At 65.5% G+C, this 55,138-nt stretch carries 53 protein-coding genes (2 of these 53 only partly in view); 31 read left to right on the forward strand and 22 right to left on the reverse strand.

Annotated features, from left to right (window positions below):
• A protein-coding gene (locus tag EPB08_RS02555) for an efflux RND transporter periplasmic adaptor subunit (RefSeq protein WP_130617482.1) crosses the window boundary here: on the forward strand, positions 1–886 show its 3' portion. The gene continues 311 nt to the left of window position 1, outside the view; the window shows 886 of its 1,197 coding nt (coding positions 312–1,197); its start codon lies beyond the left edge, outside the window; its stop codon occupies positions 884–886.
• The gene (locus EPB08_RS02560; RefSeq protein WP_130617483.1) at positions 873–2,336 is read left to right on the forward strand and encodes an efflux transporter outer membrane subunit; all 1,464 of its coding nucleotides are present in this window, start codon (positions 873–875) and stop codon (positions 2,334–2,336) included. Before EPB08_RS02555 ends, EPB08_RS02560 begins: the two co-directional genes overlap by 14 nt.
• Before the next feature lie 175 nt (positions 2,337–2,511).
• Here the strand turns inward: EPB08_RS02560 and tal are convergent, their stop codons facing one another.
• The 4 genes from tal to EPB08_RS02580 all read right to left on the reverse strand — a co-directional run bounded on the left by tal (position 2,512) and on the right by EPB08_RS02580 (position 8,594).
• The gene (gene tal, locus EPB08_RS02565; protein ID WP_425598236.1) at positions 2,512–3,501 is read right to left on the reverse strand and encodes a transaldolase; all 990 of its coding nucleotides are present in this window, start codon (positions 3,499–3,501) and stop codon (positions 2,512–2,514) included.
• A gap of 2 nt (positions 3,502–3,503) precedes the next feature.
• Positions 3,504–4,796: an NAD(P)/FAD-dependent oxidoreductase gene (locus tag EPB08_RS02570; protein WP_130617485.1), complete on the reverse strand. Its 1,293-nt coding sequence runs from the start codon at positions 4,794–4,796 to the stop codon at positions 3,504–3,506.
• Between the two features lie 51 nt (positions 4,797–4,847).
• Positions 4,848–7,016 carry a primosomal protein N' gene (locus EPB08_RS02575; RefSeq protein WP_130617486.1) on the reverse strand — a complete coding sequence of 723 codons (2,169 nt, stop codon included), beginning with the start codon at positions 7,014–7,016 and terminating at the stop codon, positions 4,848–4,850.
• 459 nt (positions 7,017–7,475) lie between these two features.
• Positions 7,476–8,594: a DUF3667 domain-containing protein gene (locus EPB08_RS02580; RefSeq protein WP_130617487.1), complete on the reverse strand. Its 1,119-nt coding sequence runs from the start codon at positions 8,592–8,594 to the stop codon at positions 7,476–7,478.
• Positions 8,595–8,734: 140 nt separating this feature from the next.
• Between EPB08_RS02580 and EPB08_RS02585 the strand changes: the two genes are divergently transcribed.
• On the forward strand, positions 8,735–10,102 hold the full coding sequence (locus EPB08_RS02585) for an MATE family efflux transporter (RefSeq protein WP_130617488.1): 1,368 nt from the start codon (positions 8,735–8,737) through the stop codon (positions 10,100–10,102).
• A 115-nt stretch (positions 10,103–10,217) separates the two neighbouring features.
• A complete protein-coding gene (gene sppA, locus EPB08_RS02590) occupies positions 10,218–12,083 on the forward strand; it encodes a signal peptide peptidase SppA (RefSeq protein ID WP_130617489.1) in 1,866 nt (621 codons plus the stop codon).
• A gap of 70 nt (positions 12,084–12,153) precedes the next feature.
• Here sppA and EPB08_RS02595 read toward each other — a convergent pair whose 3' ends face one another.
• A complete protein-coding gene (locus tag EPB08_RS02595) occupies positions 12,154–12,978 on the reverse strand; it encodes an ABC transporter ATP-binding protein (protein ID WP_130617490.1) in 825 nt (274 codons plus the stop codon).
• 222 nt (positions 12,979–13,200) lie between these two features.
• Positions 13,201–13,419: a hypothetical protein gene (locus tag EPB08_RS02600; protein WP_130617491.1), complete on the reverse strand. Its 219-nt coding sequence runs from the start codon at positions 13,417–13,419 to the stop codon at positions 13,201–13,203.
• Between the two features lie 94 nt (positions 13,420–13,513).
• On the opposite strand from EPB08_RS02600, the gene EPB08_RS02605 reads away from it, so the two are divergent.
• A complete protein-coding gene (locus tag EPB08_RS02605) occupies positions 13,514–14,296 on the forward strand; it encodes an SDR family oxidoreductase (protein WP_130617492.1) in 783 nt (260 codons plus the stop codon).
• A 240-nt stretch (positions 14,297–14,536) separates the two neighbouring features.
• Here EPB08_RS02605 and EPB08_RS02610 read toward each other — a convergent pair whose 3' ends face one another.
• Together EPB08_RS02610 and EPB08_RS02615 are read right to left on the reverse strand one after the other, a co-directional pair.
• Positions 14,537–15,169 (reverse strand): DUF4124 domain-containing protein, encoded by a 633-nt coding sequence (locus EPB08_RS02610; RefSeq protein ID WP_130617493.1) that lies wholly within the window; start codon positions 15,167–15,169, stop codon positions 14,537–14,539.
• Positions 15,170–15,197: 28 nt separating this feature from the next.
• The gene (locus EPB08_RS02615; protein WP_205746257.1) at positions 15,198–16,142 is read right to left on the reverse strand and encodes a DegV family protein; all 945 of its coding nucleotides are present in this window, start codon (positions 16,140–16,142) and stop codon (positions 15,198–15,200) included.
• Positions 16,143–16,681: 539 nt separating this feature from the next.
• Between EPB08_RS02615 and EPB08_RS02620 the strand changes: the two genes are divergently transcribed.
• The 7 genes from EPB08_RS02620 (at position 16,682) to EPB08_RS02650 (ending at position 27,170) form a co-directional block, all read left to right on the forward strand.
• Positions 16,682–17,473, forward strand: a complete 792-nt coding sequence (locus EPB08_RS02620; protein WP_130617494.1) for an AMP nucleosidase — start codon at positions 16,682–16,684, stop codon at positions 17,471–17,473.
• 340 nt (positions 17,474–17,813) lie between these two features.
• Complete coding sequence (locus EPB08_RS02625) at positions 17,814–20,741, forward strand: TonB-dependent receptor domain-containing protein (protein ID WP_130617495.1); 2,928 nt, start codon at positions 17,814–17,816, stop codon at positions 20,739–20,741.
• A gap of 81 nt (positions 20,742–20,822) precedes the next feature.
• Positions 20,823–22,649, forward strand: a complete 1,827-nt coding sequence (locus EPB08_RS02630) for a sulfotransferase family protein (protein ID WP_130617496.1) — start codon at positions 20,823–20,825, stop codon at positions 22,647–22,649.
• Positions 22,639–23,256 carry a 2OG-Fe(II) oxygenase gene (locus tag EPB08_RS02635; RefSeq protein ID WP_130617497.1) on the forward strand — a complete coding sequence of 206 codons (618 nt, stop codon included), beginning with the start codon at positions 22,639–22,641 and terminating at the stop codon, positions 23,254–23,256. Before EPB08_RS02630 ends, EPB08_RS02635 begins: the two co-directional genes overlap by 11 nt.
• Positions 23,257–23,304: 48 nt before the next feature.
• Positions 23,305–24,672 (forward strand): tetratricopeptide repeat-containing sulfotransferase family protein, encoded by a 1,368-nt coding sequence (locus tag EPB08_RS02640; RefSeq protein WP_130617498.1) that lies wholly within the window; start codon positions 23,305–23,307, stop codon positions 24,670–24,672.
• 118 nt (positions 24,673–24,790) lie between these two features.
• The gene (locus EPB08_RS02645; RefSeq protein WP_130617499.1) at positions 24,791–26,113 is read left to right on the forward strand and encodes an aspartyl/asparaginyl beta-hydroxylase domain-containing protein; all 1,323 of its coding nucleotides are present in this window, start codon (positions 24,791–24,793) and stop codon (positions 26,111–26,113) included.
• 100 nt (positions 26,114–26,213) lie between these two features.
• Complete coding sequence (locus EPB08_RS02650; protein ID WP_130617500.1) at positions 26,214–27,170, forward strand: quinone oxidoreductase family protein; 957 nt, start codon at positions 26,214–26,216, stop codon at positions 27,168–27,170.
• A 38-nt stretch (positions 27,171–27,208) separates the two neighbouring features.
• On the opposite strand, the gene EPB08_RS02655 is transcribed toward EPB08_RS02650, so the two are convergent.
• Both EPB08_RS02655 and EPB08_RS02660 read right to left on the reverse strand, forming a co-directional pair.
• Positions 27,209–28,114 carry an ion channel gene (locus tag EPB08_RS02655; RefSeq protein WP_130617501.1) on the reverse strand — a complete coding sequence of 302 codons (906 nt, stop codon included), beginning with the start codon at positions 28,112–28,114 and terminating at the stop codon, positions 27,209–27,211.
• A 53-nt stretch (positions 28,115–28,167) separates the two neighbouring features.
• Positions 28,168–28,440: a hypothetical protein gene (locus EPB08_RS02660; RefSeq protein WP_130617502.1), complete on the reverse strand. Its 273-nt coding sequence runs from the start codon at positions 28,438–28,440 to the stop codon at positions 28,168–28,170.
• A gap of 62 nt (positions 28,441–28,502) precedes the next feature.
• Between EPB08_RS02660 and EPB08_RS02665 the strand changes: the two genes are divergently transcribed.
• From EPB08_RS02665 to EPB08_RS02675, 3 genes are all read left to right on the forward strand, one after another.
• The gene (locus tag EPB08_RS02665; RefSeq protein ID WP_324615122.1) at positions 28,503–28,943 is read left to right on the forward strand and encodes a PIN domain-containing protein; all 441 of its coding nucleotides are present in this window, start codon (positions 28,503–28,505) and stop codon (positions 28,941–28,943) included.
• A gap of 70 nt (positions 28,944–29,013) precedes the next feature.
• A complete protein-coding gene (locus EPB08_RS02670; protein WP_130617504.1) occupies positions 29,014–29,433 on the forward strand; it encodes a hypothetical protein in 420 nt (139 codons plus the stop codon).
• Positions 29,434–29,457: 24 nt separating this feature from the next.
• Positions 29,458–29,646, forward strand: coding sequence for a CPXCG motif-containing cysteine-rich protein (locus tag EPB08_RS02675; RefSeq protein WP_130617505.1), 189 nt, complete (start codon positions 29,458–29,460; stop codon positions 29,644–29,646).
• Between the two features lie 4 nt (positions 29,647–29,650).
• Here the strand turns inward: EPB08_RS02675 and pncA are convergent, their stop codons facing one another.
• Positions 29,651–30,298 carry a bifunctional nicotinamidase/pyrazinamidase gene (pncA, locus tag EPB08_RS02680; RefSeq protein WP_130617506.1) on the reverse strand — a complete coding sequence of 216 codons (648 nt, stop codon included), beginning with the start codon at positions 30,296–30,298 and terminating at the stop codon, positions 29,651–29,653.
• Between the two features lie 196 nt (positions 30,299–30,494).
• Here pncA and EPB08_RS02685 point away from each other — a divergent pair, with 196 nt between their 5' ends.
• Together EPB08_RS02685 and EPB08_RS02690 are read left to right on the forward strand one after the other, a co-directional pair.
• A complete protein-coding gene (locus EPB08_RS02685) occupies positions 30,495–30,863 on the forward strand; it encodes a hypothetical protein (RefSeq protein WP_130617507.1) in 369 nt (122 codons plus the stop codon).
• 57 nt (positions 30,864–30,920) lie between these two features.
• Positions 30,921–32,120 carry an MFS transporter gene (locus tag EPB08_RS02690; protein ID WP_130617508.1) on the forward strand — a complete coding sequence of 400 codons (1,200 nt, stop codon included), beginning with the start codon at positions 30,921–30,923 and terminating at the stop codon, positions 32,118–32,120.
• 68 nt (positions 32,121–32,188) lie between these two features.
• On the opposite strand, the gene cls is transcribed toward EPB08_RS02690, so the two are convergent.
• Together cls and EPB08_RS02700 are read right to left on the reverse strand one after the other, a co-directional pair.
• Positions 32,189–33,592, reverse strand: coding sequence for a cardiolipin synthase (cls, locus tag EPB08_RS02695; protein ID WP_130617509.1), 1,404 nt, complete (start codon positions 33,590–33,592; stop codon positions 32,189–32,191).
• Between the two features lie 70 nt (positions 33,593–33,662).
• A complete protein-coding gene (locus EPB08_RS02700) occupies positions 33,663–34,592 on the reverse strand; it encodes a LysR family transcriptional regulator (RefSeq protein WP_130617510.1) in 930 nt (309 codons plus the stop codon).
• Positions 34,593–34,690: 98 nt separating this feature from the next.
• On the opposite strand from EPB08_RS02700, the gene EPB08_RS02705 reads away from it, so the two are divergent.
• The 3 genes from EPB08_RS02705 to EPB08_RS02715 are packed head-to-tail and all read left to right on the forward strand — an operon-like array spanning position 34,691 to position 38,064.
• A complete protein-coding gene (locus EPB08_RS02705; RefSeq protein WP_130617511.1) occupies positions 34,691–35,932 on the forward strand; it encodes an MFS transporter in 1,242 nt (413 codons plus the stop codon).
• A 30-nt stretch (positions 35,933–35,962) separates the two neighbouring features.
• Positions 35,963–37,021 carry an SDR family oxidoreductase gene (locus EPB08_RS02710; protein ID WP_130617512.1) on the forward strand — a complete coding sequence of 353 codons (1,059 nt, stop codon included), beginning with the start codon at positions 35,963–35,965 and terminating at the stop codon, positions 37,019–37,021.
• A 26-nt stretch (positions 37,022–37,047) separates the two neighbouring features.
• Complete coding sequence (locus EPB08_RS02715; protein WP_130617513.1) at positions 37,048–38,064, forward strand: zinc-binding alcohol dehydrogenase family protein; 1,017 nt, start codon at positions 37,048–37,050, stop codon at positions 38,062–38,064.
• Between the two features lie 66 nt (positions 38,065–38,130).
• On the opposite strand, the gene EPB08_RS02720 is transcribed toward EPB08_RS02715, so the two are convergent.
• Positions 38,131–39,507, reverse strand: a complete 1,377-nt coding sequence (locus tag EPB08_RS02720; protein WP_130617514.1) for an FAD/NAD(P)-binding protein — start codon at positions 39,505–39,507, stop codon at positions 38,131–38,133.
• 38 nt (positions 39,508–39,545) lie between these two features.
• Positions 39,546–40,124, reverse strand: a complete 579-nt coding sequence (locus tag EPB08_RS02725; RefSeq protein WP_130617515.1) for a cysteine dioxygenase — start codon at positions 40,122–40,124, stop codon at positions 39,546–39,548.
• A gap of 227 nt (positions 40,125–40,351) precedes the next feature.
• On the opposite strand from EPB08_RS02725, the gene EPB08_RS02730 reads away from it, so the two are divergent.
• The gene (locus tag EPB08_RS02730; protein ID WP_130617516.1) at positions 40,352–40,639 is read left to right on the forward strand and encodes a hypothetical protein; all 288 of its coding nucleotides are present in this window, start codon (positions 40,352–40,354) and stop codon (positions 40,637–40,639) included.
• A 98-nt stretch (positions 40,640–40,737) separates the two neighbouring features.
• Here the strand turns inward: EPB08_RS02730 and EPB08_RS02735 are convergent, their stop codons facing one another.
• On the reverse strand, positions 40,738–41,394 hold the full coding sequence (locus tag EPB08_RS02735; RefSeq protein ID WP_130617517.1) for an energy transducer TonB: 657 nt from the start codon (positions 41,392–41,394) through the stop codon (positions 40,738–40,740).
• 188 nt (positions 41,395–41,582) lie between these two features.
• Positions 41,583–42,410 (reverse strand): universal stress protein, encoded by an 828-nt coding sequence (locus EPB08_RS02740; RefSeq protein WP_165418372.1) that lies wholly within the window; start codon positions 42,408–42,410, stop codon positions 41,583–41,585.
• 324 nt (positions 42,411–42,734) lie between these two features.
• Here EPB08_RS02740 and EPB08_RS02745 point away from each other — a divergent pair, with 324 nt between their 5' ends.
• The 3 genes from EPB08_RS02745 to EPB08_RS02755 all read left to right on the forward strand — a co-directional run bounded on the left by EPB08_RS02745 (position 42,735) and on the right by EPB08_RS02755 (position 44,326).
• Positions 42,735–43,166, forward strand: a complete 432-nt coding sequence (locus EPB08_RS02745; RefSeq protein ID WP_130617519.1) for a hypothetical protein — start codon at positions 42,735–42,737, stop codon at positions 43,164–43,166.
• 117 nt (positions 43,167–43,283) lie between these two features.
• Positions 43,284–43,952, forward strand: a complete 669-nt coding sequence (gene trhA, locus EPB08_RS02750; RefSeq protein WP_130617520.1) for a PAQR family membrane homeostasis protein TrhA — start codon at positions 43,284–43,286, stop codon at positions 43,950–43,952.
• A complete protein-coding gene (locus tag EPB08_RS02755) occupies positions 43,949–44,326 on the forward strand; it encodes a TfoX/Sxy family protein (RefSeq protein ID WP_130617521.1) in 378 nt (125 codons plus the stop codon). Before trhA ends, EPB08_RS02755 begins: the two co-directional genes overlap by 4 nt.
• An 18-nt stretch (positions 44,327–44,344) precedes the next feature.
• On the opposite strand, the gene EPB08_RS02760 is transcribed toward EPB08_RS02755, so the two are convergent.
• Both EPB08_RS02760 and EPB08_RS02765 read right to left on the reverse strand, forming a co-directional pair.
• On the reverse strand, positions 44,345–46,111 hold the full coding sequence (locus EPB08_RS02760) for a DUF885 domain-containing protein (RefSeq protein ID WP_130617522.1): 1,767 nt from the start codon (positions 46,109–46,111) through the stop codon (positions 44,345–44,347).
• Positions 46,112–46,212: 101 nt separating this feature from the next.
• On the reverse strand, positions 46,213–46,695 hold the full coding sequence (locus EPB08_RS02765) for a DUF456 domain-containing protein (protein WP_130617880.1): 483 nt from the start codon (positions 46,693–46,695) through the stop codon (positions 46,213–46,215).
• A gap of 187 nt (positions 46,696–46,882) precedes the next feature.
• Here EPB08_RS02765 and EPB08_RS02770 point away from each other — a divergent pair, with 187 nt between their 5' ends.
• Complete coding sequence (locus tag EPB08_RS02770; RefSeq protein WP_130617881.1) at positions 46,883–47,482, forward strand: RIO1 family regulatory kinase/ATPase domain-containing protein; 600 nt, start codon at positions 46,883–46,885, stop codon at positions 47,480–47,482.
• A 114-nt stretch (positions 47,483–47,596) separates the two neighbouring features.
• Here EPB08_RS02770 and EPB08_RS02775 read toward each other — a convergent pair whose 3' ends face one another.
• Positions 47,597–48,505 carry a LysR family transcriptional regulator gene (locus EPB08_RS02775; RefSeq protein ID WP_130617523.1) on the reverse strand — a complete coding sequence of 303 codons (909 nt, stop codon included), beginning with the start codon at positions 48,503–48,505 and terminating at the stop codon, positions 47,597–47,599.
• 120 nt (positions 48,506–48,625) lie between these two features.
• On the opposite strand from EPB08_RS02775, the gene EPB08_RS02780 reads away from it, so the two are divergent.
• Positions 48,626–49,228, forward strand: a complete 603-nt coding sequence (locus tag EPB08_RS02780) for a short chain dehydrogenase (protein WP_130617524.1) — start codon at positions 48,626–48,628, stop codon at positions 49,226–49,228.
• A gap of 148 nt (positions 49,229–49,376) precedes the next feature.
• Here the strand turns inward: EPB08_RS02780 and EPB08_RS02785 are convergent, their stop codons facing one another.
• A complete protein-coding gene (locus EPB08_RS02785; RefSeq protein ID WP_130617525.1) occupies positions 49,377–50,153 on the reverse strand; it encodes a ferredoxin--NADP reductase in 777 nt (258 codons plus the stop codon).
• A 364-nt stretch (positions 50,154–50,517) separates the two neighbouring features.
• On the opposite strand from EPB08_RS02785, the gene EPB08_RS02790 reads away from it, so the two are divergent.
• From EPB08_RS02790 to EPB08_RS02810, 5 genes are all read left to right on the forward strand, one after another.
• Positions 50,518–51,144, forward strand: coding sequence for a TMEM175 family protein (locus EPB08_RS02790; protein ID WP_130617526.1), 627 nt, complete (start codon positions 50,518–50,520; stop codon positions 51,142–51,144).
• Between the two features lie 21 nt (positions 51,145–51,165).
• Positions 51,166–52,170: a tRNA dihydrouridine(20/20a) synthase DusA gene (gene dusA, locus EPB08_RS02795; protein WP_130617527.1), complete on the forward strand. Its 1,005-nt coding sequence runs from the start codon at positions 51,166–51,168 to the stop codon at positions 52,168–52,170.
• Between the two features lie 96 nt (positions 52,171–52,266).
• Complete coding sequence (locus EPB08_RS02800; RefSeq protein ID WP_130617528.1) at positions 52,267–52,584, forward strand: hypothetical protein; 318 nt, start codon at positions 52,267–52,269, stop codon at positions 52,582–52,584.
• Positions 52,584–53,276 carry a response regulator transcription factor gene (locus EPB08_RS02805; protein ID WP_130617529.1) on the forward strand — a complete coding sequence of 231 codons (693 nt, stop codon included), beginning with the start codon at positions 52,584–52,586 and terminating at the stop codon, positions 53,274–53,276. Before EPB08_RS02800 ends, EPB08_RS02805 begins: the two co-directional genes overlap by 1 nt.
• Positions 53,242–54,660 (forward strand): ATP-binding protein, encoded by a 1,419-nt coding sequence (locus tag EPB08_RS02810; protein ID WP_130617530.1) that lies wholly within the window; start codon positions 53,242–53,244, stop codon positions 54,658–54,660. The genes EPB08_RS02805 and EPB08_RS02810 overlap by 35 nt, the downstream gene beginning before the upstream one ends.
• 110 nt (positions 54,661–54,770) lie before the next feature.
• Here EPB08_RS02810 and EPB08_RS02815 read toward each other — a convergent pair whose 3' ends face one another.
• A protein-coding gene (locus tag EPB08_RS02815; RefSeq protein WP_130617531.1) for a M90 family metallopeptidase crosses the window boundary here: on the reverse strand, positions 54,771–55,138 show its 3' end. 400 nt of this gene lie beyond the right edge of the window; 368 of the gene's 768 nt are visible here — the last part of the coding sequence; its start codon lies beyond the right edge, outside the window; the stop codon is at positions 54,771–54,773.

Raw genomic sequence — 55,138 nt, forward strand, 5'->3', positions numbered from 1 at the left:
GACGGTGAAGGCGGGCGACGTCCTTGGCGAGATCGACACACCCGATCTCGACCAGCAGTTGCTGCAGGCACAGGCCGACCTCGCCAGCGCCAAGGCGAACGCCGCGCTGGCGGCGACCACCGCCAAGCGTTGGCAGGTGCTGCACCAGACCGATCCCGATTCCGTGTCGCAGCAGTCGGTGGACCAGTACAACGGCGACTATGCCGCCAAGCAGGCGCAGGCCAATGCAGCGCAGGCCAACCTCGACCGGTTGAAGGCGCTGAAATCGTACGCGCGCATCGTCGCGCCGTTCGACGGCCGCGTGACGGCGCGCAATACCGACGTGGGTGCGCTGGTCACTGCCGACAGCGCGGGTGGTACGCCGCTGTTCCAGGTGTCTGACACCAGCAAGTTGCGCGTGTATGTGCGCGTGCCCCAGGTGTATGCACCCAGCATCCATCGCGGTGATGAGGCGACGCTCACCGTACCGGAATATCCGGGCAAGACCTTCACCGCGAAGGTCGAGGCTGACGCGCGCGCGATCTCGCCCACCTCGGGCACCACGCTGGTGCAGCTGCAGGTGGACAACCCCGATGGCAAGCTGCTGCCCAGCAGCTACGCAAGCATCAGCTTCAATCTCGCCTCTGCCGCGCTCGGTGTGCGCGTCCCCGCCGAAGCGCTGATCTTCGACGACAAGGGCCTGCGTGTGGCGACGCTGGATGCGAACGACCAGGTGAAGTTCAAGACCGTGACCATCCGTCGCGACTACGGCAAGTCGGTGGAGCTGGGCTCGGGCCTGGAGCCGGGCGACCGCGTCATCAGCAATCCGCCGGATGGCCTCGTCGATGGTGACCCGGTGCGCATCGCCAAGAACCCGCAGGCGGCGAAGCCTCATGAAAAAGCCTAAATCCCTAGCGCTGACGGTCGCTGCCACGCTCGCGCTCGGCGCGTGCTCGATGGCGCCCACCTACAAGGCGCCGGAAGCGCCGGTGGCCGATCACTACCAACCGGCCGGTCCATGGACCGCTGCCGCGCCCGCCGACCAGCTGCCTCGCGAAGGCTGGTGGAAGTTGTATGGCGATGCGCGCCTCGACGATCTGGAAGGCCAGCTGCTGGCGCACAACGCGGACCTTTCCGCGGCGCTGGCGAGCTACCAACAGTCGCGCGACTTCCTGCAGCAGGTGCGCGCCGACCTGTTCCCGCAGGTGTCTGCAGGGGCAGGGGCGATCCGTACGCGCCAGTCCGACAATGCCGCGTTGCGCGGGCCGACATCGCCGACCTGGTACGACACTTACTCGCTGACCGGACAGGCGACCTACGAGGTCGACCTGTGGGGACGTGTACACGACAACGTCGCCGCCGGTCGCGCCTCGATGCAGGCATCGGCTGCCGATCTCGCTTCGGTGCGCCTGAGCCTGGAAGCGCAGCTCGCCGACAGCTATCTCGTACTGGTCGGCCTGGATCGCCAGATCGATCTGCTGCAGAAGAGTGTGGATGCGTATCAGCGTGCGTTGCAGCTCACCCGTACGCTGCAGGCTGGCGGCGCGGTGTCCGGACTGGATGTGAATCGCGCGCAGACGCAGTTGTCGTCCACGCGCTCGCAGCTGTCGCAGACCAAGGCGCAACGCGACCTGTTGCTGCATGCCATTGCCGTACTGGTAGGCCAGCCGGCCTCGAGCTTCACGCTCGAGGCGAAGACGGATTTGCCGGCCTTGCCCGTGATCCCGGTGGGCCTGCCATCCACGCTTCTGCAACGTCGTCCGGACATTGCTGCCGCCGAGCGACGGACGGCCGAGGCGAATGCGCAGATCGGCGTCGCCCGTTCCGCCTTCTTCCCGTCGCTGACACTCAACGCCGCAGGTGGGTTCAGCAGCGGTGCCTGGGGCAACCTGCTGACCGCGCCGAGCCAGGTGTGGGCCCTGGGTCCGACCCTGCTGATGGACATCTTCGACGGCGGTCGCCGCCGCGCGCAGGTGGATGCCGCGCACGCAGCCTTTGATGAAGCCAGTGCGCACTACCGCAGCACGGTGCTCACGGCATTCCAGCAGGTGGAAGACAACCAGTCGTTGCTCAACAACTACGGCAATGCGCTGGTGGACCAGGATGACGCCACCAAGGCAGCGGATCACACACTCAACCTGTCGATGGCCTTGTACAAGCAGGGCGCCAACAGCTATCTCGACGTGGTGACGGCGCAGGTCGCGTCGCTCGACGCGCATCTCGCATTGCTGGGATTGCAGACGAACCAGCTGCGCGCGAGCGTGGGGCTGGTGCGGGCGCTGGGGGGTGGATGGGATAGCGGGGAGATTTCGCCGGAGGTGTTGGCGAAGGATGCGAAGGCGCAGGCGAAGAAGTAGTTCCTTCTGCGTCTTGTTGTAGGAGCGCACCCAGTGCGCGACCGCAACGTCCCGGCATCACCGCCCCGTAGGCTTTTCGCGCACTGGGTGCGCTCCTACATGGGAAGCAACGCCCGACTCGCCAAGAAAAACGCCCCGATCATCGGGGCGTTTTTCATTGCGCCTGGCGAAACCCTTACAGCTTCTTCGCCAGCAGCACTTCCAGTTTGCGCTGATCGACGGCGAACTTGCGGATGCCGTCGGCGAGCTTGTCGGTGGCCATGGCGTCTTCGTTGTGGCCCCAGCGGAAGGCGGCTTCGGTCATCGGGGCGACCTTCGCCTCGCGCGTGCCGTCGTCGTTCAGTGCGCGCGGCAGCGGCGACTGGTCCTGCTGCAGCTTGTCGAGCAGGTCGGGGCTGATGGTGAGGCGGTCGCAGCCGGCGAGGGCCTGGATCTGGCCGATGTTGCGGAAGCTCGCGCCCATCACCACGGTGTCGAAGCCGTGCTTCTTGTACCAGGCGTAGATGCGGCGCACCGACTTCACGCCCGGGTCTTCTTCCGGCGCGTAGGTCTTGGTGTCGGTGTTGGCGACGTACCAGTCCATGATGCGGCCGACGAACGGCGAGATCAGGAATACGCCGGCTTCGGCGCAGGCCACCGCCTGCTCGAACGAGAACAGCAGGGTGAGGTTGCAGTTGATGCCGCGCTTCTCGAGCTTCTCGGCGGCGCGGATGCCTTCCCAGGTGGAGGCCATCTTGATGAGGATGCGGTCGCGCTTCACGCCCGCTTCTTCATACAGCCCGATGAGGCGCTCGGCCTTGGCGATGGTGGCGTCGGTGTCGAAGGACAGGCGAGCATCGACTTCGGTGGACACGCGGCCCGGCACCAGTTCGACGATCTTGCGGCCCACGGCGACGGCGAGGTGGTCGCCGGCGTCGATCAGCTGCTGTTCGCGCGAATTGCTTTCGGACTTCGCACGCTGCACCGATTCGTCGATCAACGGCGCGTACGCCGCCGATTCCGTCGCCTTCAGCAGCAGCGAGGGATTGGTGGTGGCGTCTACCGGCTGGTAGCGGGCGATGGCTTCGATGTCACCGGTATCGGCGACGACGGTGGTGTACTGGCGCAGCTGTTCGAGTTGGGAAGACACGGCGTGGTCCGGCAGGAGAAGGCCGTCATTGTCCATGGCTAGGCGTCCCGGGGCAAAGTCGGCGTCTCATCGGTGCCCGTGACGATGCGGGCGTGGCGCTGGTAGGTCCAGTACGCCCAGGCCCAGTCCAGCATCACCACGAGGCGGTTGCGGAAGCCGATCAGGAAGGCGATGTGCGCGATCAGCCACACCCACCAGGCGAGCAGGCCGGAGAGTTTCAGACGGCCAAACTGGGCTACGGCAGCCATGCGCCCGATGGTGGCCAGTGAGCCGTCGTCGCGGTAGCGGAACGGCTGGACCGGCTTTCCCTGCCAACGTGCCTTGAGCGTCGCGGCCACGTAGCGGCCCATCTGCTTGGCCGCCGGAGCCACGCCGGGCACCGGCTTGCCGTTGGGCTGGGTGACGCTGGCGAGATCGCCGATCACAAAGACCTCCGGATGGCCGGGCACGCTGAGGTCTGGCTCGACCAGCACGCGCCCGGCGCGATCCAGCGGTGCACCGAGGCGGCGGCCCAATGATGAGGCGGCCACGCCGGCGGCCCACAGCACGGTGCGCGCCGCGTGAGGCAGGTCGCCCAGCACCACGCCCTGGTCGTCGATGCGGGTGACCGCGGTGCCCAGTCGTACTTCCACGCCGAGCTTCTCCAGCTGACGTTGCGCCTTGTCCGAGAGCTCGGGCGCGAAGGCAGGCAACAGGCGCGGACCGGCTTCCACCAGCAGCACGTTGGCGTGGCGCGGATCTGCGCGGCGGAACTCGCGGGGCAGGGTGTGCCGCGCGATCTCGGCCAGCGTGCCGGCCAGTTCCACGCCGGTCGCACCGCCGCCGACCACTACGAAGTTGAGCCAGGCTCGTCGCTGCGCCGGATCGTCCTCGCGTTCGGCGCGTTCAAAGGCGAGCAGCACGCGGCGACGGATGGTGAAGGCGTCATCCAGTGTCTTCAGGCCGGGAGCATGGCGCTCCCAGTCGTCGTGTCCGAAATAGGCGTGCGTAGCGCCAGTGGCGACGACCAGTGCGTCATAGTCGAGCGAGCCGTGGCCGAGCGTCACGCGTCGCTGCGCGAGATCGACATCCAGCGCTTCGTCCATCAACACGGTGACGTTGGCCTGACCTCGCAGGATCTGCCGCAGTGGCGCGGCGATGGACGGCGCGGAAAGCCCCGCCGTGGCGACCTGGTAGAGCAGCGGCTGGAACAGATGATGGTTGCGCCGGTCGATCAGGGTGATGCGGGCCTTGGTATCGGCCAGCCCACGTGCCACGGCCAGGCCACCGAAGCCGCCGCCGAGGATGACGACGTGAGGACGCGGATCGGGGGAGGATGCGTTGCCTTCCATGGGATGCCTCGTGTGATGTCGGGAATCATGGGAGGTCGCATCGTGGCCCCGTCAGTAGAGATCGATGGGGTCGACGTCGAGCGACCAGCGCACGCGACGCGAGGAGGGTAGCGTCGACAGCATGCGGTACCAGGGACGCAAGGCGGTGTGCAGCGCGCTGCGCGTTTCTGCCTCGATCAGCAGTTGGCCACGATGGCGGCCCGCGCGCAGCGGCATCGGCGCGGGCATGGGGCCGGCCAGTTGCAGCGGGGCGCCGGCCAGCGCGTTGGCCGCATCGGCAAGAAAGGCATCGACGTGCTCGCGTTGGTGTGCTTCGGCGCGCAGCAGGACCTGGTGTCCGTAAGGCGGCAACTGCACGCTGCGGCGCTCTTCCAGCAGGGTGGCTGCAGCGGCGGCATAGCCTTGCGCAAGCAGCTGGCGCAGCAGTGGATGCTCGGGATGATGCGTCTGCAACAGGACTCGTCCGGGCTTGCGCGCGCGACCGGCGCGACCGGCGACCTGCACCACCAGCTGGGACAGGCGCTCGCTGGCGCGGAAATCGACGCTATGCAGGCCTTCGTCCACGCCCACGATGGCGACCAGGGTGAGGTTGGGCAGGTCGTGTCCCTTGGCCAGCATCTGCGTGCCGACCAGGATGGCCGGGCGATCCTCGTGCAGGCTTTCCAGCAGTTGCTCGAAGGCATCGCGACGACGCGTGGTTTCGCGGTCGATGCGCATCACCGGCACCTCGGGGAACTGCGCGGTAAGCGCTTCTTCCAACCGTTCCGTGCCCTGGCCTTGCGGCTTGAGGTCGGGCGCGCCGCACGCCGGGCACTGGGCGGGAAGGCGCGCGGTGTAGTCGCAGTGATGGCAGATGAGCTGGCGGCGTCCCGCATGCAGCGTCATCGGATGTTCGCAGCGCGGGCACTCGGCGTGCCAGCCGCAGGCATGGCAGAGCAGTACCGGCGCGTAGCCCCGGCGGTTGCGGAACACCAGCGCCTGTTCGCCGCGCGCCACGGTATCGGCGACGGCGGCCAGCAGGGCGGGAGACAGGCCGTGCTCCAGTCGCTGCGCACGCATGTCCACGATCTGCACCTGCGGCGGACGGATCGCGCCGGGGCGCGCACGCAGGCGCAGGGAGCGATAGCGGCCGGCCTGCACGTTGGCCAGTGTCTCCAGTGACGGCGTGGCCGACCCCAGTACCACCGGCACCTTTAAAGCGCGCGCACGTAGCAGCGCGAGGTCGCGGGCGTGATAACGGAAGCCTTCCTGCTGCTTGTAGGCGCTGTCGTGCTCCTCGTCGATCACGATCAGGCCGGCATGCGGCAGCGGGGTGAACACGGCCGAGCGCGTACCCAGGATCACCTTGGCCTCGCCGGATCGCGCGCGCAGCCAGGCACGCGCGCGATCACCTTCGGCAAGGTTGGAATGCAGCACTTCCACCGCGACGCCCAGGCGGTCGCGCACGCGTCGCACGGTCTGCGGGGCGAGTCCGATTTCGGGCACCAGCAGCAGCGCCTGCTTGCCCTGGGCGATCACCTGTTCGATCAGGGCGAGGTAGACCTCGGTCTTGCCGCTGCCGGTGACACCGTCCAGCAGGAAGGGCTGGAAGTGGCCGAGCGACTCACCGATGGCGGCGACGGCCTCGCGCTGCTCGGTCGTCAGCTCGGGTGGCGTGGTGACTGGCGCAGGCGCGCTTCCGGCAAGTTCCGTCCGTTCGATCAGGCCGGCGTCGTCGAGTCGCCGGGCGGCGTCGCGCCAGCCGGGCAACACTTCATGCAGCAGGGTGGCGGTCAGCGGGCCGCGCGCCAGCGCCTCGAGCAGCGCCCGGCTGCCGCCCCGTCGGCTGCCGGCGTCGAGCGCGCTACGACCGGCGGCGGTCAGCGTCCAGGCCTCCTCGCGCAGGTCGGGCAGCGGGCGATCCTCGCGCAGGGCGAGCGGCAGCGCGTTGGCGTAGGCCTCGCCAGGTGCACCTAGCCAGTAGTCGGCGGCGCGGGCAAGGGTGGCCATCAGTTCGGCGTCGAGCAGCGGGCTGTCATCCAGCACCTTGAGCACCCGCTTGAGGCGGGTGCTGCCGACGGCAGCCTCCACCTCGGCCTCCACCACCACGCCCACCGCCTTGCCCTTGCCAAACGGCACCAGCACCCGACTGCCCACGTCCGCCCGGCCCAGGGAGGCAGGCAGGTAGTCGAACAGGGTCGGTAGAGGAACCGGGAGGGCGACGCGTAGGACGGCGGGCATGTACACCTCGTGACGGGGCAGTGTAACCGGCCCGCCACCGAGGGACGAGGCGAGCATGCGCGGGCGAATGGTCTGTTGGCGCCGAGTTGCGGGGGCTTGCTGCCCCGTCATCTAGGAAAGGGGGCTAAGTGACTATTGGCACGGGGCTTTTGTGGTTATCCACAGCGTCTGTGGATAAGTCTGTGGATCGTGCGTTGAAGGAGGCCCCCCAGGCGCATGAAAACGCCCTTGAGCACGTACTGCGCAACTTTTAACCATGCTGAAATATGTATTTAAATCAGCCACTTAAAATTTGCAGAAAGCCAGTGTTCATACAATTGCCATAGGCACGGGTCTTGCCTTGACAGACCCGTGACGCTGTGCAAAACCCCCTTCGGGGTAGCGGAAACGTGGCTGGAAACCGGCTTGCCTGCGCGGTTTGTATGTGATCCGTGTCACAAAAAATTCGCGCTGCCAGCGTCAGTGCGCGAGGCCCAGCAAGGCGGCAAAACCCAGGGCAAAACTGATCAGCCACGTGTAGCACCAGCCGATGAACAGGTACTTCACCGTGGTCAGGAACCAGCCTTGGCGGTAGACCCGCTTCTGCATGATCAGCAGGTAGATCGGTACCCAGATACCCAGCGCCCAGATGACCACTAGCAGCGGCGTGCTCACCCAGGCGGCGTGCGGCACCAGCCAGCTACGCAGGCCGCCGACCAGTACGCCGAGGAACAGGACCAGGAACATGAAGGCGTGGCTGTGCAGCGCCACGATCAGGTGCTCCATATAAAGGCGGCGCTTGAACACGTACATCAGCTTCAGCAGCAGGGCAAACAGTGGCATCACCACGAACATGGTCTGCGGCAGTACACCGAAGATGCCCGCCAGGATCCGCTCCTGGGCAGCGGCGCCTTCCTCGCCGCCGACCATCGCGCCCCGCAGGTTGGTGCCCATGTGCTCAATCGAGCGGTTGAGGCTCCGGACCATGCTGTCGGGCAGCCAGCTTGATTCGATCTTGTTCTGGTGGAAGTCCCAGCCGTCCTCGGTCTGCACAGGCAGCGGCGCGGCGCCCAGCTGCTCCAGGCGGTGGTTGGCGTGGTCGCGTTCCACGCTGACCAGCTTGCGGATGGTCTTCTTGCCGTGCTCGGCGCTGTCCGCCGCCTTGTCGATGTCCTTGCGCATCGTCTCGAAGTGGGCACGCACCGCGTCGGGGGTGGTGTCCTTGGCAAAGTCACCGGTACCGGCGCTGGCTTCGAGGTTGGTGTCGGTGAAACCGACGTTGTCGATGGCGATGCGGGTAACGAAGAAGGCCAGCAGGCACAACACGAACATCAGGCGGAACGGCGCCACATAGCGCTGCCGACGCCCGGAGAAGTACTCCATGGTGAGGAAGCCGGGCCGGTAGAACAGCGGCGGCACCGTGTGCACCACGCGACCGTCGATGTGCAGCACCATGTCGAGCGTGTCCTCGACCATGTGGTGCATGGGCCGCAGCACCGAATGGATCGATTGCCCGCATTCGTGGCAGAACTCGCCCTGCATGGGCGTACTGCAGTTGGCGCAGTGAAGCCCCTCGAACGACACCAGTTCCTTCTTCATGTGTCTCCCCCCGACTCAATCAGCCCGCGATCTTGGCACAAGCGGGTGACATAGGCATGGCCCGTCGGGACCCTGCGCCTGGTGCCGTCGGAAGGCTCCGTACGCCGGTGCGCTAGAATGCCGGACCCAGGAGTATTCCCATGTTTTCTTTCCGCCCCGATCGCGCCAGGGTGGCGCACGAGGTTGGCGCCACGGTGCGCCTTGCCCTACCGCTGATTGCCGCGCAGCTGGCTGCGGTGGGCCCGAACTTCGTCGATGCCGTGCTCGCCGGGCACCTGAATGCGCACGTGCAGGCGGCCGTCACCACGGCGGTGAGCATCTGGGCGCTGGCGCTGGTGAGCGGGCTCGGCATGATGATGGCCGTGCCGCCGTCGGTGGCGCAGCTCGATGGTGCCGGCCGCCGCCATGAAGTGGGCGCGGTATTCGTGCAGGCGCTGTGGTTGGCGTGGGCCATGGGCATCGTGATGTGGTTCCTGGTGCGCAATGCCACCCCGATGCTGGACTGGATCGGCGTCGTACCGACGCTGCGCATCGACGTGATGCACTTCCTGCATGCGATCAGCTGGGCCGGCCCCGCGTTGACCAGCTACTTCGCGCTGCGTGGCCTGTCCGAGGGTCTGTCGATGACGCGGCCCTCGATGTACTTCAGCTTTGGCGGCCTGTTGGTGCTGGCGCCACTGGGTTACGTGCTGATGTACGGCAAGTTCGGCCTGCCGGCATTGGGCTCGTTGGGCAGCGGCATCGCCACTGCCGCCGTACTGTGGCTGGAGATGGCGGGCTTTGCGCTCTACGTTGCCAAGCACCCGGCGTATCGCGACCTTGGCCTGCGCGAGGGCCTGTCCTGGCCCAAGCCGAAGATGCTGCTGGATCTTTTGAAAATTGGTGGCCCGATGGCGGTGACCCTGCTGGCCGAAGGTGGCCTGTTCGTGGCGGTGGCACTCGCCATCGCGACGTTGGGCGAGACGGTGGTGGCGAGCCATCAGGTGGCGCTGAGCGTGGCGACCGTCGCCTTCATGGTCCCGCTGGGGCTGTCGATGGCGATCACGGTGCGCGTGGGCAATGCGGTGGGCCGCGGCGATGCACGCGGCGTGCGCTACGCCGGCCTGTGCGGCATCGGGTTGGCGCTGTGCGTGCAGACCGTGTCGTCCTCGCTGATGCTGGGCATTCCGCACCTGCTGGCCAGCATGTATACGCACGACGCGGCGGTGATCGCGCTGGCGGCGCAGCTGATGCTGCTGGCCGGCTTCTTCCAGTTCTCCGATGGCATCCAGGTCACCTCCAACGGTGCCCTGCGCGGTCTCAAGGACACCCGCGTGCCGATGGTGATCACCCTCTTCGCCTACTGGGGCGTGGGCATGCCGGTGGGCTGGTGGCTGGCATTCCGCCACGGCATGGGCGCGCGTGGCATGTGGATGGGTCTGATAGCCGGCCTGACCATGGCGGCCGTGCTGCTGTTTACCCGCTTCTGTCGCAGCGCCTTCCGCGAACGCTGGCAGCGTCCGGTCTGAAGTCAGCGAGGTGCCACGGTGGCACAGCGGGCGTCAGCTTGCTGTGTCTCCAGCGCTACATGACCTGCGCTGCGCGAACGGCTACGCTGTCACCGACATTCTGAGGAACCTTCGCATGACGGAGCGCCGCCCCAACGGTTTCTGGGCTTTTCTCTGTGCCCTCGGGCGCGGAATCAACGTGGTCAGGGTGGTCATCCTCAACCTGGTCTTCTTCTTCTTCTTTTTCATCGTGCTGCTGGTGCTGCTGGGCGGCTACCTGGGCAGCCGCGGCGAGCACGCGATCCTCAGCGACAGCGTGCTGGTGATCAAGCCGAAGGGCGAACTGGTCGAGCAGTACAGCATCGAGCCGATGGAGCGCCTGCTGGCCCAGCTCTCGGGCAATCCGCCCAAGCAGATCCAGCTGCGCGACCTGGTGGGCGCCATTGACGCGGCGGCGAAGGACACGCGCATCACGCGCATCCTGCTTGAGCCGGGCGAACTGCAGGGCGGCGGTTTCGCGGCGCTGCGAGAAGTGGGCGCCTCGCTGGACCGCTTCCGCGCGGCCGGCAAGCCGGTAATCGTGTGGGCGCCGAGTTACGACCAGGGCCAGTATTACCTGGCCGCGCACGCGGACCGCGTGCTGGTCGATCCCCAGGGCGGCGTGATGATCACCGGCCTGGCCAACTACCGTCTGTTCTACAAGGACCTGCTCGACAAGCTCGGCGTGGACGTGCACCTGTTCCGCGTGGGCCAGTTCAAGAGTGCCGCCGAGCCGTACATCCTCGATCACGCCTCGCCCGAGGCCAAGGAAGCGGACAGCTTCTGGATGGGCGGGCTGTGGGACAGCTACATCAACGAGGTGGCGAAGCTGCGCAAGATCGAGCCCGCGACGCTGCGCGCCGACATCGACGGCCTGCCGGACAAGATTGCCGCCGCACGCGGCGATCTGGGGCAGCTGTCGCTGGAACAGCATCTGGTCGATGGCGTGGCGACGCCAGCCGAGCTCGAGGCGATGATGCGCAAGGAAGGCGTGCCCGCCGGCAAGAAGAGCGAGGGCTTCCGCCAGATTTCCTTGCAGCGCTATGGCGCCAACCTGCCTGACACCGACGGCGGCCTTGATCCAGGCGTGTCGGTGGTGGTGGCCGAGGGCGAGATTTCCGGTGGCAAGCAGCCGCAGGGTTCGGTGGGCGGCGATTCCACCGCCGCATTGATCCGCGCCGCGCGCCTGGACAAGCGCACCAAGGCGCTGGTGTTGCGCGTGAACTCGCCGGGTGGCGAGGTGTACGCGGCCGAGCAGATCCGTCGCGAAGTGGCGTTGACGCGCGAAGCCGGCATCCCGGTGATCGTTTCGATGGGCAACGTGGCCGCCAGCGGTGGTTACTGGATATCGATGAATGCCGATCGCATCTACGCCCAGCCCAACACCATCACCGGTTCCATCGGCATCTTCGGCATGGTGATGACCGTGCCGGGCACGCTGGACAAGCTAGGCGTGAAGAACGACGGCGTCGGCACCAGCCCGCTTGCCGGCGCGTTCGACATCACGCGTCCGCTCGACCCCAAGGTGGGCACGGTGATCCAGGCCACCATCGAAAAGGGTTATCGCGATTTCGTGGGCCAGGTGGCCAAGGCACGCGGCAAGCCGTATGACGCCATCGACACCATTGCGCAGGGTCGCGTGTGGACCGGCCAGCAGGCACTCGATCGCGGCCTGGTCGACCAGTTGGGCGGGCTCGGCGACGCGGTTGCCGATGCGGCCTCGCGCGCCAAGCTCGGCAAGGCATACCCGGTGCGCTACGTCGAGGAATCGCTGGGCGGCTTCGAGCAGTTCCTGGTGAACCTCAACGAGAGTGCGATGGTGCGGGTGGCGCAGTCGTACGGCCTGCAGCTTCCCGCATGGGTGGCACACATCGACACGATGGCGCCGGAGCTGAAGCTGCTGCGCACGGCGCAGTCGGGCCGGCCGAACGTCTACGCGTACTGCTTCTGCACGCCGCGCTGAGCGCGGCAGGCATCCGCAACGCAAAGGCCCCGGTGAAAACCGGGGCCTTTTGTTTTATTCGTCGTGCCGGTTACGCCACGGCTGCGCTGTAGTAGTCGCCGTTCCGTTGCACGCGCACCGGCATGCCGAATGTTTCGCTCAGCGCGGCATCGGTGAGCACCTGGTTCTTGTCGCCCTGGTGCAGCAGGTGGCCGTCGCGCAGCAGCACGACCCGCTCGATCTCGGGCAGGATCTCTTCGATGTGATGCGTCACCAGCAGCAGGGTCGTACCGCTGCGGGCGAGCCCGCGCAGGCTCTCCAGGAAGCGCCGCCGGCTGGCCATGTCGAGGCCAGCGCAAGGCTCGTCGAGCAGCAACGCACGCGGGCGGTGCACCAGCGCCCGTGCAATCAACACGCGCCTCGCCTCGCCGGTGGAGAGGCTTGCCATGCGCCGGCCCAGCAGGTGCGTGGCGCCGGCGTGGGCCAGTGCCTCGTCGGCGCGTTCGCGCATTGCATCGGTGACACGATGGTCCAGCCCGAGTCGTCGCGCGGCGAAAAAGCTCGACAGCACGGCCTCGGAAACCTCCAGCGCCGCATCGCTGGTGCAGTCGTCCTGCAGCGACGGCGACACGATGCCGAGCAGGCCACGCAGTTCCGACACATGCCAGCGGTCACGCCCGAACACGTGCATGGATGGACTGCCATCACCGCGTGCCAGCGGGTACAGCTCGCGCGTGATCAGGCGCACCAGGGTCGATTTGCCTGCGCCATTGGCGCCGAGGATCGCGGTGTGTTCGCCTGCATCGATACGCAGGCTGAAGTGGTCGAGGATCAGACGATCGCCGCGCATCACGCTCGCGCCGTCGATCTCCAGCAGTGGCACGGAGGCCAGTTCGTCAGGGTGGGGGACGTTCATGCGTTCAAACATGCCTGCATCGGGCCGCGTTGCCAAGCCCTGGCAGTCTGGACGTCCAATTCAAAATGGAGGCAGGCAACAGGGAGGCTATTCATTGTGGGAGCGCACCCGGTGCGCGACCGCGACATATCAGGGGGCGTCAATGAAAGGTCTTCGCACCATGGTCGTGATGCTCCGTCGGCTGTCGCGCACAGGGTGCGCTCCCACAGATGCGGGGCAGGCTTACTGCTCGGCGGCGTCGATCTGCTGACGCTGCTTCTCGGCCTGCTGGTCGACGGTCTTCTGCACGTCGCGGGCGCGCTGCTCGTCCTTCTTGAGATCGTCCCACGGGGTGGCGACACGGGCGGTGCTGGCCGAGGCCGGCTGCGATACGGGCGCGGGCGGCTTGCCCGAGCAGGCCGCGAGGGTGCAGACACAGATCAGCAGGGCAAGGCGTGACATGGGCGATCCTCGTGGCTCGTGGGCAACAGTGTCGGATGCGTGGCCGACGCCGGCAAGCTTGGCTCGATCGGGATGCAGGCTCTAAGCTCGGCCCATGAACGCACGCATCGACGCCTGGCAACTGCAGGGACACACCGCGCTGATCACCGGCGCCAGCAAGGGCATCGGGTACGCCGCGGCACGCGAGCTGGCGGGCCTGGGTGCCAACCTGCTGCTGGTGGCCCGGGATGCCGACTATCTCGAGCAGGTACGCGTGGAGCTGCTGGATGATTTCCCCGGCATCGAGGTGCTGGCCTTCGACGCCGACCTCAGCGAGCAGGAAGACCGCCTCGCCGTGTTTGACTGGGTGGCCGATCTGGGGGCGCCGCTATCGCTGCTGGTCAACAACGCCGGCGGCAACCAGCCTGCACCCACGCTGGCCTATCGCGAGGACGAGTACCGCGCGATCTTCGAGCAGAACCTGTTCTCCGCCTTCGAGATGTGTCGGCTCGCGCATCCGCAGCTCGTGCAGCACGCGAACGCGGCCATCGTCAACGTCGGCTCGGTCTCGGGCATCACCCATGTGCGCACCGGGTCGCCTTACGGGATGAGCAAGGCGGCGCTGCACCAGCTCACGCGCAACCTCGCGGTCGAGTGGGCCACCGATGGCATTCGCGTCAACGCGGTAGCGCCGTGGTACATCCGCACGCAGCGCTCGGAGCCGGCGCTGGCCAACGACGAGTACCTGGATGAAGTACTGGACCGCACGCCGCTGCGCCGCATCGGCGAGCCGGAGGAAGTGGCGGCCGCCATCGCCTTCCTGTGCCTGCCCGCGGCGAGCTACATCACCGGGCAGGTGCTGGGTGTGGACGGTGGATTCCTCAACTACGGATTCTAGGCGACGCGCAGCGCGTCGTTTTCCACAGGCGATGTGGACTGTCCCATACAAGCCTGTGGATAGATGCTGCAAGTGCGCGCCGCACCGGTGTTTTTATCATCGTGCTCAATATCGCATCACATCGCGTGTGGTTTTCCACAGCGATTGGGGAAAGCCTGGTGGCAAGCCTGTGGACAACCCGGCGACACGCTTGCGCAGCAAACACTTGCATGACTTTGCGCAATAAATGCGCAGCGCCGCTCAGCAGCTGCGCAGTTGGGCGAGCAGGGTGGCCTCGCGTTCTTCCAATGGCGGGCGATCGCTCTTGAAGGCTCGCCGCAACTTGGTCTCGTTCTCGTCGTAGGCGTCGCGCAGGGCGCGGCAGGTCTCGGCGGGCGTCAGTTCGTGGCACTGGTCCTGCACCCACACGAAGTAGCCTCCGACCAGGGCCGGGCTGACGCGGCCACGACTGAGCTCGGGAGCGGAGGCTCCGGCGCCGCCGGGCGCTCCGTAGGCCTGTGCCAACGACAATCCAGAGCCACCCATGATGCCGTAGGGAACCTGGTACGGCTCCGGGTTGCCGTTCTCGCTCAGGTAGGTGGTGCGATCCGTGGCGCGGACGCAGGCGTACATCACCGGAGGTGGTGCTACCGGTACGGGCGGCGGCGGTGGCGGCTCGGCAGCATCGGCAGGCGGCTCCTCCGGGGCTGGTACCGGTGGCGCGACCAGTGGCTTGGAATCGTCGAGCTGCAGGGTCTGCTGGTGTTGGCCCGAGGCGCACGGCTTGTCCTGGTAGACCACCTTGCCGTCTGCCGCGGTGCATTGATACGCGGTACCCGCCAACGCCGGCGTGCCGAACGAAAGCAGCAGGACCAGGATGCACAGGCGGATCATGCAGGGCCTCCCGTGGGCAGGCGTCCACTCAGAACTCGGCGACGTGCTCCTCGGCGGCAAACCCCAGCGTGACCGCACCTTCGCCGACATTGACCATGCCGGTGATGCTCATGGGAGCCTCCATCAGCTCCACCCCGCATTCCTCGCAGGCTGCGCGCAGGCCGTCGTAACCCGGCAGCTTGGACAGCTCGGCAAGGTCGCCGCCGTAGCTCACACATACCGCAGGCACCAGCAAGCCCGCGTGTACGCGCTTGGCGACATAGCTGAACAAGGTCTCGGCGCCATGCTCGAAGCCGCGCACCTTGCCCACCGGGCCGGTTTCGCCGCGATAGCCGCGCAGCAGTGGCTTGATGTCCAGCGCCGAGCCGAGCATCGCGCTGACCAGGCCCACGCTGCGATCGCCCTTCTTCTTGGCGCGGGCGCGCAGGTAGTAAAGGTCGCGGGGCAGCATGTAGCCGTACGAATTGTTGGCGATGTAGGTGAGGCGTTCGCGGATGGCCGCAGGCGCTTCGCCGGCCTCGATCAGGCGGGCGGCCTCGACGATCGCCGGGCCGGAGCCGGCGAACAGGCTCCGGGTATCGATCACGCGCATCAGGAACGGGCCGCTGATGCCATTGCGCTCGCGAACGCCGCGGTAGTTCTTCAGCACCGCGAAGCTCGCCTTGATCACGTGGTCGTTGATGGCGCTGCGCGTGGCGGTGATGGTGAGGCAGAACACGCAGTCCTGCTCCAGCACCAGCTTGTCGAGGAACAGTTGCTGCACTTCCTCGATCGAGCAGGGTTCGGTTTCCGCCGAATGGCTGCGGTTGCCCAGGTTGCGGTCGAGGAAGCGATGCAGTTCGACCTGGTTGCGGTTGTCCAGGAAGACTTCGTCGTCGATGTTGATGGTGATTGGCATCACCGCAATGTTGTGCTTTTGCAGGAACGCCTGCGGCAAATCGCAGGACGCATCGATGGCCAGCCCCATCCGCATCGTGTCACCCCCCAGCTCTTTGACGCGGTCAACATAGCACGCGCCCCAGCCACTGCCGACCCTGACACTTGGCTCATGCCCTAGGACTTTTTCACCCGACGCGGCATGTTCTTCGATCGCGAAGGCGCTGTTGCCGCACAACGCACCGGCTCTCACCCGCGCCGACATCGCCGCAAGGTACGGGCGGCCGGGGTGCTCCGTGGAGAGCGATCGGGTTGAGTCGGAATAGCAGTCCATATAAGCAAGGTGTAATGACCATGCTCCATGCACGCACAAGGTCGCGGGCAGGGCGGTAACGGCAGCGCGGGTCAGGGTGGCGAAGGCAAGCTTCCGCAGGGGTGCGAGGGCGGTGGGCACGCCCAAGGACGGCATGACTTCCCGTCGAGGGAAGGCGCCATGCCTGTACCAACGCGACCAGTGGGCAGATGTTCAGCCCTTGCAACAGGTAAGATGCGCGCACTGATCTGGCATCTTGCCGGCGTGGCGTCGCCGGTAACGCGCAGCGGGACAACAAACGCTGCGCTGACCCAAGGGGTCTTATGAAGGACAAACAGGAGATCGTCTCCAACTGGCTGCCGCGCTATACCGGTACGCCATTGGAGCAGTTTGGCCAGCACATCCTGCTGACCAATTTCGGCCACTACGTCGATCTGTTCGCGGAGTGGCATGGCGTGGAAGTGCAGGGCCGCGACAGGCCCATGCCCAACGCCACCGCCGACGGCATCACCCTCATCAACTTCGGCATGGGCAGCCCCAACGCGGCCACCGTGATGGACTTGCTGAGCGCCATCGAGCCCAAGGCGGCGTTGTTCCTCGGCAAGTGCGGCGGCCTCAAGAAGAAGAACGCGATCGGTGACCTGGTGCTGCCCATCGCCGCCATTCGCGGCGAAGGCACTTCCAATGACTACTTGCTGCCCGAGGTGCCGGCGCTACCGGCCTTCCAGTTGCAGCGCGGCGTCTCCACGATGATTCGCGACCTCGGTTATGACTACTGGACGGGCACGGTGTACACCACCAACCGTCGCGTATGGGAGCACGACGAGGCATTCAAGGATTACCTGCGCCGAACCCGCTGCATGGCGATAGATATGGAGACGGCCACCATCTTCGCGGCCGGTTTCGCCAACAAAATTCCCTGCGGTGCCTTATTGCTGGTTTCGGACCAGCCCATGATTCCCGAGGGCGTTAAGACTGAGTTAAGTGATCGCAGCGTGACGAGCCAATTCGTCGAGCGGCACATACGTATAGGTATTGAGGCATTAAAGCTGGTGCGTCGCCGCGGACGCAGCGTCAAGCATTTACGTTTCGAAGACGAAACGGGGCTCGATTAGCCCTTGAAATCAATAACCTGGATTATCGTAAGTTTGGTGTCAGGTTATTTTCACCGTGTTTTCACCATCTTCACACGATGGTCGAACAAACGGGGCCGCAGCCATTGGCGTCAGGGGAATGTGTGAATACGGGAAAGAAATCGTAATTAATTGCGATTGCCATAAGCGGCCGGTTACGTCTTGCAGCTTGGCTTTTATTGACTATCTGTAAGTAAAGCGTGATAAATATGTAGCGCTGTAGACCAAGGTCTACCCTGGAATTTTGGGTGACTCGGGCGCGGGTTTGAGGCGGGGAAATCTTTCAGACCCAGTCATAAATAAATAACGGGAGGGTGTTCTCATGAAGTTTGGGGTTAAGAAACTGTCTGCGTCAGTGCATCTGGCGCTTTCTCTGGGTGCGGTGCTCACCCTCGGCGGCGTGTCCACGGCTGTGTTCGCCCAGGATGCGGGCACGAGCGCAAACGTCGACGCCCAGGACCAGTCGGCAGGAGCCCAGCAGGCTCCGGACCAGAAGGCGAAGACGCTCGAAACCGTCACCGTGACGGGTTCGCGCATCCGCCGCGTCGACGTCGAGACCGCTAGCCCGGTGCACACGATCGATCGTTCGCAGATCGAGGCCAGCGGTAAGGCCACGCTCGGCGACCTGCTGCAGGAAATCCCGGCCGTGGCCGGTGCGGCGACCAACCCGCAGGTGAACAACGGCGGTGGTGACGGTGCGTCTACCGTGTCGCTGCGCGGCCTCGGTGCACAGCGTACGTTGATCCTGGTGAACGGCCACCGCGTGGCCCGCAACGACATCAACGCGATCCCGGCCGCCATGGTCGAGCGCGTGGAAGTGCTGAAGGACGGCGCTTCGGCGACCTACGGTTCCGACGCCATCGGCGGCGTGGTGAACTTCATCCTGCGCAAGGACTACCAGGGCGCCGAAATCAGCGCCAACGTGGGTGAGTCCGACCAGAACGACGGCTTCCGTCGCGGCTTCTCGACCATCTTTGGCCACAGCAGCGAGAAGGGCAACATCACCGCCGGCCTCGACTACAACAAGTTCGACGGCATTTCGTCGGCTCGCCGCGATTTTTCCAAGAACGCGACCTACCTGTCGTCGGGCTCGGTGTTCAACGCCGGTTCCAGCCGCACACCTTCGGGTCAGATCGTTCTCCCGGCGAACAATCCTGCCGGCTTGGCGAAGGGGTCCTACACCCTCAACGGCCAGCCCAATGGCCTTACCACCGTTGGGGACTATCGTCCGTACAACTCCAGGACGGATGCGTACAACTATCAAGAGCAGAACCTGATCACGACGCCACAGGAGCGCACCAATGCGTTCGCATTGGCCAACTATCAGGTGACTGACAGCATCCAGGCCCACCTGGATTACTTCTACAACAAGACCACGTCCAATTTCGCGATTGCGCCGCTGCCGTTCGACGCGCTCTCCGATGGCGTGCTGGTGTCGAAGAACAACTACTACAACCCGTTTGGCGTCGATTTCGGCACGGACGGCACCACCCAGGGCGAAAGCTACCGCTCGCGCTTCACCACCCTGGGCCAGCGTGAGGGTCACTACGCCACCGAAACCAACCAGGTCAACGCTGGCCTGCGCGGCAATTTTGGCAACGATTCGACCTGGCAGTGGGACGCCGATCTGAACTACGGTCACGTCACCCAGGCACAGCGCAGCTTTGGCTATGTGTACTACGCCGGCCTGCGTCAGGCGCTCGGTCCGTCGTTCAAGGATCCGACCACGGGCGTTGTGACCTGCGGTACCGTTGCAAACCCGATCACGGGCTGCACCCCGCTCAACATCTTCAACGTTTACGATCCGCAGACGATCGCCACGCTGAAGAACTATGCGGCCGACCCGTACTACAACACGCTGATCATCTCGCGTCGTGCCGAGGCAAATGCCAGCGGCGAACTGTTCAACCTGCCGGCCGGCGCCGTATCGCTCGCCGTGGGCGCGGACTACGACAAGGAATACCAGAACTACGGCGTCGACTACATTGCCCAGACCTCCGGTCCGGGCGGTACCTGCCAGATTTCCCAGGAAGCCTGCTCGACACCGCTGTCGGGTAGCTTCAACCTGAAGGAAGTCTATTACGAAGCGTTGGTGCCAATCCTTGCCGACAAGCCGTTCGCCAAGTCGCTGAACCTGACCGTCGGTCAGCGTTACTCCGACTACTCCTCGGTGGGTAGCAAGACCACCACCAAGGTGGCGCTGGAATGGCGTCCGATCGACGACCTGCTGCTGCGTGGTACCATGGACGGCGTGTTCCGTGCGCCGACCCTGTCCGACCTTTACGCTGGCTCGGGTGGTTCCGCACCCCCGTTCACTGATCCCTGTATCGGTTACACCGGTGGCCATCCGAACGCTTGCGCCAACGTTCCGACGGATGGTTCGTTCAAGGGTTCGGGTCTCTCGCAGACCACGGGTGCTCCGTCGGGTTCGGTTGCGGTGGGCTACCCGCTGAAGCCGGAATACGGTCATACCTACGACTTCGGTGCAGTGTATGACCCGAGCTGGGCACCTGGCCTGTCGGTCAGTGCGGATGTGTGNCGCGTCAATCTGAACGACACCATCACGAACCTCAGCGCGAACCTCATCGGTTCCCTGTGCTATGCCAACGACGCGAGCCCGCTGTGTAACTACATCCACCGCTTCAACAACGGTCAGATCAACTACATCAACGAGCCCACCGAGAACCTCGGCACGCTGAGTGCCAAGGGTATCGACTTCAGCGGCAAGTACCGTATTCCGCACTTCGACGTGGCAGGCACCAACGTTGGTGACTTCGCGCTGAGCCTGGATACGACCTACCTGATCCGTTATGACAACGATACGGCTCCGGGTCAGGCTGGCGATGTGACCAACCACTTGGCCGGCGTGTACAACCAGGGTTACGGCAACTACACCCGCTGGCGTGCACTGGGTGGCTTGAACTGGACGGGTGGTGCGTGGTCGGCCTCTTGGACGATGCGTTACATCGGCAAGGTCAAGGTGGGTTCGCTGAATCCGTCCGAGAACTTCAGTGCTGACGCGTCGTTCCCGAACGTGGTGCTGAACATCCCGTCGGTGACGTACAACAACTTCCAGTTCGGTTATAACATCGCTCAGTACAACACCCGCGTGGACGTCGGTGTGGACAACGCGTTCGACAAGCAGCCGCCGCTGTTCTATCAGAACAACGTGCTCAATGCGAACACGGACGTGAACACCTACGACACCATCGGCCGCTACTTCTGGGCTCGCGTGACCGTGAAGTTCTGATCGACATCGGGCAGTTCGCCGATAACGAAACCGCGCGGTGTGAGCCGCGCGGTTTTTTTTCATTTACCGGCATGAGTCGTAATGCAAGCGAGCATTGAATTCATTTCTTCGGCAGTGCGTGAAGGTGCGTTGGCTGAGGCCGAACGGGCGTGCCGGGAACTGCTGCGGAAGCAGCCTCAGTCGGAACCTGCACTCGAGTGGCTGGCCTATGTGCTGCAGCTTCTGCATCGCCCTGCGGAGGCATTAGGTTGCTATCGGGAGCTGACTGAGCGCTACCCCCACGATGGTGGTCACTGGAGCAATCTGGCGACCATGTTGAGGGATGCCGGGGGGCTGGAGGAGGCGGAGCGCGCTTACCTGATCGCGCTTCGCATCAACCCCGAGGACTGCATCGTGCAGGGTAACCTCGGCCTGCTGTACATGGAGCGCGGTGAATACGTGCGCGCGCGTTCGCTATTGACCGAGGCGACCTTGCGGCAGCCGGACCAGATGAGCGTCCGTATCTATGCGGTAATGGCCTGCTATGAGTGCGGCGACACGCTGGGTGTGGAGGAGTTGCTGGCTGGCTGGGAGCACTGGCCGCCCCTGACAGAGGATCTGCGTGTCGATCTGGCATGGGTTTTCGCCCAGCTCGGGCGAGCATCCGAAGCGGAGCGCCTGCTAAACGAAACCCTGGATACGTCTGGGCAGCGTCCGCGTACCATTGCCCGCCTGATCCACTTGTATGAACGGGTGAATCGTCTTGAGGAAGCGCGTGATTTGCTCGCGTTGTTGCCGGATCCGGAATCACTTGCCGACGAAGTTGATCGATACGAGGTGATTGCCGCGAGAGGTGTGATGGCACAACGAGGTCACGACCCGGCAATGACGCGCGATCTGCTCGAGGGTCTGATTGCGCAGACGCGTGAGCGCAAGCACCGCAGCAATCTCTATTTCGGTATTGCCAAGGCCTGCGACAAGGCGGGAGACACTGCCGCCGCACTTCGGGCGCTCGCCGAGGCACATGCCGTTCAGTTGGAAAATGCCGCTCAGTTGGTTCCCGATCTGCTGGCGCCTGGCGTTGAACCGCTCGCACCGTCGATGTTGCGCGTGGAGGCGACGGATCTCGGTGAGAACGATTCCTGGCGACAGGCCGGAGATGTTGCGACGTCCCCGGTGTTTGTCGTGGGCTTCCCGCGCTCCGGCACGACCATGCTCGAGCAGATGCTCGATGCGCATCCGGGCCTGGCCTCGATGGACGAGCGCCCGTTCATGCAGGCCGTCGCCGAACGGCTTCAGCAGCACGGTGTGCTCTATCCGGAGCACCTGTGGAAGCTGAGCGAAGACGATGTTGACGAGCTGCGGCGATATTATTGGCAACTGGTATCGCGTGCCGTCACACTGGCCCCCGGGCAACGCATCGTCGACAAGAATCCGCTCAACTTGCTGCATCTGCCGTTGATCGTGCGACTATTCCCGAAGGCACCAGTCATCCTCGCCTTGCGGCATCCGTGCGATGTGATCCTCAGTTGCTATATGCAGAACTTCCGCTCGCCCGGCTTCCAGGTGCTCTGCTCCTCGCTTGACCGGCTCGCGCGTGGCTATGTGAATGCCATGCGGTTCTGGGTGCACCACGAGGCCTTGCTCAAGCCGCCTGTGCTGCGCCTGCGCTACGAGGATCTCCTCGACGATTTCGAAACGATGGTAAAGCGCATCGGCGATTTCATCGGCGTCGAGGACGCCACGCCGTTGCTCCGTTTCCATGAGCACGCGCAGCAGAAAGGCTTCATCAGTACGCCGAGCTATTCGCAGGTGACGCAGCCGCCCAACAAGCGCGCAGTGGGTCGCTGGAAGCGCTATGCCGATGCTTTTGAAGCGTTGCGTCCTACCTTGGCTGAAGTGGTGGAGCTTTGGGGTTATGAGTTCTGAACCCGTGCAGCGTGATCGTCTTGATGTGCGTAGCTACATCCAGTATTTCGACGAGGCGTTGCCGGCGGCCTTTTGCCAGCAGCTGATTGCGTCGTTCCACCAATCCGTCGCGCACCAGCAGGTACGCAGCAAGGGGTGGCGCGCGGGGCTGGAAGGCAGTGCCTGGACCGAGCTGGATCTCACGCCGCTGGCGGATGACGCGTTCAAGGGATTCTTCTACCGGCAGATCGATGAGTACCTCACGCGCTACAACCGCAGCCTGCGACTCACCATCGAGGTGCCGTCGTCCCCGGTGCTCGCACCGTTGCGCATCAAGCGTTATATCGCCGGTTCCGGCGATGGCTTCCAGCCGCATTTCGATTCGCTGGGCGAAGTGGCGAGCCGCTACCTCGTGTTTCTCTGGTACCTCAACGACGTGGAACAGGGCGGGGAAACCGAGTTCTGCGATCTGGGCGTCTCGGTGCAGGCCCGGGCGGGAAGGTTGCTGGTATTCCCGCCGTACTGGATGTACCAGCACGCGGGCCTGCCGCCACTGTCGAGCGACAAGTACATCCTTTCCACTTACCTGATGTTCCCGGAGTCGTCGATCCAGGGGCGCGGGCTATGATGCCCACGGGTGGGCGATGCGTGCCGGTCGGCGTGAGGTGAGGTGGCGATGAGTGGTTCCACGCCGGTGGGGCAGGCGCCCGCATTCCACGGCGATCCCGCGCAGGCGCTGTCTGTGGCGCAACAGCTGCGGCAGCAGGGACGGTTGGAGGCGGCGGCGGCGGTGATGCACGCGGCGGGCATCGCGTCCCTTGGCCAACCCGACCGGGTCTTTGATTGCGCGATGTTCATCAAGGAGAGCGGGCGCCATGCGCTGGCCGCGGAGCTGTGCGACCGGCAACTCGCATTGTCGCCGGGGCATCTGCGCCTGCTCGCCCTGGCAGGCAGCGTCGATCACGAATTGGGTCGGTTCGATTCGGCCAGGGAACGCTATCTCGCGGCCATCCACGGCGGTATCGATCTCAATCAGTGGTTCCTGCTTCATGCGTTGTCCACCACGCAGCGCTATACCGACCCGAACCATCCGGACTTCGCCTTGTTCGAAGCGCACGCTCGCGATTCGCGCCTGTCGCCGCGTGCACGGGCCGCCGTCTGTTTTGCGCTGGGAAAGGCTTGCGACGATATCGGGGACACTCAGCGCGCCGCCGGGATGTTCCGGGAAGCCAACGGGCTTGTTAAAAGCGGCATCAGCTGGTCGCGTGACGTATGGGAGCGCTTCGTCACATCGCAGATGCAGGAACCGCACGGCGGCGCCCTCACCGAGCCGTCCGGCTGCATCCCTGTGTTTGTCGTGGGCATGGTGCGCAGTGGCACCACGCTGCTGGCCGATCGCCTGGGCCGGCACGCCGACGTGCGCAACCGGGGCGAGATGCCGTTCATGGCCTATCTGGCCGGGCAGCTCAAGGCGCAGGGACTGCTCAACGACCCGCGGGCGTGCATGCAGGCTCGCCAGATCTACCTGACCCACCTTCGCCAGGACGACACGCCGGCACGCTGGTATATCGACAAGCATCCGCTGAATTTCCGCTACGTGGGCCTGATCCAACGGTTGTTCCCGGAGGCCCGGGTCATCTACTGCCGGCGTGATCCCCGCGACAATGCGCTGTCGATCTACAGCCAGTATTTCGGTCACGCGGACAATGACTACGCCTACGATTTCGCGGATATTGCCAGTTACGCGGATGGCTGCGATCGCCTGATGAAACATTGGATGGAGGCGCGTGGCCTGCCTGTCCATGTGGTCGCCTACGAGCGGATGGTGGGCGACTCCGAAGGGACGCTGGCGGATGCGGGGGCATTTCTCGGCCTGGCCGGAGAGGCCTCCGCGACACATGCGCACACGGGTGGAGCCATTGCCACCGCGAGCATGTGGCAGGCACGGCAACCGATCTATCATCGGTCCGTCGGTCGCTGGCGCAGCTACGGGGAGTGGTTGCCTGAATTGACGGAGTTGTTTGGCGCTGGCGGAGACGCCTAGCGCGGCGGCAGGGGAAACATCGCGAGGTTGGGTGCCTTGCCGATGTGCCGCCAGTTCCAGTGCCCAGGCCACGGATCATCCCGTTGCCGGGCGGGGGTCAGGTTGTATCGGGGGAGCGATGAGTACGGAGTTTCAAGGCGGTTCCAGGGCCCTGCGCGAGCAGGCCCATCAAGGGTTGCGTCAGGGCAATCTGCTGCTGGCCGAGCAGTACTTCGGGCGGCTGCTCGAAGTCGTTCCTGACGATGTGGAGGCCCTGCAGTTCGTGGCGAGCCGGCGCCTGGCGCGAGGGGAATCGCTGCAGGCGATAGCGATGCTGCTGGCGGCGGACCGTATCCGCCCCGACGACGCCAACATCCTCCACCAGCTTGGCGTTGCCCAGATGGCGGCGGGCGAGTGGCGCGGCGCCGCGACCAACCTGCGCCGATGCGTCGACCTCACGCAGGACATGTTCGTGGCACGGCTGCGCCTGGGCATCGCACTGGAGCAGTTGGGCGAGACGCATCAGGCACTGCTGGCTTACTTTGGCGCAGTGAACTCGGCGCAGGCGCAGGGCCGCTGGCTGAGCGACGACACGACCGCACCGGGGCTGCGCGACATGGTCAAGTACGCCATGCGCTACGTCGATGCGGGGCGCCATCAGCTGTTCGATCGCGTGCTTGCGCCTTTGCGCGAGCGTTATGGACGTGCGGAGCTGTCACGCGTCGAACAATGCCTGGCGATCTATCTTGGCGAGCAGCCGAAGCATTTGCCCGATCCGAGGCAAAAGCCCAAGTTCCTCTATTTTCCGGGTGTTCCGAGCCAGCCCTATTACCCGACCAGTCGGTTTCCCTGGCAGGCCCGGCTGGAAGAGGCCACCGAGGTCATTCGCGAAGAACTGCTGGCGGTGCTGGCCCAGGACGAGAGCCTGGAGCCGTTCATGAAATTCACCTCCCCCGATGCGGCTGAAGGTTATCTGCGCTCATCCAGCCAGCAGGCGGCGGCGTGGGATGCGTTCTTTTTCTACCGACATGGCACGCGCTACGACGACAACTGCACACGCTGCCCGCGTACGACCGCGCTGCTCGACGACCTGCCGCTCGTACGTATTCGCGATCACGCGCCCGAAACGTTGTTCTCGGTGCTGCGGCCTGGCACCCACATCCTGCCGCACCGTGGCGTTACCAACACGCGCCTGGTTACGCATCTTCCGCTGATCGTTCCGTCCGATTGCGCGATCAACGTGGGTGGCGAACTCCACGAGTGGAAGGAGGGGCAATGCGTCTCCTTCGACGACACCTTCGAGCACGAAGCGTGGAACCGAAGCGACCGTACACGCGTGGTGATGATCCTGGACAGCTGGAATCCGGACCTCACCGAGATCGAGCGCGCGGCGGTGACCGATCTGGTCGAAGCGATCGGTGATTTCAATCGGGCCAGTGAAGTCGCGGTGCCAGGAGGCTGAGTTTCGAGGGGCCGCATGCGGGGGCGTGCAGCACGTTGTGCACGGAAATGGCGGGAAATGTCATGCTTGTGACGTCCGATCACGTTGCCAGGAATTCCCCATGCATGCACTGACCTTCGATCATTTCGGTCCGGCGGATGTCCTGCGCTGGACCGAATGCGCCGATCCGGTGCCCGGCGCGCAACAGGTGCTGGTGCGGATGAAAGCGGTGGGTCTCAATTTCGCCGACGTGTACCGGCGCAATGGCAACTATCACCTCAGCGGCTCGGCGCCCTGGGTGCTTGGCTATGAAGGCGCCGGCGTGGTGGTGGAGGGGAGTGATCCGCTGTTCCCTGCCGGCACGCGTGTCGGTTTTGCGGACATGCCTCATGCCAACGCTGAGCTGGTGGCCGTGGATCGCGACCGCCTGATTCCGCTGCCCGATGACATCGATGCCGATACGGCTGCCGCCGTGCTGCTGCAGGGGCTCACCGCGCAGTATCTGGTCAGCGACAGTTTCCGCGTGCAGCCCGGTGACGTGGCCGTGGTGCATGCCGCCGCGGGTGGCGTGGGGCTCCTGCTGGTGCAGATGCTCAAGGCGCTGGGTGCGGTGGTGCTCGGTGTGGCGTCGAATGAAGCCAAGCGCGATGCCGTCATCGCCGTCGGCGCCGACGTGGCAGTGGGTTACGACGAATGGGTCTCGGCTACCAGGGCGTTGACCGGCGGTCACGGGGCCACGGTCGTGTACGACTCGGTCGGTCGCACGCTGGGGGACAGTCTTGCGGTCGCCCGCATCGGCGGTACGGTGGTGTTCTACGGCATGGCGGCGGGTGATCCGGCGCCTGTCGATCCCCGCCTGCTGATGGATCGCTCGTTGACGCTCACGGGCGGCGACCTTTGGAATGTACTGACGAGCGCCGAGGTGCGCCGCGAGCGTGCGGCGGCTCTGTTCGAGCAGATCCGCAACGGCATCGTGAAACCCCGCATCGCCGCGCGCTTTCCCCTGCCCGAGGGCGCGCTCGCCCACGCCTACCTGGAAAGTCGCGCTGCCATCGGCAAGGTGTTGCTTACCCTGTGAGCGCGCCATGCACCGTGGTGCGCGTCTGTCGACAAAAGCTATAGCGCGTCTGTTTCGTCGTCGATGGGCAGCACGTGATGGAACACCGTGTAGTCGATGTGGCTAACGCCGAGTTCGTCGTCATGCACCAGGTCGACGTAGCGGTGGTTCCAGCGCCATTCGCGATAGCCCCACTGCCGACGCGCCAGCATCGACTGCGACGTGGTTTCATCGATGCCTTCGATCGACAGCATCAGCATGGCTTCCGTGCTCGCCAGCAGTTCCGGCGTCAACGCGTGCAGCGGGCTGTCTTCGTCGATCACGTGCATCAGGCTCCAGCTCAGCGTGAATACCGGATGCCGGTCACGCAGCAGCTTGAGGTCGTGGATGCGGCGCAGGCGAAACCCCTCGGGCGAGGCTTCGCGCAGCAACAGGTGCAGCTTGGCCGACGCTTCGGCGATCACGTTCTGCCGCGCATTCGCCGCGCGGATCATCAGCGTGGTCTGGCCGTGGATGCTCCGGATCACCGGATGGTCGGCAAAGATCATCTTGGCGCGTGGCCGCGAGAAGCGGGCAAACACCAGGCCGGTGACCAGCGCGATGCTCAGCATGCCGGTGAAGATCTCCACCGTGGCGACAAGGTGGCCATACACCGTCTGCGGGTGCATGTCGCCGTAGCCTACCGTTGCCAGCGTTTCCACGCTGAAAAAGAACGCGCCGCCGAAGTTGGCCGGAAACTGGTTGGCGATCGCATGGTCGCCCAGCTGATAGAGCGTGGCGAACAGCGTGTTGAGCAGCACGAAGACCGTGGCCGCCAGCCCGAAAAACACCGGCCAGCGGATGGTGAGCGCAAAGTGGTAGATGTCGTCCCAGAAGCGGCGCATCAGGCCATGGCTGACGAACGGCCGGCCGCCGATGCTGACGGTGCGAGGGCGTTGGGACAGCGACTGCAGCCAGCGTGGCATCGCGTGAGACCGTTCGTGGGGGATGCCCGGATTTTATCCCGGGCAGTTGCGACTCACGTAGGGGGCGTGGCGTCGTCGAAACCGGTGTAGTCGTCGGGGAAAATCGGCGTGCCGTCGCCTTCGAGGCCGACGATCGCGGCAAGTGCCTTGACGGCCGCCTGCTCGGCGAGTTCGCTTTCGCGGAAGCTGCGGTTCTCGCATATCGCGTAATACACGGGGAAACCGGTGCGCTCCCGGGGCGTGACCACGAGGCAGGCGGTGTAGCGGGAGCCTTCGGCCACCGCCGTGGCGTGCACTTTGTAGTCGTCGAAGAGGCGGTCGGTCATGTCGGCAATCCAGAGGGCTTGGATCCTCATTTTAGCGTGCCGGCTGTGCCACCATGCGCGCCATGTCCAGCAGCACCCCTCGACTTGTCCTCGACACCAACGTCGCACTCGACCTTTTCGTGTTTCGCGACCCCTCCGCCCGCCACGTGCTGGACGCCCTGCAAAGCGGTGCCGTGCAGGCGGTGGTGGACGAGGCGTGCCGAGCCGAGTGGCTGGCGGTGCTCGAGTATCCCGAGCTGGCCCTGCCGGAAGAGGTGCGTGAGGCGGCCGCCACTGCCTTCGATGGCTGTGTCCTGTTGCTGCGTGATACGCCTCCGCGCACCGATATCAAGCTGCCGCGTTGCGCCGACCCCGACGATCAGCAGTTCCTCGAACTGGCATTGTCTGCCGGGGCGCAGTGGCTGCTGAGCAAGGACAAGGAGGTGCTTCGGCTGGCGCGGCGCACCGCGCGCGAGGGTTGGTTCCAGATCGTGACCCCCGCGGCGTGGATCCCGCCGGCGTGAGTGTCCGGTTCACGCCGGATTGATCGCTCATTCGCGATGCTCGCCGTTGTGAACCACACGGAGTCGGGCGATGAAGGCAGCTCAGTACGTCATGGGTACGGTCGTGGTGGGGGCATTGCTGCTCACCGGTTGCGGTGTCACCAACAATCACGACACGGCGATCAGGGATGCTGTCGCCAACCGCGTGTTCCTCTATCAGACGCCCGGTGCCAATGACGCGACCCTGCAGGTCGTGCGCGCCAATGGCTATTTCGGTGGCGGCTGCTCCAGCCAGATCATCATCGACGACAAGTTCGCCGCGCAGCTGGAGACTGGTGAGCAGGTCGCATTCTCCGTCCCCAGTGGCTCGCATGTGGTGTCGCTGCAGAACTCGGGCGCATGCCACAAGGTGGGTGGCGATGCGCAGGTGCAGACCACGCTGGCCAGCGGTGAGACGGCGCAGCTTGAGGTGAACAAGTGGGGTTCGTCGTTGTCGGCGGTCAAGCGCTAGGCGCTGATCGATCGCGTGACGCCCATGCTCGACGCGGCCCTCATCCATTGCCCTTATTGCGGTGAGCCGATCGAGGTGCTGGTGGACAGCTCGGTGGAAAGCCAGCACTACATCGAGGATTGCCAGGTGTGCTGCCGCCCCATGCAGATCTCCGTGGAGGTCGATGAGGAAGGCACGCCGCACGTGCGCGCCGCCTCCGAAAACGACGGCTGAGGCCTTAGTCCAGCGAGGTGGAGTCGATTGTGTCCACCCCGAGCTGGTCGAAGCGGAAGCGGGTGGCGATGTCGGTGTCCGGGGTCACCGGGCGCGTGAGATCCCACAGCACGTGCGTGCGATACCCCAGGTCAACCGCGTCCTGGGCCGTCCACAGCACGCACACGTCGCGCGCGAGGCCGCAAACATAGATCTCGTCCACGCTCTGCCGGCGCAGCCAGTCGTGCAGTTCGGTGCTGGGGCGCGTGCCGTCGGGGCCGTGGTTCTCGCGAAAGCCGCTGTAGGAATCCACGCGCGGGTCGTCGCCCTTGCGGATGATCTTTTCCACGCCGGACCAGTCGATGGACGGATGCAGGGCGGCTCCGGTCGTCTCCTGCACGCAGTGGTCGGGCCACAGCGTCTGTGCGTGGCCGTAGAGCGGGATGCGCTCGAACGGGCCGCGTCCGGGGTGCGAGCTGGCAAAGGAAACATGGCCGGCGGGATGCCAGTCCTGCGTCGCCACCACGTGCTGGAATACGCGCCGTTCCAGCAACCTCGAAATGCCGGGAACGATGGCATCGCCCTCGTGGCAGGCGAGCGCGCCGCCGGGCATGAAATCCGGCTGCACATCGACCAGGACCAGGGCTGCGCGGCTGCTGATGGGGCGGCTCATGGGGTGCATCGGGCTCGTAAATGTCTGCGGTCGCAAAGTCTAATCGGCCGGCAGATCAATGAGGTGTGACAGGCTCGACGGGTGCCCTGTACGTGATGTGCGGGATTCAGGGTAGGAAATTCCTTACGTGATGTCGGTCATTGTTTCTGGGGCAGGCATAATGTGCTTAAACAACAATGATGACGGGACAGGGGCGATGCCTTACGACCAATCGTGGATGGGATACGGCCTGGTGGGCGCGCTGGAAGCAGGCGCGATCGCCTTGGTGGTCGGATTTCTCGTCTTTGCGCTGCTGAACCGTGTCGGGCGCAGCCAGGGCTGGAACATGGCCATGGAGCTGGGCTGGTCGTATGTGGTCGGCATGGCGCTGGCCGGCGGCCAGGACCTGTGGAACCTGTTCTATTTCAACTACGGTCGCCTGCAGTCGCTGCAGTTGCTGCGCATCCGGCTGGCGGCCGTGCACGATGCCGACAACCTTGGCCAGCGCGTGCTGTTCGAATTCCTTGGCGTCGGCATCGGCGTGTACCTGGCCTGGCTGGCACTGGGCCGCCGTCGCCCGACCTGATGTCGCGGCGGGCCCTGCCCGCCACCGTTTGTTCTTCCTTGGCTTCAAGTAGTACCCATGCATACCCAAGCTGACACAGAGATCCGCGGCTCGCGGCTGACTCTGCGCATCGTCCAGATCGTGTGCTTCACGTTCCTGGCCTATCTCGTGATCGGCATGCAACTGGCGGTGTTGCCGCCGTTCGTGCACGACAACCTGGGCATGGGCGCGGTGGTCGCCGGCCTGGTGATCAGTACGCAATACGTGGCCACCCTGCTGAGCCGTGGCTTCGCAGGCCGCACCTCCGATACGGCAGGCCCCAAGCGCGCCGCATGGATCGGCCTGCTTGCCTGCGCGGCGAGCGGATTGCTGATGATCGGGGCGGCCTTGCTGCGTGCGTGGCCGATGGCATCACTGGGCACCATGCTGGTGGCGCGTCTTGCGCTGGGCATGGGCGAGAGTTGCGTTGCCACGGGCTGCATCATGTGGGGCATCGGTCGCGTGGGCAGCGAGCACACGGCCAAGGTCATCTCGTGGAATGGCATCGCCACCTACGGCGCGCTTGCGGTAGGTGCCCCGCTGGGCGTGGTGCTGGTGGCCATGGGCGGCTTCGTCATGATCGGCGTATCCGGTGTCGCGCTGATGCTGCTGGCCCTGCTGCTCGCATGGCGTCGTCCTCCGGTGCACGTGGAAGCGGGCGAGCGCCTGCCGATGCATCACGTGTTCGGGCGCGTCGCGCCGTATGGCATGGGCCTAGCCTTGGGCTCGGTGGGCTTCGGCGTGATCGCCACCTTCATCACCCTTTATTACGCCAGCCAGGGCTGGGTCGGCGCCGCGCCCACGCTCAGTGCCTTCGGCGTGTGTTTCGTGGGCGTGCGGTTGGTGCTGGGATGGACCATCGCGCACTTCGGCGGTTACCGCGTCGCGCTGGGTTCGCTGTTGATCGAGGCGATCGGCCTGATGGTGCTGGCCTCGGCCAGCCATGCCGGCGTGGCGATGCTGGGAGCTTCGTTGTGCGGCATCGGTTTTTCGCTGGTGTTTCCCTCGCTCGGCGTCGTGGCGGTGGAACGTGTCAGCGTGAGCAATCGCGGCGCGGCGCTGGCGGCGTACTCGGTGTTCATCGATGTGGCGCTGGGTGTCACAGGCCCGTTGGGTGGCTGGATTGCTTCGGGTGGGCGCTATGGGCCGATGTTCGTGGTGGCGGCAGCCTTGTCACTCGCGGCGGCGCTGCTGACGGCGACGTTGTACGTGGGTTATGGCAGCAAGCTGCGAGGCTGACACGCTTCTGTAGGAGCGCACCCAGTGCGCGCCGCCGCGCCGCGCCGGATCGATCAGGCCGCCTGCCGCTAAAGCACCGGATCAAACAACCGCGCCACATGCATCGCCAGACGCCGCATGTAGGGGGCCTTGAGATATTCCGCCTCGGTCACTTCATGCGCATGCGAGAAATCCTCGCGCAGCATGGCCTCCACCTCGGTGGCGAACTGACGGCCCACGTTCAACGCACCGATCTCGAAGTTGAGCCGGAACGAGCGGTTGTCGAGATTCATGCTGCCTACCGACGCGGTGTCGTCGTCGATCAGCACCACCTTCTCGTGCAGGAAGCCGGGCTGATAGCGGAACACGCGAATGCCGGCGATGACAGCGTCGTGCGCATACAGGCCACTGGCGAGGAATACCGCATGGTGATCCGGGCGCGAGGGAATCAGCACGCGCACGTCCACGCCGCGGAACACCGCCAGGCGCAGTGCCGACATCACCGCCTGGTCGGGCACGAAATAGGGCGTGGTGATCCACAGGCGGCGACGTGCGGCGTGGATCAGCGCCACGAAGAACAGCGAGCAGGTTTCCTGGCGGTCTGCGGGCCCGGTGGCTGCGATCAACGTATGCGTGTGGCCGGTACCGGGGTTGGGCGAACGCAGCGGCGGCAGTGCGCCCGTGACCCAGTGCCAGTCCTCGGCGAAGCTGCGCTGCAGGTCCGCGACGGCCGGACCATCGACCTGCAGGTGCGTGTCGCGCCACGGCGCCAGGGGCGGCTTGAGGCCCAGGTATTCGTCGCCCACGTTGAGTCCGCCGACGAAGCCGCGAATGCCATCGATCACGACGATCTTGCGGTGATTGCGGAAATTGAGCTGGAAGCGATTGCTGCGCCGCTGCGTGGCGAACGGATGGATGGCTACGCCCGCCTCGCGCAAGGTGTCGACGTACTGGTGGGGCAGGGCGTGGCTGCCGATGCCGTCATACAGCACGCAAACCTCCACGCCGGCGCGCACGCGCTCGATCAGCGTTTCCTGCAGGCGTCGTCCCAGGCCGTCGTCGTGGATGATGAAGAACTGCAGCAGCACGCAGTGCCTGGCCTCGCCAATCGCCGAAAGGATCGCGTTGAAGGTCGCGTCGCCGTTGACCAGCAGGCGAAGCTGCTGTCCCGGGTGGAAGCGCGCGTGCAGCAGGCTGGCGATCTCGCCGTAGCGTTCGCAGGCCCACGGCGGTGATGCCGCCGTCTCCAGCGTGGTGTTCGCCATCGCCTGCATCTGCTCGCGGCGCAGGCGATGCAGGTCGACATAGCCGTGGAAGCGGCTGCGACCGAGGTAGAGATACGGAATCAGCGTGATGTAGGGCAGCAGCACCAGCCCCAGCGCCCAGGCGAAGGCGCCTTGTGGCGTGCGCGTATTCATCACCGCATGCATGGCGGCGATCACGCCGGCTGCATGCAGCACGAGCAGGACGATGCCGACGATGCTGCTCAGCATGGGCGGCATCCACAAGGGCAGGGAACGGGCGTGCGAATCGGCTTCGGCATGCTGTCCTCGTCGGTGTGGTTCAGATCATCGCGTTGCGTACGGTATCGAGTACATCACGCTCGCGTCGTTGCAGTTCGTGCTGCAGATGATCCACGAACAGGCGGATGCGTGCGGGCAGGTAGCAGCGGCTGGGATAGATCGCATAGATGTGTGCGTCGGGCATGACCACGTCGCCCAGCAACGGCACCAGCCGGCCGGCGCGGACATCTTCGGCGATATCCCAGGCCGACTTGAAGGCCAGCCCATGCCCGGCCACGGCCAGCGCACGCATCAGGTCACCGTTGTCACAGGTGATCGAGGCATCCATGCGCAGCGGGCGAGGGCCCTCCGGCGTCTGCACGATCCACGGGAGGATGCCGTGACCAGGTCGGTGCAGCATCAGGCAGTCGTGCTGCGACAGATCCTCCACGCGCCTGGGATGGCCGCGCCGGGCGAGATAGGCAGGCGAGGCGCAGAGCACGCGGAAATTGTTGGTCAGCAGTCGCGATACCAGCCGCGAGTCGGTCATGGTGCCGCCGCGCACGGCCACGTCCACGCCGTGCTCGAACAGGTCGAGCACGCTGTCGGAGTGGGTCAGGCGCAGGGTGAGCGCGGAGTGCTGGGCGGCAAAGTCGGCCGCGATCGGCCCCACGTACTGGCGTCCCATGTCCACCGAGGCCGACACGTGCAGCTGGCCGCGCACCTCCAGCTGACGCTGGCCCACGGCCGAGTTGGCGTCGTCCATGTCCGCGATGATGGCCTGGGCCCGCTCGAAGTAGATGGTGCCCTCCTCGGTGAGCGCCAGCCGCCGTGAGCTGCGTTGCAGGAGGCGCGCGCCGAGGGCCTGCTCCAGGCGGTTCAGGCGCTTGCTGGCGGCCGCGGGCGACAGGCCGAGCGTCCTCCCGGCCGCCGAGAGGCTGCCGTCGGTCACCGCGCGGACGAACAGCCGCATGTCCTCGAAATCGACCATCTTCAACTTTTTGGAAAAGATGCGTCTCTAGTTTGCTCAATTCTCGCCAAGGTGGGCAAGCCGCAAAGTAGCGGGCAGTTTCCATTCCGGATATCCCCATGAACCTCCCCAGCGCCACTGAAGAGACGGCCGCGGCCGATACCGTCGGGGCAGGCGCTTCGCGCCTGGCCCTGCTGGCCTTGTCCGTGGCGGCCTTCGCCATCGGCACCACCGAATTCGTGATCATGGGCCTGTTGCCCGAGGTGGCCAGCGACCTGCATGTGAGCATCCCGTCGGCAGGCCTGCTGGTGTCGGGCTATGCGCTGGGGGTGGCCGCCGGCGCGCCGCTGCTGGCGGCTCTTACGGCCCAGATGGAGCGGCGCAACGCGCTGCTGCTCCTGCTCGGCCTGTTCATCCTCGGCAATGCGCTGTGCGCCGTGGCGCCGAACTACGGGGTGCTGATGGTGGCTCGCGTGGTGGCGGCGTTCTGCCATGGCTCGTTCTTCGGCATCGGTGCCGTGGTTGCCTCACACATCGTGCCGCGGGGCCAGGCCGCGCGCGCCATCGCCCTGATGTTCACCGGCCTGACGCTCGCCAATGTGCTCGGCGTGCCGTTTGGCACCTTCCTCGGCCAGTGGGCGGGCTGGCGCTCCACTTTCGGCGCGGTCACCGTCCTGGGCGTGGTGGCGGCCATTGCCGTGTGGCGGCTGGTGCCGGCGCTTCCCGGCATGCCTTCGCCCGACATGCGTCGTGAGATCGGCGTACTGCGCCAGCCGCAGGTGTTGCTCGCGTTGGCCATGACCGTGCTTGGCTTCGGCGGCGTGTTCACCGTGTTCACATACATCGCGCCGATCCTGCAGGAGCAATCGCACGTGAGCGTGGGCGCCACCGGCTGGGTGCTGATCCTGTTCGGCGTCGGCACCACGATCGGCAACATGCTGGGCGGCCGCCTGGCGGACTGGCGCCTGATGCCGTCGCTGGCCGGCGTGCTGGTGGTGCTGTCACTGGTGATGTTCGCCTTCGCGTGGACCATGCACAGCACTGTGGCTGCGATCGTCACCGTGTTCGTGTGGGGCGTGTTCGCCTTCGCCACGGTGCCCCCGCTGCAGATGCGCGTGGTGCAGCAGGCGAGTGAAGGGCCGCATCTCGCATCGACCTTGAACATCGCGGCGTTCAATCTGGGCAATGCGATCGGTGCGTTCATCGGCGGCACGATGATCGATCTCAAGCTGGGCCTGCCGTCGGTGAGCATCGCCGGTGCGGTAGTCACGCTCCTCGGCCTGCTGGTCACCGTGGCCAGCGCCGTGCTCGAGCGTCGCCGCGCATCGACCACCCCGGTCGCCTGTTCCGTCGGCGCCTGAGCCGGCTCACTTCATTCCCAAGGATCTGTCATGACGACACCAAGCAAGGTGGCGCTGGTGGTCGGCGCGCAGGGCGTTATCGGCCGCAATCTCGCCGATCACCTGGCGTCGCTCGACGACTGGCAGGTGATCGGTCTGTCGCGCCGTGGCGGTGCATCGTCGGGGCGTGTCAGCCATGTTGCGGTGGATCTGCTGGACGCGGCAGATGCACAAGAGAAGCTGTCGACGCTGACTCATGTGACGCACGTGTTCTACGCCGCCTACCAGGACCGCCCAAGCTGGGCCGAGCTGGTGCCGCCGAACCTCGCGATGCTGGTCAACGTCGTCGATGCCATCGAACCGGTGGCCAAAGATCTGCAACACATCAGCCTGATGCAGGGCTACAAGGTGTACGGCGGTCACCTGGGGCCGTTCAAGACGCCGGCGCGCGAAACCGATGCGGCCTTCATGCCGCCGGAATTCATGCACGACCAGCAACGCTTCCTCGAGCAGCGGCAACAAGGCGCGACGTGGAGCTGGTCGGCGATCCGTCCGGCGGTGGTCGGGGGCTTCGCGCTGGGCAATCCGATGAATCTCGCGTTGGCGATTGCCGTCTACGCTTCGATGAGCAAGCAGCTGGGCCTGCCATTGCGCTTTCCGGGCAAGCCCGGGGCCTATGACCGCCTGCTGGAGATGACCGACGCGGGCCTGCTTGCGCGTGCCACCGTGTGGGCGGCTACCGAACCCGCCTGCGCCAACCAGGCCTTCAACATCACCAACGGCGATCTGTTCCGCTGGAACGAGATGTGGCCCGCCATCGCCAGGTACTTCGACATGGAGGTGGCGCCGCCGTTGCCGCTTTCGCTGGATTCGGTGATGGCGAACAAGGAGTCGCTGTGGCGTACGATGATCGAAAGGCATGGCCTTACCGAACATGCCTACGCCGAGGTCTCGTCCTGGCGCTTCGCCGATTTCGTATTCTCGTGGGACTACGACATGTTCGGCGACGGCTCGAAGGCCCGTCGTTTCGGCTTCCACGAGCACATCGAGACACAGGCGATGTTCACGCGACTTTTCGATGACTTCCGTCGGCGCAAAATCATTCCCTGACGTTGCCCACTTTTCCCGGAGAAACCATGAAAGCCGTCGCCTACCGCAGCAGCCTGCCCATCGACGATACGCAGAGCCTGCTGGACGTGGAATTGCCCGAGCCGGTGGCCCAGGGTCGTGACTTGCTGGTGAAGGTCGAGGCGGTATCCGTCAACCCCGTGGATACCAAGATCCGCAAGCGGGTAAACCCCCAGGGCGCCGACAAGGTGCTCGGCTGGGACGCCGCCGGCACCGTGGTGGCCGTGGGCGCGGACGTGACCTTGTTCAAGCCGGGCGACGCGGTGTACTACGCCGGCGCCATCGACCGCTCCGGCAGCAATGCCGCATTGCAGCTGGTGGATGAGCGCATCGTGGGGCGCAAGCCGGGCACCCTGGACTTCGCGCAGGCCGCAGCCATGCCGTTGACCACGCTGACGGCCTGGGAGTTGCTGTTCGATCGCCTGGGCGTGCCGCGCGGCAGCACGGCGCACAGCGGCGTGGTGCTCATCGTGGGAGGTGCGGGTGGCGTGGGTTCGATGGCCATCCAGCTTGCGCGGCGCCTCACCAATGCCACCGTGGTCGCCACGGCTTCACGTGATGACAGTCGCGCGTGGGCCGCCGACCTGGGCGCGCATCACGTGGTGGATCATCGCGGCGACCTGGTGTCCGCCGTCAAAGCGGTGGCACCACAGGGCGTGGACTATGTACTTAGCCTCACGCATACCGAGCAGCATTTTCCGGCGCTGGTGGAGCTGCTGAAGCCGCAAGGCAAGCTTGGCCTCATCGATGATCCGGCGACGCCGCTGGATATCGGCCTGATGAAATCCAAGAGCATCTCGCTGCACTGGGAGTTCATGTACACCCGCTCGCTGCATCACACCGAGGACATGCAGGCCCAGCACCGCATACTCAACGAAGCGAGCGACCTGGTCGATGCCGGCGTATTGCGTACGACAATGCGCGAAAACCTTGGCGCGATCAATGCGGCCAACTTGCGTCGCGCCCATGCGCAACTGGAAAGCGCCACTACGATCGGCAAGCTGGTGTTGAGCGGGTTTGCGTGACAGGCGGTTGAGTCACGCCAGGGACGGGGCTGGTGCTTCGTCCCTGGCGCGGTGCCGTATTCCAGGTCAGACGAGCTGCGGCTGCAGCAGGCGGTCGGCGAGGTTGCGTGCCTGCTGGCGGATCTCGGGCATCGCCGTGGACTCCCACAACGTGCCGCGCAGCAGCGTGCCGATGGCATAGAAGTGCGGCCACACTTGGTCATCGTGCTGCAGGCGACCTTCCTTCGTGGCGATGCAGCCCAGGCCCAGCGGATCGGGCGTGATATGTCCGTTGGTGGCCAGCTGCCGCGCGAGCGGATGCTGCGTACGGCGCACATCGGTATTGAGTCCCACGGTCTGGATCACCAGGTCGGCGTCCATCGTTTCGATGCCCTTGCCGTGAGGCAAACGGACGTCCAAACGCAGCTTGCCATCGACCGTATCCACGGCCTGCAGGCGGCCGCGCCGACGATGCAGGCGGCCCTCGTGTTCCAGCTGCTGCAGGGCCGTCATCACCTGTGGCGCCATGCGATGACGCACGCGCTCCCAGGCCCAGCGTGCGTGCCGCAGGAAACGCGAGCGTTCCGCTGGCGGCAATAGCGCCCACAGCGAAGGTGTATGCGGACGCAGGCTGTCGATCACCGTGCGCCAGTCGGCGCTCTGGGCGATCGCTTCGCGCAGCAGGCGGATCCACGTGCGGATGTCGGGCGCGTCGCGCATCGACTCGATCAGGTCGCCACTGTCGTCCGACGGTGCGGACGCCATGTGCAGATGAGGCTCGGGCAGCAGGCCGTGACGCGAGATCGCCTCGAACGTCGCGTTGGGCCACAGTGCCGAGAGCTCCAGCAGGACGTCGACAGCCGTCAGTCCCAGCCCGATGAGCACGACCTTGCGCGGGCGCGGATCCGGCTTGACCGAGCCAAGGAAGCTCCAGGGTTCGGTGACATACAGGCCGCTTTCGAGCGCGGCATCGCTGACGCCGCCCAACGGCTGGGGCGGCAGCGAGCCGATCGCCAGCACGGAGGCATCCACATGGCTGCTTTCTTCACCATGGACCACGGTGACGCCATTGTTTTCCGGCACCACGGCATCGACGGTAACCGGCAGTACGCGCACATCGTGCCCGGCGCTGCGGGCGCGCGTCAGGGCGCGATCGACCTCGGCCTCGAGGTAGTCGCCATACAGGCGGCGAGGCAGGAAATCCGTACCCGCGATGCTGCTGTCGCCGCGCTGGGCAAATTCGAGAAAACCCTGCGGCCTGGCCACGAACATGCTCATGGATGCGGCGCGCACATTGAGAAGGTGCCGGTCCGAGCGCGTGCCGTACGCGACACCGCGCGCCGGCGTACCGCCGCCGGTATACCAGTCCACGTGCAACGGCTGCGGCAGCTGGCGATCCAGCAACTCGCTCAGCAGCGCTGCCGCTGCAGCGCCGCCGCCGATGATGGCGACCCGTCGATACATGCCACTCCCTTAGAAAAGCGTGATTGTCTTGGTGCGGCTCAGGCGTACAGGTTGCCGGTGATGGCGCTGCGCTGCTGCTTCACGAGCCACTGGCCCGGTTTCCCGGCTTCTTCGTATGTGAAGTACTGTGCCAGATCGCCACCGAAGACGTGAAGCGTCAGCGCGGTCTCCTGTCGCGAAAGATTGCGGCAGCGGTGCGCATGGCTGTCGTCGGCATCGAACCACGTGGCATCGCCAGGCCCCAGCCAGTCGCGGCCGGCCTGACGCAGGGCCTTGCCATCCGCGCCACGATCCCAGGACTCCACTTCGAGCGCTCCGTGCAGGGCGAGCTCCAGGCCCCAGAGGCCACCGTGGTCATGGATGGGTGTGGCGTAATTCGCCGGCCACGCCATCACCAGCACGCTGATGCCGGGCTTGCCACGCTGCGCTACCAGCCAACGTTCGAAACCCTTGTTGCTCGTGCGCAGGTCACCCAGGCCATGGTTGATCGATTGCCGGTGCTGGAACACCACACGGCTCAATTCCCGCGCCATGGAAGCGAGGTCGGGGTGATCACCCGTCCCGTAGTCGAACGCAATGTCACGCAGCGCCTTCAGGTGTTGCATGTGTCTGGCCATGCGGGGCTACTCGACGAGAACCGGGCCGCAGTGGAGCATGCGCATCGTTAAACTCCCGTAACTCCTGAACGTGGCGCGTGGCACCGATGCCATGACTTTCGCGACATGTGCGGCGCATGGCAAAAGCGCAGGATGACTCCTAACGAAGTCTTGAAATATGCGCCGGTCGCCTGCATGAGGACGGAGCGCAGAGATCATCGGATTGTTCGCGCCGGAGGAGGATCGTCATGATCACGATGAGCGTGCTACTGATGTTGTTCGTAGGTGCCTGGCTTGCCGTTGCCCTGATTGGCACCATGTTCAAGCTGACCTTCGCCCTGATCGGCGGTCTGTTCCATCTCGTTGGCGCCGTGCTTGGCTTGCTGTTCGGCGGATTGGCGTTGCTGATCGTCGCGCCGATCGTGGCGCTGGCCCTGCTGCCGTTCTGCCTGCCGGTGATCCTGCTGGTGGCGGTGATATGGGCGATCGCTCGTTCATCGCGCCGACCGGTGGCTCCCACGGTCGCGACGCACTGAATATCCGGTTGCCGTGGAACGGCCCGGTCTGACGCTGGATGCAGACCGGGCCTTCCCTCGGAACTCCATGGCGTGATGCCGTCACGCCATGGCGCGACTCAGAGCTGGTTGACGTTGAAACTCACCGGCACGCGCGCCCAGGCCCGTACCGCCTGGCCGCTGACGCTGGCGGGCTGGAAGCGCCACCCGCGCAATACCTGGTCCCGTGCGCTGCGATCCAGCAAGGCATAACCGCTGCTTTGTTCGATCGTCACCTCCTGGGGCACACCTTGCTCATCCACCAGCACCTTGAGTATCACCGTGCCCTCCATGTGCGCGCGTAGCGCCGCGGGCGGGTATTTCAGCGGTACCGCACGATAGGCGAGCGTGGCTTCGACGGGTGCGGTCCCCACGTTGGGCTCGACCACTGTCGCGGCGGTAGGGGGTACCGGCGGTGCCGCGATCGTGCCTTCGTCACTGAGAGTGGCCGGCGGCGGCGTCACCGGCAACGGCGGGGCATGCGTACGAGGAACGGGCACGGTCTTTGGCAACGGTTTGAGTTCGATGTCCTGCGGCGTTTCCACCTTGGGTGGTGGCTCCAGCCAGTGGATCGTCATATCGGTGGCGTGCTGCACCTGTTCGGCCAGTTGCGGTGCCATCGGCCGCAATAAGGCGAGCAGGGCAACAAGGTTGACGGCGATGGCAGCGCTCATGGCGGCGACGCGCGCGGCGTCGGGATGGGCGTGACGGGGTACGGCCAGGCTTGCGGACGACATAGGCGACCTCCTGACGTTTCGATGTGGATTGTCTGCACCGGGCGCGCCGCTTGGGGATGCGGTGGGGATCGCGCCGGTGCGACTTCAGCCTATGCCGATCGAAAACGCTTGCACAAGTAGCCGTATGGAAGGCTATTCTGCGCGGAGTGCCCCGCGGAGTGCCCCGCGGGGGCCGCGGGGCGGATTTTTCAGTGCGCCACCAGCATCGGCACGTCGCCGTGCATGAACAGGTGGCGGGTGGTGCCGCCCAGCACCATCTGCGCCAGCCGCGAACGGCTCCAGGCGCCCATCACGATAAGGTCGGCGCCCCACGCGTGGGCCGTGTCCAGCACCGCCGGGCCGGCGGCATGGCTCGGCCCGGTGCCGAAGATCTCGACCGTGGCGCGGATGCCGTGGCGCTGCAGCCAGTCGAGCAGCCCGGGCGGTGGCAGCACGGGGAGCATGTCCGCATTCATCTCGCTGCCGTCGAGCACCTTGACCTCATCAGCGCGCTGCAGCACGGGCAACGCGGCGGCCAGCGCCAGCGCCGATTCCCGGCTGCCGTTCCAGGCCACCAGGACGCGGGTGCCGATGCTGGCTACCGGGGCGACGTCCGGCACCACCAGTACGGGCCGCCCGCAGGCGAAGACGCAGCGCGACACCGAGCCGAACCCCACCGGCGCATCGCTGCGCTGCTGGCTGCGTTCCATCACCAGCAGGTCATAGCCGGAGGCCGCCTGGCTGACGGTCTGGACGGTATCGCCCTGGGTGACCCGCCACAGACCGGCCAGCCCGTGGGCGGCGATGGCTTGCTGCCACAGCGGGTCGTGGGTCTGCGCTTCGGCCACCCGGCGTTGGGTTTCTTCGAGTTGGACGGGTACGGCCTCGGGGAGACTGAAGGCCGTGGCGGGCAGGTCGGCTACGTAGAGCGCGTCGAGCCTGGCACCCAGCCTGTTTGCGAGCGCCATGGCGGCCCGGGGAGCGGCTACGCCCAGGTCCAGATGGTCCAGATGCAACAGCAGGTCGATGGCCGACATCGCGAGCTCCTTCCGGTTCCTGGTTCCTTGCCAGCTTAGAGCCTGTGGCCGATACCCGTGTAGCCCACGTTGCCGCACTGGCGTCCAGCCGGCAGTCCCGGACGCAGGGAAAAAAAAGCCCCGCACAGGGTGGCGGGGCGGCAAATCCGGACGTCGGGGGAGAGAGAGGGGACATCCGGGGAGCATCAGTTTCTCAATGCGGTGCTTGTTTTGTCGTTCATCTTGAGTGAAGGGTGCATTCACGCAGCAGACGGTTAGCGCTTGCCAGAATCGATTGGATTAGCTGGCGCAAAGCCACCGGGATCGAGACAGGAGAAAACCAGCATGGCGATGGGCAAGATCATGGGCGCGGTGGCGCTGGCCCTGGCTGGCATGACGGCGGTTCCGGCGCATGCGGGCGATCTCGAGTGCAAGATGAATTTCCGCCTCTCCGGTTGGTCGGTCTTCTATCAGACCGCCGAAGGCAGCGGCACCGTCCACTGCAGCAACGGGCAGACCATGGGCGTGCACATCCGCGTCAAGGGTGGCGGCCTCACCTTCGGCAAGAACCAGATCGACAACGGCGTCGGCAAGTTCTCGGGCATCACCAGCATCAGCGAGATCAAGGGCCACTACGCCGATGCCGGGGTGCATGCCGGGGCGGCCAAGTCGGCCGGTGCGCGGGTGATGACCAAGGGCAATGTCTCGCTGGCGCTGAGCGGTACCGGCAAGGGCTGGGACCTGGGCGTGGCCTTCGGCGCCTTCATCCTCGAGTGACGCAGGCCGCGGAGCGGCGTTTCATACGCGTTTTGCTGCTTTGCAATCGGGCGTCGGGCGGCTAAGGTGGCGGACGCGTACGTCTCCGTACGTTGTTGCCCCACTTAGGAAATCCCCATGTCCGTCAGCTCCGGCTCGGTGCTACCCCGCTATGCGTTTGGCGACGAGCTCGCCAGCTCCGTCATCCATGGCATCGGCATCCTGCTCAGCATCGCCGGTCTCGCCACGCTGGTGGCCTTTGCCGCGCTGTACGGCGATACCCGTGCGGTGGTGGCGAGCGCCGTGTTCGGCTCCACGCTGATCCTCTGCTACACCGCCTCCACGCTGTATCACTCGATTCCGGGCGCGCTGGCCAAGCAAGTCCTGCGCACGTTCGACCACATCGCGATCTTCCTACTGATCGCCGGCACCTATACGCCTTTCACGCTGATCGCCCTGCCAGGTGCCTGGGGCTGGAGCCTGTTCTGCATCGTCTGGACGCTGGCGATCATGGGCAGCGCGCTGGAGCTGGGTCTTCTGAAGAAGTACCGCAAGCTCGCCGTGCTGATGTACGTCGGCATGGGTTGGGTGGGCGTGGTGGCGTTCAAGCCGCTGATGGCGCATCTGCAGACAGGCGGCATGGTGTTGCTGCTGGCCGGCGGCGCGGCCTACACGCTCGGCGTGCCGTTCTACCTGTGGCGCAAGCTGCCGTATCACCATACGGTGTGGCACTTCTTCGTGCTTGCCGGCAGCGTGTTCCATTTTCTCGCCGTGCTGCTCTACGTGCTGCCTGACCGGCCGGCGTGAACCCGGAGCTTGAGGCGCTGCGTGCGGACCTCGTGGATGCGGCTACGCATCTGGGTCGGCCACACGATCTGCGCTTCAAGCCGATGTTTGGCGGCCTCATGGCCTACTTCGGCGAAAAGCCATGTGCCTGGGTCTCCGCCGATGGCATCGCGCTGAAGGTGGCGGCTGCCGACCAGGAAGAGTTGCTGGCCATCGAGGGCGCGCGGCGTTTCCGCCATACGCCGACGGCGGCGCCCAGTCGCGGCTACATCATCGTGCCGCCATTGCTTTCCCGTGATACGCCGCGGTTCGCCGCTTGGCTGGCGCGCAGCGCGCTCGCTGCGCCGGCGGCGCAAACAAAAAGGCCGCGTCCGAAGACGCGGCCTCTTCGCTGACGGGCCACGGCCCGCCGGTTACTTCTTCTTCTGCGACGGGATGAACTGCGTGCGCACCGCTTCGGCGAGCTGCTCGGGCGGCAACAGGCCCTGGCCGATCACGAAGTCGTTGAAGGCCTGGCGATTGAAGTCCTTGCCCAGCGCCAGCTCGGCGTTCAGGCGGGTCTGCTGCAGGCGCATGTACCCGTAGAAGTACGCCGTGGCCTGGCCGGGGCTGTTGAAGGTGTAGCGATCCAGTTCTTCCTGGGTCAACGCCTCGGACAGGCCCACATCGTTACGCAGTACATCGTGTGCGCGCTCCTTGCTGATCAGGCCCAGGTTGAGCATGGGATCCAGATAAGCACGGGCAGCACGCATCAGGCGCGCCTGCAGCGACGCGAACTGGCCGGACGGCGGCTCGTACGGCAGCATCTCCGACTCCGCATACAATGCCCAGCCTTCCACGTTGACGCTGTTGAAGGCGAACAGGCTGCGCGCCAGCGAGACGCCGCGCTCGACCATGGCGGCGAACTGCAGTTCATGGCCCGGGCGACCCTCGTGTGCGGTCAACGTCCAGGCGGCGGCCTTATAGGTGAAGTCGTCGTAGGAGTCGGACTTGCTGCCGCTGGGGTTGCCCATGGTCAGCACGAAGGTGCCCTGTTCGCCATGGTTGTTGACGAGCGGCGGCGGATCCATGTGCGGTGCCGGCACCGCGGCGGTTTCGGCTTCCGAGGCAAGGCGCATCTGCATCTTGCGCTGCGGCAGCGTGATGATGTGCTCGCGACGGATGGTGTCCTCGATCTTGCCGATGATCTCGTGGTACCACGGCACCACGTCATCCTTGCCCAGCTGCTGCTGCTTGAGCGCCTTGAGCACGTCGCGGTAGTCGGTGGACTGGAAGCCTTCTTCCTTCGCCACCACCGGCGCCAGCACCTGCATCTCCGAGCGCAGCTCGACGAACTCCAGCTGGGCCTGCTTGATCAGTTCCTCCGGCGGGATGTCGATGCCGACCTGCTTGAGGTTGTAGGCATACAGCGGTTCGGGCAGGCGGAAGTCCGTGCGCTCGCGCGGCACGATGGTTGAGCGCACCCAGGTGTCGTAATCCTTCAGCTGGCTGTCCATGGCGTCGAGCGCGGCCTTGGCCTGTGCGTCGTCGAGCTTGTACTTGGTGAACAGCTGGCGGATGCCCTGCGCGTAGCGTTGCGTGTTGGAGAGCTTCTGCTCGACCTCGTTCTTGTACGGACCGATCAGCGCCTTCTCGCCGATGCGCTCCATGGTCTGCGCCTTGGCCAGATCGACGATCGGCGTGCAGCCAGGTGCCTTGCCGACGTAACACTCCAGGCGCTTGAGCGCGGACGGCCGGCGCTTGGCGTCGACGTCATCCTTAAGCAGCGCAAACTCGCCCTGGAAGATGGTCTGTCCCACGTCCTGGTAGGGCAGCATGTACTTGTGGTTGAGATCGATGCCTTCGACCTGGTCGTTGACGGTCTTGAGCATGATCTGCAGGTCCTGGCGGACGTTCGGGTCCTTCTCGCCAGCCAGCATCTTGTCCAGCTTGCCCTTGGCATCGACCAGTGCCGCCCGGAAGCGTGCATCGAGGTCCGGTTTGAGGTCGATCACCTTGTCGTCGTAACCCGGCACGCCAATCTGCGAGGCGAACTCGGGATTGAAGCGCGCCAGCACATCGAGCAGCACCTTGGCGTCGCTGTTGCTGCGATCGACCCAGGGCGGGGTCTTGGTGTCGGCGTGGACCGATCCGGCGGCGACGAGCGACACCGCCATGGCGAGGGCAAGGCGTTTGGACATGTGGCTATCCCTGAAGGTGAAGTGTCGCGAGCCTAAAGCGAGTGCTGCGCAACATGCCATGTGCCGAAGGTTGCGTGGCCGGCAAGACGCCTCGGACGGCCTCAGCCGATCATCCAGGCAAAGCCGAACAGGCCGATCATCATGAACGAGAGCACCAACTTGACCAGGGTGCCGACCAGCAGGCCGATCCAGGTAGCCGCGCCGACGTGGGCCGAACGCAGGATGCTGGTGCCGGACATGAGTTCCCCCACCAGTGCTCCGATGAACGGACCCAGCAGCAGGCCGGCCAGGCCGAAGAACATGCCGACCAGGGTGCCCAGTGCCGCGCCGGTCATGGCCCGTTTGCTGGCGCCCACCCGCTTGGCGCCGAGCGAGGCGGATACGAAATCCACGATGATCCCGAGCGTGCCCAGCGCGCCAATGATCAGCAGCCACCACAGGCCCAGGTGGCGGTACTCGTCCACCGCGGCGGCCAGCCAGATGCCGCCGAAGATCATCGGAATGCCCGGCAGCGCGGGCAGGACATTGCCCACCAGTCCGCCCACGATCAGCACGGCGGCGAGCAAGTAGAGCGCGATCTCCAACGCGGCCTCCTTCATGGCGGCGAACTCGCAGCATATCGGCTCGAACATTGCCGGCGATACCGCGACTGCAGAGGCGCGACGGATCGGACACAATAGCGATTGCGGCGCAGGGCGCGCCGTTGGCGGATGCATTGTGGATAGATCGGGCGATACCCTGCTGAAGGCCGACGAGCTCGGCCGCATCGAAATGACCGAGCGCGGCGGCGTGCGCGTGATCCGTCGCGATATCGCAGCGGCGCGCTGGTGGGCGCGCGCCTTTGCGCGCCGCGCCGCCGCACGCGAGGCGCGCGCACTGGCCCGGCTCGATGGCCTCGATGGGGTACCAGCCTTGCTTGGCTGGAACGGCAGTGAGCTGTTGCGCAGCTATATCGCTGGCGCTCCGATGCAGCAGGCGCAACCGCGCGACCGCGCCTACTACCGCGATGCGCTGCGCCTGCTCGCGGCGTTGCATCGGCGCGGCATCGTGCACAACGACCTCGCCAAGGAACCGAACTGGCTGGTGCGTACCGACGGGCGTCCCGCGCTGGTGGACTTCCAGATTGCCTGGACACGCGGTCGGCGCGGCGCGCTGTTTCGGCTGCTGGCACGCGAAGACGTACGCCATCTGCTCAAGCACAAGCGGACCTACTGCGCCGAGGCCCTGAGCGCCCGGCAGCGCGCGATCCTCGATACGCCCGCACCGCATTCGCGACTGTGGCGCGCGACGGGCAAGCGTCTCTACAAGCTCATCGCTCGTCGCGTGTTCGGCTACTGGGACAACGAAGGGAAGGGACGCGTCCGCGACTGACCCGCCGCTGTCTGTAGGAGCGCACCCAGTGCGCGACCGCAGCGTTGTACTCCTCCATTACGACCGGTTGTCGCCCATCCCTCTCATCGCGCCGATCGCGCACTGGGTGCGCTCCTACAGGGAGGCAACCGGCTCCTTTGCTCCGAATCGCTCCAGCAGGAAGTCGATCATGCTGCGCAGCTTTGCCGTGGGTCGCCGGTCCTGCGCGTAGAGCAGGTGCATCGGTGTCGCCGGTGGCTCCCAGCCCGGCAGTACGGTGAGCAGGCGTCCTTCGGCGAGGTCGTCGGCCAGCAGCACTTCCGGTTGCAGCACGATGCCGGCGTCATGCAACGCCGCAATGCGCAGCGCATCGCCATGGTCTACCGCCAGGCGTCCATGGACCGGCACGTCGCACGATTCGTCCCCGGGGCCGACCAGCCGCCACTGGTCACGACGGCGCCAGTTCGACAAGCCCAGGCACACATGCGCGGAGAGGTCACGAGGATGCACGGGTGTGCCGCGCCGCCCGAGATAGGCCGGCGAAGCAGCGAGCAGCATGCGGTAGGGCTGTAGCGGTCGCGCGACCAGTTGCGGATCGCTGATGGCGCCGATGCGGATGGCCAGTTCGTAGCCTTCGTCGACGAAATCGAGCACGCGGTTGTCCAGCGACAATTCCACGCTGACGTCGGGAAAGCGTTGCAGGTAGTCCGTGATCGCCGGCGTGAGGCGCCGGCTGCCGAAACTCATCGGCGCAGTGATGCGCAGGCGCCCACGTGGCGCGGCCTGCAACTCCAGCGCACTGCGCTCGGCCAGCTCCACATCGGCCAGCACCAGCTTGCAGCGTTCGTAATAGAGCCGTCCCACTTCGGTAAGCTGCTGGCGCCGCGTCGTGCGATGCAGCAGCCTCGCGCCCAGGCGTTGCTCGATCGCGCGAATGTGCTTGCCGGCCATGGTGGCCGATACGCCGCTGGCTTCGGCGGCCGCGGCAAAGCTGCCGCTCTCCACCACACGCACGAACATCGCCATGTTGGCCAGCGTATCCATGATTGAAAACCCTGGGGTTTCGAATGGATCAAATCATGGCATGTTTATCGGGCGATGAGCCGCGGGGAGACTGGCGGCGGTGCGGCCCGTCCCGGGCCGCCATGCATCGAGGTGATTGCCATGCGAGTCCTGCTTGTAGGTGCCAGCGGCACCGTGGGTCGTGCCGTGGCCGATGGGCTGGCGCCGCACCATGAACTCATCCGGGCCAGCCGCCAGAGCGGCGACCTGCGCGTGGACCTCACCGACATGGCGAGCGTCCAGCGCATGTACGACGAAGCCGGCCCGCTCGACGCGGTGATCACCACGGCTGGCCATGTCCATTTTGGCGCACTGGCTGACACCACGCCGGCGCAGTTCAACGAGGGCTTGCAGGACAAGCTGATGGGGCAGGTCAACGTCGTGCTGGCTGGCATGAGTCGGCTGCGTGATGGCGGCTCGTTCACCCTGACCAGCGGCATCACCGCGGCCGAACCGATCCGCTTCGGTACGAACGCCACCACGGTGAATGCGGCGATCGAAGGCTTCGTGCGCGCCGCGGCTACCGAACTGCCGCGTGGCCTGCGCATCAACGTGGTGAGCGCGACCGTGCTGACCGAAGCGCTTGAGAGTTACGGTCCGTATTTCCCGGGTTTCGAAGCCGTGTCTGGCGAGCGCGTGGCACAGGTCTATCGTCGCAGCGTGGAAGGCGTGGGCACGGGACGCGTTTACACGCTCTGGCAATAACGCCCGTCGACAGCCGTTGTGGGAGCGCACCCTGTGCGCGACCGCGACGCGATGGTGTTGCCATGCAGTCGGCTATCGCGAATCGAGTCAGCTTGCCGCTCCGTCGCTGTCGCGCACAGGGTGCGCTCCCACAGAGATCGCGTCGCGCTTACTTCTCGACGAACGCACGCTCGATCACGTAGTCGCCCGGTTCGCGCGTGCGCGGCGAGACCTGGAAGCCGCGCTCGTCGAGCAGGACACAGATGTCGTTCAACATCGACGGGCTACCGCACAGCATCACGCGGTCGGTGGCCGGATCGAGCGGGGGCAGGCCGATGGCCTGGCTCATCGAGCCGTTGACGATGTTGTCGGTGATGCGGCCGCGGTTGCGGAACGGTTCGCGCGTCACCGTGGGGTAGTAGATCAGCTTTTCGCGCACCATCTCGCCCAGGTACTCGTGCTGCGGCAGTTCGTTTTCCAGGTAGTCCTGGTAGGCGAGGTCGTTGATGTTGCGCACGCCATGGGCGATCACGATCTTCTCGAAACGCTCGTAGGTTTCCGGATCGCGCACCAGGCTGAGGAAGGGCGCCAGGCCGGTACCCGTACCCAGCAGGTAGAGGTGCTTGCCGGGCTTGAGGTCGTTGAGCACCAGCGTGCCGGTCGGCTTGCGGCTGACGATGATCGGGTCGCCGGGCTTCAGGTGCTGCAGGCGCGAGGTCAGCGGGCCATTGGGCACCTTGATGCTGAAGAACTCCAGCTCTTCCTCGTAGTTCGCGCTGGCAATCGAGTAGGCGCGCATCAGCGGGCGGCCGTCGACCTCCAGGCCGATCATCACGAACTGGCCGCTGTCGAAGCGGAAGCCAGGATCGCGCGTCGTGCGGAAACTGAAGAGGCTGTCATTCCAGTGGTGCACGTCGATCACGTGCTCCGTCGCCAATGCCACCATTGCCGGGTACCGTCGTAGAAATAGGAAAGCTGCAGACAGCAGCACCAGCCAGAGGCCGGTGCCGGGACTCGTGTGGGGAAGGCGATGAGCCGCTGCGCCTGACGAGTGCTGCCTGGGTGCAGCGTATGGGCGTGCATTATGCCATCGGGCGCGGCGCCGTTCATGATCGGGCCGCGGCCGTTTGTTGGCGTCGTCTTCGCGCCAGGAACCCGCGCTGCCGCGGTGTTACGCGGATTTGATGATGAGCCGGGCCGGGCAGCACTCGCGAGGGATAGATGGCTGCGGCATCATGTCACCAGAGAGGCGGCGCACTCGGGAAAGGGTGATCGTCGCGTCGCCTCCTGCCGACATCAGGGGAAGGGACATGACGCAGGGAACGCCTACGCCGGCCGAAGGGCCGGTGGCGCAAAAGCATCTTGAGCGGCTGGTGATGCTGTCCGATGGCATCTTCGCCATTGCGATCACGCTGTCCGCGATCGAAATCAGGCCCGAGGTGGGTGAAGGCGTGACGCTGTGGCAGGCCTGGGCGCCTTCGCTGCTGGTGTATTTCCTCAGCTTCCTCCTGATCGGCGTGATCTGGATGGCGCATCGGCTCATCGTGTCCCACCTGCGCGACATCGACGGTCCGGGCACGATCATCAACATGGTCCTGTTGAGCGTGGTGGCCTTGACGCCGGTGGTCGTGCGCTTTGCACTGACCCATTCCCAGGAGCAAGGCTCCTATCTCGTCTACGCGCTGGCCTTTGCGGTGCTTTATGCCGGCCTGGCGCTGCTGTGGGGCTATGTGGCCTTCCGGGCCAGGTTGACCGCGCACATTTCCGCCAGCGCCACGCGGGAGCTGCTCTACAAGCTGTGCTTCGCCTCGGCCCTGTTCGGGGGCGTCGCGGCGTACCAGCTGGGCTCACTCGTCGGCGCGGTGATCTGCGCAATGGTGGCCCTGCCGTTGCGCTGGCTGGCCTGGCGCCAGGGGCAGTCGCCCGCGGCCTCCTGAGCCAGCCGGTACAATAGGGGCATGTCAGTCTCCCCCGAACCCACCCGCCAGCCGCTGCAAAAGGACGACTGGCGGCTCACCGTCGCGCCCATGATGGACTGGACGGACCGTCACTGCCGGTATTTCCACCGCCTGCTGTCGCCGCATGCCCGCCTGTATACCGAGATGGTGACCAGCGCCGCGCTGGTGCGCGGCAAGCAGCTGCGTCTGCTCGAGCACAGCCAGCAGGAGCATCCGGTGGCGCTGCAGCTGGGCGGCAGTGAACCGGAAGAATTGGCCATCGCCGCGCGTTACGGCGCCGATGCGGGCTATGACGAGATCAACCTCAACGTGGGGTGTCCGTCCGATCGTGTGCAGTCCGGCCGTTTCGGCGCTTGCCTGATGCGCGAGCCGGCTCTGGTGGCCGATTGCGTGAAGGCCATGCGCGACGCGGTGGATGTGCCGGTGACGGTGAAGTGCCGTATTGGCGTGGATGACCAGGACGACTACGCCGACCTGCAGCAGTTCACCGAAACCATGATTGGCGCCGGCGTCGAAGTGCTGGTGGTGCATGCGCGCAAGGCGTGGCTGCAAGGGCTGAGCCCCAAGGAAAACCGCGAGATCCCGCCGCTCAACTACGAGCGCGTGTACCGGCTGAAGCGCGAATTTCCGGAGCTGATCATCGTGATCAACGGTGGCATCACCACGGTCGAGGAGGTGCAGGCGCACCTTGCCCAGGTGGATGGCGTGATGCTCGGGCGCGCGGCCTACCACGACCCTTACGTGCTCGCGAAGGTCGAGGCCGCGCTTTATGGGGAGGCCATGCCGACGCGCGAGGACGTGCTGCTGCGGCTGCGTCCTTATATCGAGGCCGAGCTGGCCCGGGGCACTGCGCTCAAGCACATCAGCCGGCACATCCTGGGGCTTTACCAGGGCGAACCGGGTGCCCGCGGATTCCGTAGGCGGCTTAGCGAAGGTGCCCATTTGCCGGGCGCGGGTTGGTCACTCCTTGAACAGGCGATTGCTCAACCCCGGGTGGCGGCGTGACGCCGCGCGGTTATCCGGTCAATATTCAGCCCCGATTCCCTAGTCTGAACGACGATGTGGTTCCGCCCTGCGGAGTGATTGGGTCTGTTTAACGAAATGAAAACAATTCTGCGCACCCTGGTATTGCTGCTGTCGCTGTCGGCCGGACCGGCCGTCTGGGCGGCGCAATCCGCCGAACCGGCCATGTCGCTGGAGCAGGCGGTGGTCCAGGTGCAAAAGGAGACTGGCGGCAAAGTACTGTCGGCCAGTACCGTGCGGCGCGGGCGCAGCTCATTCGAACATCGTGTCAAGGTCCTCACGCCCGAAGGGCATGTGCGCGTGGTGACCGTAACGACGGAAGCAGCCAAGACCGCTTCCAACGATTCGACCAAGAACCCGTCCAGTGACGGCGAGAGCAACAAGGAGAAACACTGATGCGCATCCTTTTGGTTGAGGACGAGGCGCCGCTGCGCGAAACGCTCGCTGCCCGCCTGAAGCGCGATGGTTTTGCCGTCGATGCAGCCCAGGACGGTGAAGAAGGCCTGTACATGGGGCGCGAAGTGCCCTTCGACCTGGCCATCATCGACCTGGGCCTGCCCAAGATGTCGGGCATGGACCTGATCAAGTCGCTGCGCGAGGCCGGCCAGCGTTATCCCATCCTGATCCTCACCGCCCGTGGCGGCTGGCAGGACAAGGTGGAAGGCCTCAAGCACGGCGCCGACGACTACCTCGTCAAGCCGTTCCACGTCGAGGAACTGCTGGCCCGCATCAACGCACTCGTGCGTCGCGCCAGCGGCTGGTCCAAGCCGGTGCTGGCCTGCGGTCCCATCAAGCTGGACACCACCGCGCAGACGGTGACTGTGGAAGGCAAGCCGGTGGACCTCACCAGCTACGAGTACAAGGTGCTGGAATACCTGATGCTGCACGCGGGCGAGCTGGTCTCCAAGGCCGACCTCACCGAGCACATCTACCAGCAGGATTTTGATCGCGACTCCAACGTGCTTGAGGTCTTCATCGGCCGTCTGCGCAGGAAGCTCGATCCGGAAGGCAACCTCAAGCCCATCGAGACGGTACGTGGACGCGGATACCGCTTTGCCATCCCTCGCAGCGAAAGCGAAGACGAATGATCCGCCACCGCCGCGCCGCCCGTTCTCACTGGCGGCGCGCGCGGCTTTGGCCACGGGTTTTGTGCTGGCCGCCTTCCTTGGCGTGGTCGGCCTCACCCTCACGCGTACCGCAGCCGATAGCGCACTGAAGGGCCTGCAGGATCGCCTGCAGAATTTCGTCGTGGCCTATCTGGCCGGCACCGAAGTCGGTCGCTCCGGCAAGGTGCTGCTGCCTGACACGCCGCCCGACCCGAGTTTCTCGCGGCCGGGTTCGGGGCTTTACGCCGTCGCCATTGGCGACAACGGTTTCCGCTGGGAGTCGCCGTCCGCCATCGGGCGCGACTTCGGCTTCCTGCATCCACTCGAGCCCGGACAGGGCCAGTTTGTCGGCCCTGTCGATACGCGCATGGGCAGGCTGTACTACTACATCTACGGCGTGGCGCTGGACACGTCCGAGAAGAAATCGGTGCACCTCACCTTCATGGTGGCGCAGACCGAGGACCAGCTCGAAGGCCGCAACGCCGTGTTCCGGCGCAGCCTGATCTTCTGGCTGGCCTCGCTGGGCGTGATGCTGATCCTGCTGCAGATGCTGCTGCTGCGCTGGAGCCTGACGCCGCTGCGCAAGGTGGCCAACGAGATGTCGCGCGTGGAGCGTGGCGATCGCGACCACCTCGGCGACCAGTATCCGGCCGAGCTCACCGCCCTGACCGGGCGCATCAACGCCTTCATCGACAGCGAGCGCGAGCAGCGCGTGCGCACGCGCAATACGTTGGCCGATCTCGCGCACAGCCTGAAGACGCCGCTGGCGGTGGTGCGTTCCAGCCTTGAAAGCGCAAGCGGCGAATCGGGCCTGCGCGACACGGTGCTGGAACAGGTCCGCAAGATGGACGAGCTGGTGGCCTACCAGCTGGCGCGCGCGGCGACGTCGGGGCGCCAAACCTTCGCCACCACCGCGATTCCCATCGCCGGTCATGCCGAAGACCTGGTGCAGAGCCTGGAGAAGGTCTACGCCGCCAAGAACGTGCTGTGCGAATTCGATATCGACGACAACGCGGCGTTCTACGGCGAGCAGGGCGACCTGCTCGAACTGATGGGCAACCTGCTGGAGAACGCCTTCAAGTGGGCGCGCCACCGCGTGCTGCTGGTGGTGAAGATGCGTCCGGTGGCGGGGCGCCCGCGTCCCGGCCTGTGGCTGAGCGTGGAAGATGATGGCCCGGGCATCGATGATGACAACATCGAGAGCGTGCTGCAGCGTGGCGTGCGTGGCGACGAGCGCGTGCAAGGCCATGGCATCGGTCTTTCCATCGTGCAGGACATCATCCGCGCCTACGGCGGCGAGCTGGTGGTCGATCGTTCGCCAGAATTCAACGGCGCGCGTTTCAGCGTGAAATTGCCGCCGGGTTGAGCGCGAACCTTTTGTGTGGGAGCGCACCCTGTGCGCGACGGCAACGATGCGTCGATACGGTAGCGTGGGGTTGTCGCGCACAGGGTGCGCTCCCACACTGAAGCCGCCCTTCAATGGGGCGCCGGCGACGGCCCGTAATACGCGGTGAGCAACTCCGCCACCGCCGCGTCCGCCCGTCGCAACACACTTGGCTGCGACCAGTGCAGCTCGCTGACCACGGCGAAGAATTCGTCGGCGCTTTCTGCCGCATACGAATCGATAAGCGTGTCGCGGCCGCGCGCCACGTCGTTGGACAGGTGATCGAACGCGCGCTGGAACGCCACGATCCACTGCCGCCGCTGGATATGCGGTGGCAGCAGGGGCACGCCGTCGGGCGATCCATCGAGCATGTCGAGCTTGTGCGCGATCTCGTGCACGACCACGTTGAAGCCGTCCCACGGCTGCTCGAGGTCCAGTTGCACATCGGCGAGCGACAGCA

The organism is Dyella amyloliquefaciens, assembly GCF_004296575.1.
In the GTDB taxonomy this organism is placed as follows: domain Bacteria; phylum Pseudomonadota; class Gammaproteobacteria; order Xanthomonadales; family Rhodanobacteraceae; genus Dyella; species Dyella amyloliquefaciens.

What these genes read in the sequence shown, in the direction of transcription:
- EPB08_RS02760 (WP_130617522.1), bottom strand. Translation starts at nt 46,111, where the DNA reads ATGTCCAAACGCCTTGCCCTCGCCATGGCGGTGTCGCTCGTCGCCGCC.
- sppA (WP_130617489.1), top strand. Translation starts at nt 10,218, where the DNA reads ATGACGGAGCGCCGCCCCAACGGTTTCTGGGCTTTTCTCTGTGCCCTC.
- EPB08_RS02630 (WP_130617496.1), top strand. Translation starts at nt 20,823, where the DNA reads ATGCAAGCGAGCATTGAATTCATTTCTTCGGCAGTGCGTGAAGGTGCG.
- EPB08_RS02600 (WP_130617491.1), bottom strand. Translation starts at nt 13,419, where the DNA reads ATGTCACGCCTTGCCCTGCTGATCTGTGTCTGCACCCTCGCGGCCTGC.
- pncA (WP_130617506.1), bottom strand. Translation starts at nt 30,298, where the DNA reads ATGAGCCGCCCCATCAGCAGCCGCGCAGCCCTGGTCCTGGTCGATGTG.
- EPB08_RS02715 (WP_130617513.1), top strand. Translation starts at nt 37,048, where the DNA reads ATGAAAGCCGTCGCCTACCGCAGCAGCCTGCCCATCGACGATACGCAG.
- EPB08_RS02675 (WP_130617505.1), top strand. Translation starts at nt 29,458, where the DNA reads ATGCTCGACGCGGCCCTCATCCATTGCCCTTATTGCGGTGAGCCGATC.
- EPB08_RS02800 (WP_130617528.1), top strand. Translation starts at nt 52,267, where the DNA reads ATGAAAACAATTCTGCGCACCCTGGTATTGCTGCTGTCGCTGTCGGCC.
- tal (WP_425598236.1), bottom strand. Translation starts at nt 3,501, where the DNA reads ATGGACAATGACGGCCTTCTCCTGCCGGACCACGCCGTGTCTTCCCAA.
- EPB08_RS02745 (WP_130617519.1), top strand. Translation starts at nt 42,735, where the DNA reads ATGGCGATGGGCAAGATCATGGGCGCGGTGGCGCTGGCCCTGGCTGGC.
- EPB08_RS02605 (WP_130617492.1), top strand. Translation starts at nt 13,514, where the DNA reads ATGAACGCACGCATCGACGCCTGGCAACTGCAGGGACACACCGCGCTG.
- EPB08_RS02620 (WP_130617494.1), top strand. Translation starts at nt 16,682, where the DNA reads ATGAAGGACAAACAGGAGATCGTCTCCAACTGGCTGCCGCGCTATACC.
- EPB08_RS02615 (WP_205746257.1), bottom strand. Translation starts at nt 16,142, where the DNA reads ATGCGGATGGGGCTGGCCATCGATGCGTCCTGCGATTTGCCGCAGGCG.
- EPB08_RS02560 (WP_130617483.1), top strand. Translation starts at nt 873, where the DNA reads ATGAAAAAGCCTAAATCCCTAGCGCTGACGGTCGCTGCCACGCTCGCG.
- EPB08_RS02580 (WP_130617487.1), bottom strand. Translation starts at nt 8,594, where the DNA reads ATGAAGAAGGAACTGGTGTCGTTCGAGGGGCTTCACTGCGCCAACTGC.
- EPB08_RS02720 (WP_130617514.1), bottom strand. Translation starts at nt 39,507, where the DNA reads ATGTATCGACGGGTCGCCATCATCGGCGGCGGCGCTGCAGCGGCAGCG.
- EPB08_RS02595 (WP_130617490.1), bottom strand. Translation starts at nt 12,978, where the DNA reads ATGAACGTCCCCCACCCTGACGAACTGGCCTCCGTGCCACTGCTGGAG.
- EPB08_RS02640 (WP_130617498.1), top strand. Translation starts at nt 23,305, where the DNA reads ATGAGTGGTTCCACGCCGGTGGGGCAGGCGCCCGCATTCCACGGCGAT.
- EPB08_RS02700 (WP_130617510.1), bottom strand. Translation starts at nt 34,592, where the DNA reads ATGGTCGATTTCGAGGACATGCGGCTGTTCGTCCGCGCGGTGACCGAC.
- EPB08_RS02705 (WP_130617511.1), top strand. Translation starts at nt 34,691, where the DNA reads ATGAACCTCCCCAGCGCCACTGAAGAGACGGCCGCGGCCGATACCGTC.
- EPB08_RS02585 (WP_130617488.1), top strand. Translation starts at nt 8,735, where the DNA reads ATGTTTTCTTTCCGCCCCGATCGCGCCAGGGTGGCGCACGAGGTTGGC.
- EPB08_RS02740 (WP_165418372.1), bottom strand. Translation starts at nt 42,410, where the DNA reads ATGTCGGCCATCGACCTGCTGTTGCATCTGGACCATCTGGACCTGGGC.
- EPB08_RS02650 (WP_130617500.1), top strand. Translation starts at nt 26,214, where the DNA reads ATGCATGCACTGACCTTCGATCATTTCGGTCCGGCGGATGTCCTGCGC.
- EPB08_RS02790 (WP_130617526.1), top strand. Translation starts at nt 50,518, where the DNA reads ATGACGCAGGGAACGCCTACGCCGGCCGAAGGGCCGGTGGCGCAAAAG.
- EPB08_RS02635 (WP_130617497.1), top strand. Translation starts at nt 22,639, where the DNA reads ATGAGTTCTGAACCCGTGCAGCGTGATCGTCTTGATGTGCGTAGCTAC.
- EPB08_RS02670 (WP_130617504.1), top strand. Translation starts at nt 29,014, where the DNA reads ATGAAGGCAGCTCAGTACGTCATGGGTACGGTCGTGGTGGGGGCATTG.
- EPB08_RS02785 (WP_130617525.1), bottom strand. Translation starts at nt 50,153, where the DNA reads ATGGTGGCATTGGCGACGGAGCACGTGATCGACGTGCACCACTGGAAT.
- EPB08_RS02780 (WP_130617524.1), top strand. Translation starts at nt 48,626, where the DNA reads ATGCGAGTCCTGCTTGTAGGTGCCAGCGGCACCGTGGGTCGTGCCGTG.
- EPB08_RS02655 (WP_130617501.1), bottom strand. Translation starts at nt 28,114, where the DNA reads ATGCCACGCTGGCTGCAGTCGCTGTCCCAACGCCCTCGCACCGTCAGC.
- EPB08_RS02775 (WP_130617523.1), bottom strand. Translation starts at nt 48,505, where the DNA reads ATGGATACGCTGGCCAACATGGCGATGTTCGTGCGTGTGGTGGAGAGC.
- EPB08_RS02570 (WP_130617485.1), bottom strand. Translation starts at nt 4,796, where the DNA reads ATGGAAGGCAACGCATCCTCCCCCGATCCGCGTCCTCACGTCGTCATC.
- EPB08_RS02660 (WP_130617502.1), bottom strand. Translation starts at nt 28,440, where the DNA reads ATGACCGACCGCCTCTTCGACGACTACAAAGTGCACGCCACGGCGGTG.
- EPB08_RS02770 (WP_130617881.1), top strand. Translation starts at nt 46,883, where the DNA reads ATGACCGAGCGCGGCGGCGTGCGCGTGATCCGTCGCGATATCGCAGCG.
- dusA (WP_130617527.1), top strand. Translation starts at nt 51,166, where the DNA reads ATGTCAGTCTCCCCCGAACCCACCCGCCAGCCGCTGCAAAAGGACGAC.
- trhA (WP_130617520.1), top strand. Translation starts at nt 43,284, where the DNA reads ATGTCCGTCAGCTCCGGCTCGGTGCTACCCCGCTATGCGTTTGGCGAC.
- EPB08_RS02805 (WP_130617529.1), top strand. Translation starts at nt 52,584, where the DNA reads ATGCGCATCCTTTTGGTTGAGGACGAGGCGCCGCTGCGCGAAACGCTC.
- cls (WP_130617509.1), bottom strand. Translation starts at nt 33,592, where the DNA reads ATGCTGAGCAGCATCGTCGGCATCGTCCTGCTCGTGCTGCATGCAGCC.
- EPB08_RS02710 (WP_130617512.1), top strand. Translation starts at nt 35,963, where the DNA reads ATGACGACACCAAGCAAGGTGGCGCTGGTGGTCGGCGCGCAGGGCGTT.
- EPB08_RS02730 (WP_130617516.1), top strand. Translation starts at nt 40,352, where the DNA reads ATGATCACGATGAGCGTGCTACTGATGTTGTTCGTAGGTGCCTGGCTT.
- EPB08_RS02735 (WP_130617517.1), bottom strand. Translation starts at nt 41,394, where the DNA reads ATGTCGTCCGCAAGCCTGGCCGTACCCCGTCACGCCCATCCCGACGCC.
- EPB08_RS02725 (WP_130617515.1), bottom strand. Translation starts at nt 40,124, where the DNA reads ATGGCCAGACACATGCAACACCTGAAGGCGCTGCGTGACATTGCGTTC.
- EPB08_RS02575 (WP_130617486.1), bottom strand. Translation starts at nt 7,016, where the DNA reads ATGCCCGCCGTCCTACGCGTCGCCCTCCCGGTTCCTCTACCGACCCTG.
- EPB08_RS02645 (WP_130617499.1), top strand. Translation starts at nt 24,791, where the DNA reads ATGAGTACGGAGTTTCAAGGCGGTTCCAGGGCCCTGCGCGAGCAGGCC.
- EPB08_RS02685 (WP_130617507.1), top strand. Translation starts at nt 30,495, where the DNA reads ATGCCTTACGACCAATCGTGGATGGGATACGGCCTGGTGGGCGCGCTG.
- EPB08_RS02610 (WP_130617493.1), bottom strand. Translation starts at nt 15,169, where the DNA reads ATGATCCGCCTGTGCATCCTGGTCCTGCTGCTTTCGTTCGGCACGCCG.
- EPB08_RS02665 (WP_324615122.1), top strand. Translation starts at nt 28,503, where the DNA reads ATGTCCAGCAGCACCCCTCGACTTGTCCTCGACACCAACGTCGCACTC.
- EPB08_RS02690 (WP_130617508.1), top strand. Translation starts at nt 30,921, where the DNA reads ATGCATACCCAAGCTGACACAGAGATCCGCGGCTCGCGGCTGACTCTG.